Here is a 57,671-nt window from a genome sequence, read left to right on the forward strand (position 1 = left end):
CTGCTCCTACAGCATTAGCGGCTCGTTCCGGGTGGTCAGTTTGCCGCGGAATCAGGTGGTCAATTTACCGCGGAATCGGTGGTCAGTTTACCACGGAATCAGGTGGTCAATATCAGCGAATTCTCCACACTTCCATTGGAGTGAAAGTTCAAGAGCCCATAATTGGATTGATGTCTCCAAGCTTTTGGAGGACAGTAATAACCTATACTTTGTTCAAAATGCAATTATAGACATAATTGACACCTTTCATCTTGAAGAGAATTGCGATCTAGTTATCGGTTTAGGATATGAAGGAAATATCATTTCAAGCAAGGCATCAATCAAGTATAATATCCCTTACACATCTTTGCCTTATTCCTACAGATACAGCGATCACCATGATTACGAAAAAAAACTGAATTTTAGTAATGATAATGGTGCCTTCAAGACCGTGATGATTGTTACAGATGTGGTTAACGACGGGAGAACTTTGCGAAAATTAATCAAAGAGCACGAAAGTGCCTTTTTTGAAAAGGTAGAAAGAATAATTGTCCTTTCTCTATTTTACACCGGTCACGAAGAATTGTCTACGGTAACATTAAATAATCCATTATATGAAGACAATGATTACAACGTTAGTAATATTGAATATTATAGTATCAAACAGTTAAGGGTAGAAAAATGCCCCTTTGGTAAGGATTATAGAGAAGAGTGTCTGATTTATAAAGATCAGCTTAGTTGCGTGCATCTTTTTTATGATGAGAGAAATCCCTGATCATAATTATTAGTCCATCGGGAGCCAACCTAATTTTTGTTCAAACTTTTCTCTAAAGTATGTCCTGATATTAGGAGGAGCTTTTCTAACATATTCTTCAGCTTTAATATACGCGTCATCCTTTAATCCTGCTAAATATTCTAATGCGTCTTTCAAAGATGGCGCTTGGGTGCCTTTATCTTCGTAAAACTTCGCAGATAAGTTCGTCCAAATAACAGCGTCGCAATTGGAAGCGATTAACCATTCATGGATAATTTTTTGTATCGCATCTATAGGAAGAGTAGTTCTTTCTAAGCATCCAATTGGTCTGAGTGTAGGACAACCTTCTCGTTTTGCAAGAGAGGTTTTAGCGTCAAGTAGTTCATTTGCATGCATGATAGTCCAATAGGTTTTTGACTGCTTAGCATCAGGGTAAATCACTAAAGTGAGTCGACCATCACTTGACTTTCTGGCAAATTCAAGTGGCAAAACAGGTCCATCTTCCTTCCAGGCTTTTTCTGCATTAAATTCCCGTGGGTCCCATATCAATGATCCCCAGCCAATACATGCTATCTTCATTTTGTTAAGGTAATGCTAAGAGTGGATATTTATAAGTTTTACATCTTATATTCTAATGGACATACATGAGCACATCTGCTACAACCAGAATTTTGTTTCTCATATATACACGTTTGGTGGCTTGTTCTATAATCAACTATTTTCTTATCAATAGAATAATCCTGCAATTTATCCATGTCTATAATATGAGCAGCTACTTTCGATGCTTTGATAGCTTCTATTGTTGATTCAATCGAAGGTATTTTCCCCGTGTGCTCCTCCCTTGTTACAGCAGAAATGATGTCCACACAGCCTAGGAGGCCGAGTACAGTTGCGCCAATTGCTGAAGAGATATGATCTTGACCAATCGATGTATCAGTCGGAATCGGTCCTAGTGGCATGATAGGATAACCCATTTTATCATAAATTTCAGCTACTTGCCTAAGTCGTCTAGTGCTACTATGTCCAGGTCCTTCGATTATTACATCTACCCCGCGTTTTTTTATATAGTCTGCTATTTGCTTCTGTAATTTAAATTCCAGTAGCTGGCAATCATCAAGGCTATCAAAAATATTTGATGAACGAAAAGACGCACCGATGCTTATTGCAACCTTAGACCTAAACGCTAATTTGATTATTTCATCCAATGTCCTTAAATAGATGTTTTCTACTGAAAAGTTCCGTGCAGCGACATCTTTCATTACCATCACGCCGCCCCTGGACGTCCATGGTACCAACCGATTTTGAGCAAGTTGCATTACGTATTGGTTCACGGTTGGATGTATGGTGATAAAGCTTACTCCACTTTCTATTTGCTCTTGTATTATGCTCAACAATTCCTGATCATCAATTTTTCCTCTACTTGCATTGCATTTGTAGATTGGCAAGGTAGATACAATATATGCGGGAAAATTCTTAATTATCTCTTTATATAAAGCTGTTTTACTATGTTCTAAACTAAGATCCGATATTATATCTGGTTGATCGTTAAGTTCCAACGCAGCTATAGCTTCAATTTTCTTTAGTTGCTGTGTTGCATCCTTTTGCGATGTAGCACCGGTAAGAACTGAAACTAAAGTTCTTGAATCTCGACCTGCGCGCTTAACTCCTTTTTTATAATATAAGGAAACCTCTTTTTTATCCATAGTGATCAAAGCAGTATTGCTTTAACTAACTGCAAAACATCAAGATGGCCAACACGTTTTTGTTTTACATTTTCGATAAAGCCGTTGTCATAATGGTTCAATCTCTCATTTATAATTCTAGATTCTAAAAGGTACCAAGTTTCCTTGTTACTGTCTTTGAAAAACGGTATTACTATACATCCCATATCAAGTGCTACCTCAATTTCAGCCTTAGTGCCCATGCCGCCATCAAAAGCTATCATTACTTGGGTGGCCCTAAGTAAAGGGGTTCTCCATTGCTTCAGTAATGGCAGCAATGATACATCGTTTGCGAACTTTGAGTTAAAAGCATATGGATTTGGAAAAAATCGTAATCTTTTATTAATGTCTGCATTATCGTCAATTAACGCCTCCATGAAAAACCTTGATGATATTCTCATTAGTCCTGAGGATTGTCCATCGTTGAGAATTACATCCTGCTCCTTTGCTAGGGCTTTACCTAATTTTTCCGCTTCCTCATCATTTTTACTATCGTGAGAACCGCTAATAAATACACTTTTTCCTCTTGATTTAAGCGATAGTTTTTGTAAAATAGGAAGCAGGTCAGCATACTCAACAATCTTAATTACACGAATTCCATATTTCCTCAAATTTCTGCACCACAACTCAAACTCTATATCACCTTTTTGATCCTTTAATATTAAGTAATGTTGCCGTGTATTATTACCTGCAAGTCGCCTAGCCTCGGTGATTATATTTTTGATATTAGGGTCACCATAACCATATCCAATAAAAAGGAAAGACTTTTGTAATAGATCCATTCTCAAACGCTGTGCAGTTGCAGGTCTATTAAGCAAAAAATCCTCATAGTCTGATTGGCTAATGACAATATCTCGGTTGGGAGAATTAAATATGCAACCGTGCATCTTGATTATCTCGATTTTGCTTTCTGGAACATCCCTAGATACCGCTTCATCATTAAATTTCACATCTATTATAGCGTTTGAAAATGCCTTTTCTAACAAATCGTCATAATTAGTTGTCCAGATAGTTTTAAGATTTGTGTTGGCTATATATTCATGATAGGCATTGGGAGTAAAACTTCTTCTTAGTTTTCGCGATATTCCGTTTATGAACGGCCCACGATTACCTGCTTCATCGTTAATAACATATTGAGCCATCAGAGGCATATCCTTGCCTGATAGATCACTTATTCCGATTTTATCTGTAAAAGGCTTAATTAAATTAATCCAGGTTGGAAGATTAGAATTTACTGAAATACCTGCGCCTATAAAATAGGCAGCATTACCGGCAGCAAGTTCTCCAGCAAAGTCGTCAATGAATTGTGATATATCTTGGGACATAAGCGTGTGAAAGGGATTTCATTATTAGAGCAATATATAGGATAAATTTTGAAAAATGTCTGTTTCTAATTCTTATTTATGCCTTCAACAGCATATGGTGATGAAATCCAAAATTGTTAAGGCTTTTTATATGGAGCGCTTTCAATTAAAGCAACTTATTTTAGTCCAAGGTCGTTATTTATATACCGCCCCCTGTTTTCACTAAAAATCAACAAATGTTAATGAAAACAGGGGGCGTCCTCAAACGGGCGGGCGATAGCCCGCCGTCCGGCAATTTTTAAAAACAAGGGGGAATCCTCCCTCTTGATAGCATTAATTAAATATCATCAACCTGCTAAGTTAATTACACTTGTTGGCGACCTCGCAGCTGGATTTTCAACTCATAGGCGAACTATATATGCAAGCTATATCTAACCGTCGCAATGGACAATACTTCACGCCTGAGCCACTATGTGACATGATTGGAATGATGCAAGTAGATAACGATTCAGAACTAAAAAAAACCGTACTTGACTCATCCTGCAGTAGTATAAGAATGTTCCTCAGTGCAGCAAAGCTAAACCGGCATATGAAATTCTACGGTGCAGACCTGGATATAACTTGCTGCAAAATGGCTCTTGTCAATATGCTGTTTAATCCTTAAGTGGAGAGGTCGCCAGATTCAGAACTAAGTAGATCTCCTAGAAAGCCAACCCTGCTTTTACAACTCCATGCAGCATGTGAGACCTGGCTAACCGATTAATGGTTTACAAGGCAGTCTCTTTTAACCCGACTCAAATGCTGGCGGCCTCGTCAGGATCTTTTATTAGAATGTATACCCAAGGCTTACGCCACCCGAAAATTCAAACTTTTGGGCTATTAACGGATTTGCGCTTAAACGAAAGTTAATGCCTTTATTTAAAGGTTGGTAACGGTATCCAACAGTAGAGGTAGCAACCACGCCTGTTTCAGTTTTAAAACCCCAAAAATTGTTATAATTATCGACTCCTACATTAGTGTAAGTCGCACCTAAACCAACTTCTAAAAAATGACTTCGTTTACCTACCAGGTAGTTGATTTGTACAGGGACAGATTTTGCTGAAGAAAGGTAAGCCACTGGAAAATAACCAAATCCTATACGACCTCCAAATCCGTCTCTGCGTTCGCCAAAACGGGTATCGTAATTAACTGATACCGTAATCCCAGGCCCCAGGAACTCAGCGTACACATTTTGAGCGCGTTTATCCGATTGAGCTTTAGCTGTGTTTATAAATAAAATGCTTATTGCAATAGTAAGTAAAGTTTTATAATGCATAATGTTTGGGTTTAAGTCCCTAATATACACATTTTCTTAGCTTTTGCTAAATGATCACCTGATGCTCACCGCATCGTTAAAACCTCTATAGGAATTACATCAACCTTAGTTGCGGGGGAATCGTGTTTTGATAGCGATGGCCGATTAAAAAAAATAGTAATTAACAAAACAACTAAACACGGCATTTATAGCTTGAAAAGCCACATTAGCTACAAAACAACAAAGTCTCTTAGCAATTTGCTAAGAGACTTGGAGTGCACCCACCTGGGCTCGAACCAGGGACCAAAAGATTATGAGTCTTCTACTCTAACCAACTGAGCTATAGGTGCCGAAAACTTTGTTGTTTTTCGAGGCGCAATATTACATATTTGCGCTCAATTAACAAAAGCTAAAATGAAAAATATCAAAAACATCCTTTTCGATTATGGCAATGTGATATTCACCATTGATTTTGCGCGGGCACAGCGCGCGTGGACTGAGCTGGGTATCAGCGATTCGGATAAGTTTTTTGGACATTTACAGCAGGATCCGCTTTTTGATGCTTTTGACCGCGGCGAAATCAGCGCTGACATCTTTCGCGACAGGATACGCGAAATTGCCGGCAGCCCTACCCTAACCGACGAGCAGATAAACGACGTGTGGAACAGCCTGCTGATAGGCGTGCCTCCCGGAAATCATGAATTGCTGCTGAAACTAAAGGACAGGTACCGCACCTTTCTGCTTAGCAATATCAACGCCATCCATTATGACCATATTATGGATTACCTGAAACGCGATTTCGGTTTCGACGGTAACGATCACCTTTTCGAAAAACTGTACTACTCGCACCTTACCGGTAAGCGCAAACCTGAGCCGGCCATATTTGAGCAGGTATTACAGGAGAACAACCTGAAGGCGGAAGAAACCCTGTTTATTGATGATAGCCCCCAGCACATAGCCGCTGCCAAAGCATTAGGCATACAAACTTTTTTAATGGTGCCGCCTGATACGGTGCAGGACTTTTTTAACAGGAACGGCTTGCTGTAATTCCGTTAAAAAAATCTCCCCCGCCCGGGGGAGATTTTAATGGATTTAGTTAAACGATTACAGCTAAATTATCCCTATCAGTATAGATTGAGTGATGTTACCAACCGCCACCTAACGCATGGTACACGTTCACCAGCGCGTTCATTTGCGATTTTTTGGTTTCTATCAGCTCAAACCTGGCTTCCAGGGCGTCGCGCTGGGTGAGCAGCACTTCCATGTAATCGGCCCGGGTTGACTGGAATAACGCGTTAGAAATATTAACCGACCGTGATAATGCCTGCACCTGCTGCGATTTTAAACCATAGCTTTTACCGAGGTTGCTTATTTTTGCCAGCTGGTTGGCTACCTCAACATAGGCATTTAAAATAACCCGCTCGTAATTGTACACCGCCTGCAGTTGTTTGGCGCTGGCAGTGTAATAAGTGGCCTTAATGGCGTTGCGGTTTATCAGCGGCGCGGTAAGGTCGCCGGTAAGCGAATACAACAACGATTCAGGCGTTTTTAACAGGTATGATGGGTTGAACGCCCGGTAGCCTACCGATGCAGATATGCCAAACGAGGGGTAAAACCGCGCCTTTGCTACCGCTACGTCCAGCTTGGCGGCGGCAAGGTCCTGCTCGGCCTGCCTGATGTCGGGCCGGTTAGCCAGTAGCTGCGAAGGCAGTCCGGCGTGTACAACATCGGGCACCATAGCCTCAAAGCCCTGCATATTGCGCGGGATTGGCCGGGGGTACCTGCCCAACAAAAAATTGAGTTTATTTTCTGTCTCTGTTATCTTCTGCTCAATATCATACTGAATGCTTTTGGTATTTAGCACCTGCGCCTCAAACCTGCGCACGGCCAGCTCGGTAACCCGCGCGGCGTCCTTTTGCATTTTCACAATCTTAAAAGCGTTGTTCTGTATCTCGATGTTTTGCTTCACTATAGCCAACTGGTTATCCAGCGCCAGCAATTCATAATACGAGTTGGCTATTTCGGCTATCAGGTTGGTCACCATAAAGTTTTTACCTTCAACCGTAGCCAGGTAGCGCAGCACCGCGGCTTTTTTTGCGTTGCGCAGTTTATGCCATATATCTATCTCCCAGGTGGCATACAGCCCGGCCTGGTAATCGGGCAGCGGCTCGGGCCTTTCTTTATCGGGCACTATCTCGGTACTCTCTTCCAGCGCGCCGATATTGGTATACCGCGGCGACTTCTCGATACCTGCCCCTGCCCTCGCGCTGAGGAAAGGCAGGTACTCCCCTTTTCGGGCCTGTATTTCGGCCTGGCTTATCTCAATTTCGCGCAGCGTGATGTTCAGTTCCTGGTTACTGTTCAGCGCGCTATCTATCAGCACGGCAAGATATGGGTCGGTAAAAAATTGCTTCCACTGTACCCTCGCTGTATTGGCGGTGTCTGCCGGGGTATCGTTATTGTAACCGGCCGGCGTTGCCTTGTTAGCCGCCCGCTGGGTTAACGCCGGCACATTACACGCGGCGCAGGGTAAGGCAAGGCAGGCTATTATTATGTAGTTATTTATGCTGTTTTTAAACATGGCTATCGTCATTTAGTGTACTTTTTTTGCGCGACCACGGGAACTTCCGCTTCTTTTTTGGCTTCTTGCCGGTGTGGTGCATAAAATCCTCGGTAAGCGGCACTTCGTCTTCATCCCTTATCAGGTGGCGGCCATCGGCCAGGCTGGCAAATACATAGTACAAACCCGGCACTATGATAACGCCAAAAACGGTTCCGAGCAGCATACCCCCGGCGGACGATGCCCCAATGGTACGGTTACCTATAGCACCCGGACCGGTAGCGAAAATCAACGGGATCAACCCGGCAATGAAGGCGAAGGATGTCATGAGTATCGGGCGGAAACGTACTTTGGCACCTTCAATGGCGGCATCGAGTATGGTGGCGCCCTGCTGGCGTTTCTGCACGGCAAATTCCACTATCAGTACGGCGTTTTTACCCAGCAAACCTACCAGCATCACCAGGCCCACCTGCGCGTAAATATCATTTGATAAGCCCATCAGCTTAAGTAACAGGAAAGCGCCGAACACTCCTACCGGCAATGACAGCACCACCGCAAAAGGCAGTACAAAGCTCTCATACTGCGCGGCCAGTACAAAATACACAAAGGCCAATACAATAAGGAAGATGTAAAGCGCTTCGTTACCCCGGTTTACCTCATCTTTTGACAGGCCAAGCCAGTCGATACCATAACCGCGCGGTAAGGTGGTTGACGCCACTTCCTGTATGGCTTTTATCGCCTCGCCGCTGCTGTACCCGGGCGATGCGGCCCCGTTAATGGCTGATGCCGTATACATGTTAAAGCGGGTAATCTCATTCAGTCCCTGCGTTTTCTTAATTTTCATAAACGCCGAGTAAGGCACCATTTCGTCGCGGTTGTTTTTTACGTACAGCTTTAGCAAGCTGTTAGGCAGGTCGCGGTATTGAGGCGCGGCCTGTACGTACACTTTATAAAATGTACCAAACCTGATGAAACCCTGTTCGTACGTGCTGCCTATCAGTATAGACAGGTTATCCATCGCCTTCCCTATTGACACGCCTTTTTGCATAGCGGCCTTATTGTCAATAACAAGCTCGTACTGCGGGTAGTTTGATGCGAAGAACGTGAACAGGCCGGTTAGCTCCTTCCGTTTATACAGCGCGGCCATAAAATCGTCGTTTACTTTGCCGAAAGACTTATAGTCGCCTGAGTTTGTTTTATCCAGCAATCGGAGCGAAAATCCGCCCGCGGCGCCGTAGCCGGGTACTGCCGGCGGCTGGAAGAACTCGATGGTAGCCCCCGGTATCTCATGGGCCTTTTCTTCCAGTTCCTCAATAATCTCAGTCACGTTATGCTCCCTGTCCGACCAGTCTTTAAGGTTGATCAAACAGGTGCCTGCGTTAGAGCCACGGCCTTCTGTAAGCACCTCATACCCGGCCAGCGCCGAAACCGATTCAACACCATCCACCTCTTTGGCTATGTGCTGCAATTTGCGGGCTATATCATTAGTACGCTCCAACGTTGAGCCGGGTGGGGTTTGAATGATGGCGTACACCATACCCTGGTCTTCATTAGGTATAAAGCCCGTTGGCAGTGTGTTGGATGTTATCCATATGCCGCCGCAAAAGGCTATCAGCAACGCAAAGGTGATCAGCCTGCGGGCAACAATAACGTTAAGTAACCCAACGTACCGGCCGGTTACACGTTCAAACCAGTTGTTAAAACCATCTATCATCCTGTTTAACGGCGATTTGCTGCGCGGTTGGCCATGCGTGTTGCGTAATATCATGGCACACAGTACCGGCGTAAGGGTAAGCGCCACCACGCCCGAAATAACAATGGATGTAGCCATGGTGATAGAGAACTGCCTGTAAAAGATGCCTACCGGCCCCGTCATAAACGCTACGGGCACAAACACGGCAGTCATCAGCAGTGTAATGGCGATGATAGCACCGCTTATTTCATGCAATACTTTTTTTGTGGCCTTGTAGGGTGTAAGGTGTTCTTCGTGCATCTTGGTGTGCACGGCCTCAACCACTACAATGGCGTTGTCAACCACTATACCAATGGCCAGTACCAGCGCAAACAGCGTAATAAGGTTGATGGTGAGGCCAAACAACTGCATAAAAATAAACGCGCCGATAAGCGATACCGGCACGGCCAGCGTTGGTATCAGCGTGGAGCGCCAGTCGCCCAGGAAGATGAATACCACGATAGCCACCAGTATAAATGCCTCGGCAAGTGTATGCACTACCTTTTCTACCGAAGCATCAAGGAAACTGGATACGTCATAACTGATCTTGTATTCCATCCCGGCAGGGAAAGAACTCGCCTTTATTTCCTCCAGCTTTTCTTTTACCTCTTTGATGATCTCGTTAGCGTTACTGCCATAAGTTTGTTTCAAGGTAATGGCCGCCGAAGGATGACCGTCCATATTGGAGTAAATGTCATAAAATTCGCTGCCCAGTTCAACGTCGGCCACATCTGCCAGGTGCAGGCTTTCGCCGTTGGCATTTGCGCGTATGATGATGTTTTTATACTGCTCAGGTTTGTTAAAGCGCCCCTCGTAAGTAAGTACATATTCCAATGATTGCGAGCGCTTGCCCGAACTTTGGCCTATACGGCCGGGCGTACCAATAATGCTTTGCTCTGCCAGCGCGTCCATCACCTCTTCGGTTGATACATTGTAGGCGCGCATACGGTCGGGCTTAAGCCATATACGCATGGCGTACTGGCGGCTACCCAATATTTTAGCACTGCCCACGCCTTTAAGTCGGCTCAGCTCGGGGATGAGGTTAACGCCCGCAAAATTATACAGGAATTTCTCATCAGCATGCGGATCCTTACTATACAGGTTAACATACATCAGCATGTTTGGCGAAGTATAATTTACAATAATGCCTTCGCGCTGCACCAATTCGGGCAGGTTGTTTACTACCTGCTCAATGCGGTTTTTTACGTTAACTACCGCCTGGTTCGGGTCGGTACTTAAATCAAAAATTACCTGCACAGTGGCCTCGCCCGCGCTGGTGGCGTCTGATGTCATGTACAGCATGCCGGGGGTGCCGTTAATGGATTTCTCCATCGGGATAAGAACTGAATTAACCAGTACATCGGCACTGGCGCCCGGGTATGCAATGTTTACCACAACCATAGGCGGCGCTATGGACGGAAACTGCGACACAGGCAGGGTATTTATGGCCAGTATACCCATAAAGATGATCACTAATGACATGACAATAGCGAGTACCGGCCTTTGAATAAATTTATTAAACATGATGTTAAATTTTAGGTACTCAAACTATTCTGCATGCAGTTTCAGCTGCGATGTGGCCATCTTTGGCTCTTCGTACTCATAAGCTATCTTGTCGCCCTCTTTTACCTTACGCAGGCCTTCAAGCAATATCTTGTCAGTTTCAGCCAGGCCGGATGTAACCGCGTAGAGGTCCTCCATATCGGCGCCTATGGTTATTTCTCGCGACCGTACTTTGCTGTCTTTATCCAGTATGTACACATACTTTTTATCGAGCACCTCAAAAGTGGCCTTCTGCGGAATAATGAGCGCATTTTTAAGTGGAACTACCATTTTTATGTTCCCGGTTTCGCCGTGCCGAAGCAGTCGGTCGGGGTTCGGGAATGTTGCCCTGAAGGGAATGTTACCTGTTTCATTGTCAAAATCGGCCTCAATGGTTTCCACCACGCCCGGATGGCCAAACTGCTGGTTGTTTGCCATAAGCAAACTCACCTGCTGATTATCTTTTGAGCCTTTAGCTTTGTACTCAAGATATTCAGCTTCCGGAACGTTAAAGTAAACCCACATTTTACTATTATCAGCCAGCGTGGTGAGCAGATCGCCTTCGTCTAAAAGGCTGCCCTGCCGCACCAAAAAGCGGTCGATAATGCCATCAAACGGAGCGCGTATCTGGGTAAACTGCAGGTGCACCTTGGTTAGGGAAAGGTCGGCGTTGGCCTTTTCGAGCTTGGCCCGGGCCATGGCCAGTTCATTAGGTGCAACAATGCTACTATCTGCTAATCGTTTGGTATTGCGGTATTCTATCTGGGCAAATTTCACTTCAGCCTGGGCTTTCTGCAGTTCTGCCTCGTATAACCTGGGCATTATTTGAAACAGCAGCTGGCCTTGTTTTACAAACTGGCCTTCGTCCACATATATTTTTTCCAGGTAGCCGCGTTCCTGTGCGCGTAGTTCGATATGGCGTATTGACCGTATCTGGCACACATAATCGTTCACTACAGACGTATCCTTTTTAAGCGGACTGGTCACCAGCAACTTTGATTCAACTTCTTTTTCTTCTTTTTTAGAGGTACAACTCGTATGGCACAACAAGGCTATAAGGCCTATCAGCACGAGGATTTTATTCATGACAATAATTTTTAAGCAGTAAATTTTTTTTGAAACGGGGCATATGCATACAAAGGCCCCTGCTGTGTTAGTATTGCAACTACCACGGCAAATAAAGCGCGTGCAGGCTTAAAATACCTGCTTAAAAATTATCAGATCCGGATTACGTGAAGCAAAATATGCCGTGAGGAAGATGGAAAAGATGCCTGCACGGGCGTAAAGGTTAACCCGCCCTGCGGCGGGCTACCCGGCATAGGTGGCCTGAATACCGTAAAGTAATCGCTCAATTCAATAAAACGTTTGCCGGCAGACGATTCTACCTCTTCGGTTTCCGTTTCTTCACCGCAAAAGGTATTACCTGTTTGGTTAGTGTTTAGCAGGCCACCAGTAATAGCGGCACGGGCCGGAGCAGCAGTGGAGCTAACGGCAATAGCAACGATTTTGCGGTTGGAATGGCAATGATCGCTGTGATTTGAGTTGGCATGTAAATATCCGTATCCCCCTAACAGGAAAAAGCTCAGAAAGAATACAGATTTTAATAACAGCCTCATTTAGCCAATAGCATTAATAACTTGGGGCAGCGAATAGCCGGTTATGGTTTTATACCAACGCTGCTAATTTAATAATATTTCGATGAGATAATTATTCTCTTCAAAATTTTTACACTATTTGATTGCCATTTCGTTAGTGTGGGGCATCAACATCAACGCTTAGTCCGCGGTTGCCGTGTAGCACTGATAGTATTTTCACAAATCGTAAGGGTTGAAGCTGCAAAAGCCTCACCCGTCAACGGCAGTGCAGGTTGCAGTTCCATCTAAACCCTCTCCAATTGGAGAGGATATCACTGACAGTGCGTTCATCACAAACTTTTAATGGGTGAGGCCGCAGATATCGTCTAAATTTTCCGCCTTCTCTTTTCCTTCACTATCAAACTCAACTCTCTACTCATTTGCCCGGCAATGGCTGTATTTTCCTGGGCGCGCCTAAACAGGTAGGGCAATACGGCCTCCACCGGCCCGTAGGGAACATACTTGGCTACGTTATAGCCGGCATGCGCCAGGTTAAAGCTCAGGTTATCGCTCATGCCCAGCAATTGCGAAAAGTAAATGTGTGGATTCTTATGATCAATGCCATATTCATCAAGCAAATCGGCCAGCAGGCGGCAGCTTTGCTCGTTATGGGTGCCGGCCACTATGGCAATAGTGGCGTGGTGCTGCACCGAATAACGCACCGCCTCATCATAGTCGCGGTCGGTGGATTGTTTATCCGGCTGTATCGGCGACGGATAGCCCAAGTCGCCGGCCCGCTTACGCTCCTTTTCCATATAGGCGCCGCGTACAATTTTAGCGCCCAAAATAAATCCTTCTTTTTGCGCAAGGGCATGGTCGGCTTTCAACGATGCCAGTTTATCATGACGGTATAACTGGTACGTATTATAAACTATAATGCTTTGCTTGTTAAACCTGCGCATCATATCAAGCGCAAGGCCGTCAATGGTTTGTTGTATCCAGCTTTCTTCGGCATCTATCATAACTGGGACGCCTTCGTTAAACGCTTTTTGGCAGATGGCCAGCACTCTTTGCTGTACCTTTTCCCATTCGGTATCCTCATCAGGTGTTAACGGTACGCCCTCGTCCAGTTTTTCGAGCAGGCCAAACCGGCCAACGCCAGTAACTTTAAATACAGTAATAGGAATAGCACTGTTGCCTGAGGCGGTAATTATTGTGCGGATAATTTCATCGCGCGTATGGTCAAACACCTGCTCTTCATCCTCCCCTTCAACTGAATAATCCAAAATGGTACCCACCCGGCCCGATGCCAGGTTTTTTATAGTACCGGCGCATTCTGCTATAGTTTCGCCGCCGCAAAAGTGTTTAAAGATGGTAGCCTTTATCAGTCCCTTAACTGGCAGGCCTATCTTAACGGCAAAGTTGGTTACGGGCGGACCTATCTTCACCAAAAAATTATAATTAAGGATCTTGAAAAGCCAGTATGCCCGCTTTAAGTGGCGGTTAGAGGCATGCCGGAAAGCTATCTCAGTATTTTCAAAAGATAGTTCACCGGCGGGCGTAGTGCTGCCGTGAGGAGAATATGAGGTCATACAGCAAATTTAGAAAATGCATTTACATAACCCATTATCGCGCCAATAGTTTATTTTTGCCACACCATGATCGAATTTGAATTACGCGGCGAGTTTATCCCGCTGATACAGCTGCTTAAAGCTACTAACCTGGTACAAACCGGCGGCGAAGCCCAAATTGTGGTTACCGAAGGACAAGTGAAATACAATGGCAGCGTTGACTACCGCAAACGCTTAAAAGTACGCCGCGGCGATGTGGTTGAGTTTGGCAAACATACGATCAGGATAAAATAATTTATGGATACTATTTATAGCGACGGCTACCCTATTTTTTTTGAGAACGCAGTTGATGAGCTAACGGCTTTTATAAAAAACGGCAAATACTCCCGTGTTTTTATTCTGGTTGACGAAAATACATCGGTACACTGCTTGCCTATTGTACAGGATAAATTAGGCAATGCCGATAACTACGATATAATTGAGATAAACGCAGGTGAGGAATGTAAGAACATTGATTTTTGCATTGGCGTTTGGAAGATGCTGATAGATTTTGGTGCCGACCGCAAAGCCCTTATGGTAAATTTAGGCGGCGGCGTTATTACGGATATGGGTGGTTTTGCGGCGTCTACTTATAAACGCGGTATTGATTTTGTGCAGGTACCTACTACCCTGCTTTCGCAGGTGGACGCTTCGGTTGGGGGAAAAACCGGCATTGATGTAGACAGTGTAAAAAACATCATTGGTACCTTTACCCAGCCTAAAGCCGTATTTATTGACTATGATTTTTTACAAACCCTGCCACCACGGCAAATTTTATCAGGCCTGGCCGAAATGCTTAAACACGGCCTTATACTGGATGCCAGTTACTGGAACCAGCTTAAACAAGCCGACCTGCATAACCCGCCTGCCGAGCTGATACATGCATCGGTAATACTAAAAAATAAGGTGGTTATGGAAGACCCCACCGAACAGAACATCCGTAAGAGCCTGAACTTCGGCCATACGATAGGCCATGCGGTGGAAACATGGTCGTTAACGCATGACGGCGACCCGCTTACGCACGGCGAAGCCATAGCCATTGGCATGCTGTGCGAGGCTTATTTAGCTTATAAACGCACCGGGCTTAGTAAAAATGAACTGGATGAGATACAGTTTGTAATAGGCGGCCTGTATCAGCATTATTCGCTTAACCCGGCCATGTATGAGGATGTGTACAATATTATGCTGAAAGACAAAAAGAACATTGACGGTAAAATTAACTGCACGCTGTTAAACCGCATCGGCGAGTTTAATATTGATAACTTTTTTGAAAAAGAAGAGTTGTTTGAGGCACTGGATTATTACGCAGGGTTGTAGGTAATATCTAACTCGTCATTGCGAGCGATAGCGTGGCAATCTCTTTAAGCGAGGCAGTCGTGAAGATCTAAAGAGATTGCTTCGTCGTTCCTCCTCGCAATTACGCGTTGGGTGAAGTTAGTAAACCGACCGCGTTAGGGATTGAAGCGGATACCTGCCAAGTGGTTAAGGCCTGTGGGCGTATGAGCGTACAGCCCGGGCCGCAGGCAACGCCCTATCAACAAACTGATTTAAGAACTTACATTATATATGTAGGTACAAAATTATATAAAGACGATATCGTTCCCTCCATTCCAGAAATTATAACACCGGTATCTGGACAACATTACTACCCAAAAAATAAAAAAATATTTTGCACGTATTATTTATTCCCGTACATTAGCGGCACAATAAAACAATGATAGTTAACAACGCATATTTTTACGGTTACTACTTTTACTTTAACAGTACGAGCCGGGCTTAATATGCAAAAACATATATAAAGAAATTAAAAGTCCCGGCCTTGAAAAAGACCGGGACTTTTTGCTTAATAACGCTTTTATGCCAAACACAAAACCAAGGGTTGCCATACAAGGAATACGCGCCTCGTTTCATGAGGAAGCGGCCTTCAGGTATTTCGGCGAGGATATTGATACCGTGGAGTGCAATACTTTTAAAGAAACCTTTGAGGCACTTAAAAAAGGTGAAGCTGATTATGTTGTAATGGCCATTGAAAACAGCATTGCCGGCAGTTTGCTGCCAAATTACACCTTGTTGCTTAATTACAACTTCCCGGTGGTTGGCGAAGTTTACCTGCCCATACAGTTGCACCTGATGGCTTTGCCGGGCGTAAAGTTTGAGGATGTTAAAACCGCCATGTCGCACCCGATAGCCATACGCCAATGTGTTGATTTTTTTGAAGGCTTTCCGCATATTAAGGTAGTTGAAAGCAATGATACTGCTGCTTGTGCCAAACGTATACGTGACGAGCAGTTGACTGACACGGTAGCCATTGCCAATACCCTTGCCGCCAAAATGTACGGACTGGATATACTGGAGCGGCGTATTGAATCGAACAAGAAAAACTTTACCCGTTTTTTAATACTAACCACTCATGAAAATGCCGGCAAGGTAGAGCCCAACAAAGCTTCGCTATGTTTCCAGGTAGGTAATGAGGTTGGTGCGCTGGCCAAAGTGTTAAATATACTTGCTGAGCAAAACGTGAATATGAGCAAGATACAAAGCATGCCGGTATTGGGTAAGCGTAACGAATACAATTTTTACGTAGACGTAGAGTGGAGCGAGCAAAAGCAATACGATAACGCCATACGCCAGATATTGAAATACACACACAACTTTAACATACTTGGAGAATATAAGCGATATGAGGAAGTTGTGTAGTCGATAGACGATAGTCCATAGACCATAGTAGGAAGTATATAATAAACAAGAATCAAAATATTAAATAAATCAAAAAACAACAACCATGGACCATCGACTATGGACCATGGACTAAAAAAAGCACCATGAAACTAGATTTAAACATACAACCCCTAAGCACCTGGATAAACACAGGTAAAGAACCACTGGTGATTGCAGGACCATGCAGCGCCGAAACAGAAGATCAACTGGTTGCCACCGCGCACCTGCTGGCAAAAACAGGTAAAGTAGCCGCCCTGCGTGCCGGTATATGGAAACCGCGTACCCGCCCGGGCGAGTTTGAAGGTATTGGCAGCATTGGCCTTGAGTGGTTAAAGCGTGCTAAGCAAGAAACCGGTTTACCAACAGCTGTTGAGGTTGCAACTGCTAAACACGTAGAAGAGGCTTTAGCGGCAGGCGTTGATATTCTTTGGGTAGGTGCACGCTCAACTGCCAACCCTTTTACCGTACAGGAAATTGCTGATGCCCTTAAGGGTACTGATGTGCCTGTGATGGTTAAAAACCCGGTTAACCCTGACCTGTCTTTATGGGTTGGCGCTTTGGAGCGTATTAACCGTGCAGGTATTACAAAACTGGCTGCTATTCACCGCGGCTTTTCATCACACGGTGCTTCCACCTTCCGTAACGAGCCGATGTGGGATTTAGCTATCAGCTTAAAAACCCATGCGCCTGACCTGCCTATTATTAACGACCCAAGCCACATTACCGGCAACCGCGACCTGATAGGCTACATATCACAAAAAGCATTTGACCTGGATATGCAGGGCGTTATGATCGAATCGCACATTGACCCATCAGTTGCCTGGACCGATGCTAAGCAGCAGGTTACTCCTGCCGCCCTGGTTGAAATTATTGAGAACATTACCCTGCGCAAACCTGAGGTTAAAAACGCTGCAGTTAGTGATAAACTAGCTGAACTGCGCAGCAAAATTGATAAGATTGACGATTTACTTATTCAGAAAGTTGCTGAGCGCATGACTATTGCCGAGCAAATTGGTAAACATAAAAAAGATAACAACATCACTATTTTACAGGTTAACCGCTGGGAAGAGATTTTAAAGAAAACTACCGATTACGGTAAAGCTTTAAAACTAAGCCCTGAGTTTACCGAGAAGTTTTTAGAGCTGGTACACGCCGAGTCAATCCGTCGTCAGGGCCTTATCCTTAATGAAGGACTGGATCAGCCAAAAGAAAATTTAACGCACGCCTAATTGCAGATGAGCAACATTATTCTGCATAAAAAGGATAAAATAGCCAAAGGCACCATCCAGCTAACCGGCTCAAAAAGCGAATGCAACCGCGCCTTAGTTATTGAGGCGCTGAGCCAGGGCCGCGTGAAGGTTAAAAACCTTTCAGACGCTGCCGATACGGTAACGCTGGCGGGGATTTTGAAAAAAGTTGTCGAGAATGGCCATAGTCCATTGACCATAGACCATAGTCAAAAATCTTCTATCCATGGTCTATCGACTATTGACTATGGACTACAGACTATTGACATTGGTCCCGCCGGCACGGCTATGCGTTTTTTAACCGCTTATTTTGCAATACAGCCCGGCGAGGTAATACTTACAGGCAGTGCGCGGATGAAGCAAAGGCCAATTGGCTTGCTGGTTGATGCCTTACGCAAATTGGGCGCTAACATAAGCTATGTTGAAAACGAGGGCTTCCCTCCCATTAAACTTGGCGATGGCTTTGCCCAGCAAACCAATGCCGTGAATATTAAAGGCGATATCAGCAGCCAGTACATTACCGCGCTGCTATTGATTGCCGCCCGTTTACCGCAAGGCCTTGAGTTGCACATTGACGGTGAACTTACATCCCGCCCTTATGTTGAAATGACTTTGGCGATGTTAAAGCAGGCGGGTATACAGCACAATTGGAGCGGAAACGTAATTACCATTGCCCAGCAGGAGTTTACAGACACGGCCTTGCCTGTTGAACCGGACTGGAGCGCGGCATCATACTGGTATGCCATTGCGGCACTGGCCGACGAAGCAGAACTGTTTTTACCAGGCTTAACCTCATACAGCTTACAGGGCGACAGCGTGATAACCGAGATTATGGCCAACTTTGGCATAACCTCGCAGTTTAAGGATGGCGGCGTTTATTTAACAAAAGAGCCAAAGCCGCTTAGTAGAAAAATATTTGACATGAAAGAGTGCCCAGATCTGGCACAAACCGTTATAGTGGTATGCGCTGCGCTCGGTCACGAAGCGACGTTTACCGGGTTGGAAACCCTTAAAATAAAGGAGACCGACCGTGTAGCCGCCTTGCAAAACGAGTTGGCTAAAATGGGCGTTAAATTGGTTGAGAAAGGCCAGGTTTATAAATTGGACTGCAGCGGGAAGTTTATACCGGAACGCATATTTATTAACACTTACGAAGACCACCGGATGGCCATGGCCTTTGCACCACTGGCCCTGCTGATGCCTGAAGTAGAGGTAGAAGAAGCTAAAGTGGTAGAAAAATCATACCCGGCATTTTGGGAAGATTTGACCAAAGTGGGTTTTATTACACAATAAAAATAATCAATGCGTCATTGCGAGGAACGAAGCAATCTTTGGATGTACATGGGCCGCTATGCAAATCAGCAAATCCATAAACCAGAGATTGGTTGGTTCCTCGCAATGACAATTTAGAATTGAAACATTGTCTCAAATCTTATATCTAACATCTCACATCTAAAAAAATGGCAGGCAATACCTTCGGGCAACTTTTCAGGATAACTACATTTGGCGAATCACATGGCGAGGCTATCGGCGTTATTGTTGATGGCTGCCCCGCGCAAGTGGACATTGATCTTGACTTTATACAGGCGGAGCTGGACAAACGTAAGCCGGGCCAATCAAAAATCACTACACAGCGCAAGGAAGCCGATACCGTAAAAATACTTTCGGGCACTTTTGAAGGCAAGACCACCGGTACACCAATCGCCATGATTATTCCTAACGAAGATCAGCGCAGTAAAGATTACGGCCATAACGTAGATGTGTTTCGCCCATCACACGCCGACTACACTTACTTTACAAAATATGGCATACGCGACCATCGCGGCGGCGGGCGGTCCTCTGCCCGCGAAACGGCTGCCCGTGTGGCGGCCGGCGCATTGGCAAAGCTGTTTTTGAAAACACAAGGCATTGAAATAGCCGCCCATGTGAGCAGTGTGGGTAAACTAAACGCGCCGGCCGTTACCATTGATGATGTGGAAAGCTTTATAGCCCGGCGGGAAAGCAATATTGTGCGCTGCGCCGACGCTGCCACCGCCGAAACCATGATAGAGTTTATTGATGAGGTACGTAAGGACGGTGACACAGTGGGCGGCAAAGTAAGCTGCTACGTAAAAAATTGCCCTGTTGGACTTGGTGAACCCGTTTTTGATAAACTGCATGCCGACCTGGGTAAGGCTATGCTGAGCATAAACGCGGTACACGGTTTTGAATTTGGTTCCGGCTTTGCAGGCAGCGAAATGCGGGGCTCGCAGCATAACGACATTTTTATAGCTCCCTCCGCTTCAAATACTGGCGTTAAAACTGCTACAAATTTTTCGGGCGGCATTCAGGGTGGTATCAGCAACGGTATGCCTATTGAGTTTAAGGTTGCCTTTAAGCCGGTTGCTACCATTATGCATAACCAGGAAACCATTAACAGCAAAGGCGAAGCCGCCGAAATATCCGGCAAAGGCCGACATGACCCTTGCGTGGTACCACGCGCCGTACCTATTGTTGAAGCCATGGCAGCATTAGTATTGGCCGATCATGTGCTTAGGAACAGGGCGGCGAAAGTTTAAAGTTTTATCACGATACATCACAAACCGGTGGCACAAGCGCCAACGGGGCTCGATAACCTCCCGGCATCGTTATGGATGCTGCATGAGAGCGTAACGAGCGGATAAATCATCTTTCTGAAAACATCATACAGGGATGCACGTTAAATTTTTATGATACGTGCTATAATACTTGATCTGGACAATACTATCTTCCCCGTTAAATCTATTGCCGACGAACTGTTTGCCGGTATTTACAACTTAATGGACAGGTACAGCGATGAAGTGGGCGGCACAAGCATCGCGCAGGCAAAAGAAGAAATGACCCGTCGCCCGTTTCAGAAGATTGCGGATGAATATGGATTTAATGAGGACCTGACACAAGAAGCCACAAGCCTGTTAAGAAACCTCACCTACAATAAACCCATACAACCGTTTGACGACTATAAGTACGTTAAAACACTCCAGGCCGACAAGTTTTTAGTTACCATGGGCTTTACAAAAATGCAAAGCAGCAAGGTAAAGATGCTGGGCATCGGCAGTGACTTTAAACAGGTGTATATTGCCGACCCTGAAACAACTGATAAAACCAAACGGCATTTTTTTGCGGACATACTCAGTAAATACAACTACGCCGAAAATGAAGTGCTAGTTGTAGGCGATGATCCTGAATCGGAAATAACGGAGGCAAGGGCCATTGGCATACAAACCGTATTGTATGACCCAGAACGCAAATACAAAACTACTGACGCCGACCATTTGATAGTGAATCACAGGGAATTGGCCGAGCTGATACTCCGGTAATCTGACCCGTTGTACTTGCCGGGCTCAAATTTCCATGTATTCAGTAATGAAATACAAGCTACAAGCGAACGGCAACGCAATTTACACTGCTGTTAATATTTTAACGGTTACCAGCAATTGCCCTAAATGGCGCATAGTATGCTCCGCCGCATGAAAATATAAGCCAATAACTGTTGACGGCACCCTGGCTCGGCCTACAAACCTCACCTCTGTCAATATCGCCTCATCTGTTTGCTTTACTTGTGTTATGGCGTTATCTACCCCTTTTTTAAAAGCACAAACCAGTTGCTCAATAACATAGGGTTGTTCCGGCGTTATGTTTTCTGCCGACAGATATTGTAACTGCGTTTCATTAAGCATCTCGCCGCGGGCGTAGGTAAACAGCCTGTCAAGTACGCCGGTGAGGTGCAACAGGTGAAAGGCCGGCGATGCGACGCCGGCGGGCTGCTGCTGAACCAACGCCCCGGGAAAATCCGCCATTATTTCGCTCACCTCTTCGCTTGCCTGCAATAACGCATGGGCAACAGGCTGCAAAAGCGGCGGCACTCCGTCCACAGGGCCGCGCTGCCATACTTCGGGTAACTTACTTATTGCCATATGCTAATGTAATACATATTTATTTCAGCAATTGTCAACATACTATCCTTTATTGTGTTACTAAAATAACTATGACGAAAAAAATTATCTTTCTAACTTATTTAAAAATAACATTGGTAGCTACCGCCACTGCACAAACGCTTACAGGCACGTATGGCGAAAAGTTCGCGGTGCGTATTGTAGCTGACAGGCTAAGCGATCCATGGGAAATTATTTATGGCCCTGATGGCAACTTATGGGTAACAGAAGCTAAGGGCTACCGGGTAAGTACCATTAACCCTATTACCGGCAAAAAAACCATATTGCTGGATATTAGCAGCCAACGTTTATTTCCACGGTATGATAAATTGCCAAAGGAGGTAAGCGGTGGTAAGCCCTGGCCGCAGGCCGGGCTAATGGGTATGGCGCTGCATCCGCAGCTATTAAGCGGCAAACCTTATATATACCTGGCCTACATTTATAAATTTGCGGGTGCCGACAGTGTTGGTAACGGTGGCAGGCCAAATAAAGGCGGGTATTTTTTTACTACTAAAATAGCGCGTTACACATACGATGCCCGCAACCGCAGTTTAACAAACCCTGTAAGCATTTGCGATACCATTCCCGGAAGTAACGACCATAATGGCGGCCGATTGCTAATTGCACCCGTAAACGGCACCAACTATCTCTTTTATAGCACCGGCGATATGGGTGCCGGGCAGTTTAATAATGCAGGCAGGCAAAACCGGGCTCAACAGCTTGATGCCTACGAAGGTAAAATACTGCGCTTTAACACCCTGCCAGATAATGACCCCGGTGTATACGACAGGTGGATACCGGCCGATAATCCCTTTAATACAACAACAACACAAAGCGCCGTATGGAGCACCGGTCACCGCAATCCACAAGGGTTGGCCTACGCTAAAATTGCAGGTATCGGCAGGTTATACTCATCTGAGCATGGCCCGTTTTCTGACGACGAAATCAATTTGATTGAGAAAGGTAAAAACTACGGTCATCCGTTAATAATTGGTTATGATGAGGGTAATTACGACGGGTTAGCCGCTGGTGTGGCAAGCGATAATTTTTTACCGGGCCTGTGGCATACCACCTACCCGTTTATCAGCAGCGAACATCGTAACGCAGCCGGTATAGGCAGCACTTACCGCAACCCTATGTTGAGTATTGCGCCAAACAGCCATGATTTTCTAATTAAACTTTTTAAAGACATCAAAGGCGGCAAGGAAGGTGCCGACTGGCCCTCAGAAGCGCCGTCAAGTATTGAGGTGTACACCTCTGACGCCATACCCGGATGGAAAAACTCATTATTGGTGACTACTTTAAAGGGCGGTAAAATTATACGTATGCAGATGGATACAGAGGGGCAGAAAATAAAAGGCGATACCATCAATTATTTTAAAAGTAAAAACAGGTACCGTGACATGGCCATCTCCGCCGACGGCGAAAAATTATACGTAGCTGTAGACAGCACCGGCACCACCTCTGGCCCGTCAAAAGAAAACCCGCAGCAAATAAGCTACAAGGGTTGTATTATAGAAATGCGATACCTGCCGCGACCAGCCGGGAAGCAAAAGAAAAAAGCATACATTATGCCGCCGGGCCGTGCACTAAAAACCAAACGGCAAGGGGCTGTACAATAGCTACACCTAAGCTGTAAGAGGTTGCCACAAACATTGGTATAGCTATTGCTATACGTGGTGCAACATATTTTCTGATCGATATTTAAAGTATATGAAAGATAAACTACCCAAATACCTGTGGCTGATGCTTACAGGTTTAGTATTAGTATTAATAATGCCGGCTTGTAAAAAAAGCCGCTCCGACATGGGCAAGCAGCTGGCCAAGGAAACCAAAAACAAAATTTTTAAACAGGTAACTCCTGAAGATTTTGCTCCCATATTTCAAAAGGTGCTCGAAGACAAAAAAGGCACATTGGCAAACCCTAAGGTTATAAGCGCTTTTTACGCACAAAATGGTTTTGACCCTGTACTGGTAATGAATCATTTAAAAGATGAGGAATTGAAAGTGCTTGTTGAATATTATAATAAAGCACCTGAGCACGGCATTAAACCACAAATTTTCCAGGCCCCCGCCATTAACGCGCTCGTTAATAAACTGTACGACAAAAAGGCGATAAAAACATTGGATGAAGCTTATCAAACCATTGCTGAGCTTGAACTCGCCGCGGCCAATTCGCTTATAAATTATTCAAACGCCATGCAATTTGGCTTAATCAGTCCAAGGCGTATATATGCACGTTACTATACTGAAACAAAGCGCCCCGACAGCGCCTTTATGAACAACGTTTTTGCTGTTGGCTCATTGCGCAACTACCTGGATAGCATACAACCGAAAGACCCCCAATATTTAGCGCTGCAAAAAGCGTTTAAAGAAGATGTTAAGGTAAAAGGTTTACCACCTGAAGAATCCGAGCGGTATTTTGCCGTAAACATGGAAAGGCTGCGCTGGAAAAACAAACCTACAGCCGACAAATACGTTTGGGTAAACATTCCGGATTTCACACTTGATGTGATGGAAAACGGACACTCTACGCTTAACATGAAGGTTTGCGTAGGCGAAGGCCGTAACATGGAAGGCGAAGTTAGTTTGACCGAATACGATGAAAGTGACAAGGTGGACCGCCCCTTTTCGCGCGAAACACCGCAGTTGAACAGCATGATACATTCGGTACAGGTAAACCCTGTATGGAATATCCCTAAAAGCATCGCTACCAAAGAGATTATGGTTGCCGCCGCGGCGGACCCTTACTATCTCGGCAACGAGAACATTGATGTATACTACAAAGGGCAGCTGGTAAACGATCCGGAAACTATAGACTGGAGCAGCGCATCAAAAGACGATTACGAATTTAAGCAGCGCCCCGGAGACGACAATGCCCTTGGCAAGATAAAGTTTCTATTTAAAAACCGCAGCAGTGTATATCTTCACGACACGCCGGCCAAGCTTGCCTTTAACAGAACGATGCGTGCTGTGAGCCATGGTTGTGTAAGGGTTGAACAACCGCAAAAGCTGGCTGAGGCATTATTTGGCAATGGTAAAAAATACCAAACCATAGTTGAAAAAATGAACGGCAATAATGATTCGCCTACAGACATAGGCTTGTCGCCCAAGGTACCGGTTTTTATCACGTACATGACGTGCTGGGTAAGTAAAGACGGACTGCAGTTCAGGCCGGATGTTTACGGGCTTGACGTAGTACTATATGCACATATGAAAAAACTGGTTACAGTATAATCATCACACTCGCAAACGTCCGGGTATGAACCTGGCAAAAAAAAGCCCCCGTATAAACACGGGGGCTTTTAAATTATTATGAGGTCGGTACTAATTATATAGTTGCCAATGCAGCCGGCGCCTCAGCTACCGGAGCCTGGGGGTTAAGAAACAAGGCCGCCGCATCTTCGTTAATGTACTTAGATGTATAACTATTGTCTTTACCGGCAATAAATAACATGGTTTTACCTTTTATTGTGTTAATTACCATATCTGATACTGCAGGTGAAACAGCCGGACAACCATGGCTGCGACCTAAACGGCCTAGCGTGTTAATAGTACCCTGGCTAACATAATCAGCAGCGTGTACCACAACGGCACGTGCCCGGGCATTACTGTTAAAACCGGCATCCATTCCGTCGAGCTTTAACGAACGGCCATGTTTACCATAATAAACATCGTCGGTAACGTAAAAACCTAAACTACTTTGGTGCGAGTGCTCGGTATTTGAAAAAGCGGTAGCCATATCATTACCACTACCCTGCCCGTGTGATACCCAGGTATGCAACAACATAGCCTTGGTTGCCAGGTCCACTATCCACATACGTTTTTCACGGCTTGGCTTATTAAAGTCAATTACAGTAATAACATTGCTGTTCTGCGGTAGCTTACCTGCAATTTTAAGGTTATAATAACCGGTAATAGCCTTCTGAAGTACAGCGATATCCAGACCGGTCTGCTGCAATTGGGCGGTGCTGTAAACGTCGGCAACATATTGTCCAAACATTTCTTTTGCACTTAAAGCCCTTGCCGGCGCTGTTTTATTGTTTTCGATGACAGGTTTGCTTTCATGTACTGGTCCCCAGCTTATAAAAGTTACTGAAGAAACCACCATTAAAGCGCAAATCATCCACCAAAAATATTTTCTCATATTCTGTTAAATTAGTTTTTAATAAAAATATAAAAGTGTTAACAGACTTAGGTTAGCGGTATAACTGTTGTGATTGTATAGTACAAATATACGCAAAAATTTTCTAATAATGTCATAAAATTTACATAATACGAAAACAAGGGTGGGTTAATTGCTGTTATATACCGTTGTTTAAACGCATGCAAAGCGCATATCTTATACCTGTTTCAAAAATATTTTTCGAGGGTAAGGCCGTAAGTGAGCAATAAGTTTTCGCTGTTTGTACGGTTTTGGCGATTGTAGCTTAAAGCGGTAGTCAGCGCCAGCCATGGGTTGATTTTAAAAGAAAGGCTTGAATTGGAACGAATAATATAATCGCTCCCATAATCGAACGAGTTTTGAACAAAACTGCTGCTCTCCAGCACAACCAATTCCTTGATATTAAACCTGAATGCCAGCCGGAAAGAATTTCGGAAAGTGTGGTAGATATCACGTGTGCCGGGAGTTAAAAACAAGTCGCTTTTATCATATAACACGCCGTTACTTAAGTTTAAATATGCATTTTTACTATCCAATATGCTGTAAGCCAAGCCAAAGCCGGTAAGCAACTGGTTATTTATTTTAAGCGAATAGCTGGTATTGTAGTTGGCCAGCCCCCAGTAATAAAATTTGGGGGTTTGGTATAAGTTAAAATCCAGCGCTGTTGAAAAATCATTATTGGTGAGGCTGCCGCGCTGGCGCCCATACACCCAGCTATTGGTGAAATTAAGCGATATGCTTTTCTTTTTGACATTAAACTTAAGCCCGTTATTTAGCAAGTACGCCGTGCCATCCTTGGTTTTGTTTATTGAACCTGAAGACAGGTAACTGGCATGGTAATGCGTACTATCATTAAACTGGGCTACTGCGCGGGTGATAAAGCCCGTAAAAAGTATAAATGTGTAAATGAGTTTATTCAAGCCACTTCACTGTTGGTATTTTTTACTAACCTGTAAAAACCGACAAAGTTTTTAATTATTAGATTTGCCCTGCTATCATGACAATAAAAACCCACATAATAAACCAGATAAATATTGCTGAAGTGGTAGCTGAATCCGTTTTAATACAAACACCGGACGATGCTTTGGATTTATTAGCCAACCTGTATTACCAGGGCTTTGACAGCATAATTATTAATCAGCTACATATTACTCCCCTGTTTTTCGAGCTTAGCAACGGCATGGCCGGGGAAATACTCCAAAAATTTTCTAATTACCGCGTTCGCCTGGTTGTAACGGGTGAGTTTGAAAACGTCACTAGTAAAAGTTTAAAAGATTTTGTTTATGAAAGCAATAAGGGCCGCCATATAAATTTCCTGGGCACCACCGCTGATGCTTTACAGGCACTCAGTAAATAAAAAAACCGGGCGTTAAACCCGGCTTTTAAACTATTTAACCCATTTTACTTTTTCTTCCACGGGTGTTACACGCTTGCCTTCGGGGCGCTGCTCTGTATAACCCAGGTATAGCAGGCCAAGCACCTGGTCTTCAGCTCCCAGTCCTAAAAACTCTTTCATAACCGGTTTCAGCGTAGCCCCGCCGGTGCTCCAAAACGAGCCAATGTTTAGCGCGGTGGCTGCCAGCAACAGGTTTTGCACCGCTGCAGATGCCGCCGCCAGCTCCTCAACAGCAGGGATATTGGGGTTGCTGCCACGTTTCATGTAAGCAATTATTACATGCGATGCGTTAGTACCAATAGCTGCCAGGTTGTTGTAAGTACCTTCTTTAAAGTTTTCGGCCGGTGTGCCCTGCTTATATAACTCAGCGTGCTGGGCACAAAAAGCTATCGGATCTTCGTATATTACAAAGCGCCAGGGTTCGGTTAAGCCGTGTGTAGGAGCCCAGTCTGCCAGCTCAAGCATAGCGGCTATATGGCCGTTTGGTATCTTTTGCCCGTTCATGGCAGGCGGCTTTATAGTACGGCGGTTTTTAATTATAGTTGATATAGTTGAAAATGCGTTGCTATCCATAATTATCTGCGTTTTAGTGGCGCAAATTAGCGAAAATTAGGCGAAGCTTTTCCTTTATTTTCCCAATGATCTTTCACAATACTGCCGTCCGCAGCTAGCACAAGCCTGCAGGCAAAGCGTTCGCCTTTGATATGGCCGCTATCATCCTTTTTGCCAATAAATAATAGTACGGGCCTGCCCTGCTCATCGGTTTTAAACGCAATATCATACCGCTTAAAAACCATTTCTTTCATCGTTGAAGGCTCATAAACTTTATTGAGCACTTTCATTAGTTCCTTGCCTATTTCCATTGTAAATAGATAATTACGCAGAACTAATTTTGTTTGTTTTAAAGAAAAAGAGGCGCCCGTTTCCCCCGGACGCCTCTTTAAAAGTAGACATATATTTAGGTTAGTACTTCAGCACAAGATATCCTGACTTGTGTTGCTGAACGCCTTTATCAGTGTAGCTAACGGTATAAAAATAAGTGCCTGCTTCCTGCCTTACGCCGGTAGTAGAGTAACCGTTAAACGCTACCGAGGCATTATTGTAACCTTTAGCCTCAAATATCTTTATACCACGGCTGTTGGTTATCAGCACGGTGTTTTGTGGATGCTTATCAATTCCATCAATGGTAAATACATCGTTAACGCCATCACCGTTTGGAGACACCGCAGTAATGGCAGTAACGTCGGCAGTGGCGCGGTTGGAGCTTAAAGCCACTACAGGATTGTAGCGCAGTATAGATATCTTATTGCCGTTAATACTGATCAGGTCATACCTGCCATCGCCATCCATGTCACAAACCTGGCTTATCCAGCCTTTTCCCGTAAGCCTGTTTACGGCATATGACGATGGTGCTATCCAGCCTGACGTATATTTATTGGTTATCAACTCAGCATACTTATCCATTGATCCTATCAGATCCACTTTTCCATCGCCATTAATATCAGCGGCATTATGCACCAGGCCTAATAATTGGAAGCGGTTAATTGCTTGTAATGACAGCGCCTTACCCTGGGTTGCGTTAATCATCACCATCAGCGCGTTATTACCGTACGCCCTGGCCAAAACATCAGGTTTTCCGTCTGCATTGATATCAGAAATCGTTAAACCCTCTATGTCCATATTCATCTTAAAATCAACGGGGACATCAAATGAATAACGGTCAATCACACCCTTGATAGCCTTGTTTCGGTATACTCTTACAGCATCTCCTACAACTGATTTCATAGTGGCATTGGTAGTTAACAGGTCGGGGTAACCGTCCATATCCACGTCGGCAACCTTTACATCAAACTTACCGCTGATTACGTGGGGCGCGGCAGCAAACGACGACGCATTAACTGTACCCGGTGTAGTTTTATTTTGGTATATGTAAACTTTGTCGGCAATATTAACAATAATCTCTTTACGGCCGTCCCGGTCTATATCTGCCGTAAGCAATGCATATATAACGCCTGCCGGAACTTGAATATTGATTGCTGGCGCAAATGACGAAGCCGTTATATTGCCACCGTTACTAATGTTACGGAGAATGGTGATTGTACACATTGAGCCTGTGAGGTATTTGGCGACATAAATAATATCCTGCCTGCCATCATTATCAATGTCATCAATAATAATTGCTACCTCAGTGAAGTTAAGCGGTGCAGAGTTTAGTGGTGTGATCGACGGAAAGTTGAATGTGCCGACCGAGGATTTGTTTTGCATTACTGCTATACCATTTGCACTCCATCCTGCCAGGTCGGGCCGGCCATCTCCATCAATATCCTTTAAAGTAGAACCTATGCCCCAGCTAAGGCCAGCATTCTTCGTATCCAAATCAACAGGGGGCTCAAAGTCTGCCTGCTCAATAGTTGACTTTGGCGAACTAAGTGTTTTTACAAAATACCGTGAAGAATTGCCGGTAAGCCCTGTAGTTTTATTTATTACCGAAACAGTTTCATACGTGGCTCCGGCGGGTACTCTTACTACCAGCTTATTTGGCGTTGCTTCAGTAACCTCTGCCTGTACGGCACCGAAATATACTATGTTATCAGCTGATCGTGCACCAAAGTTTTCGCCGTTAAGTGTTACAGATTCGCCTGTACGTGCAGTTAGCGGGTTAAAAGAGGCTATAACGGGTTTAGTTATCGTAACTGACTTAGCCCCGTTTAGCCATATCTTGTCGCCTGAAACGATATCCTGCCGGCCGTCATTATTCATGTCAGCGGCCAGGCCCTCAGTAAATTTTATATCGCTTGACAGCGGTAAAAAAGAGGCTGCAGTAATATTACCAGCCGACGAATTGTTCCTGAATATTTTTGAGCCTGCTGCGTACGGCGCCAGTATATCCGGTTTACCATCACCGTCGGCGTCCATTATAATAATACTTGACGCGCCTTGTCCCGGTATGTTTATCCCGGCTGCCAGCGAAGCAGAATTAATGCTTCCTTGTATACTTTTGTTGCGGTAAACACCAAACGCGTTCCCGGATATATAGTTAATGATAATATCAGGTTTGCCATCGCTGTCTATATCAGCGGTGTTTACTCCGTTGGGTACATCAGTAGTAGCAATTGCCACCGGACCGTCAAACGAAGATGCGCTTATGGTGCCGGGGACACTCCTGTTACGCGCTATAAACATTATAGGGGAGTTTTTAGACGCGGTAATAACATCAAGTTTACCATCTCCGTCTATATCTGCAAGCTTAACTGCTTTATGTTTATACCCGGTTACAAAAGCATACACGTTACCAAATATTGCCAGGCCACGTGTTGTTGCCATGTGTAAAAATACAATCCGGTCCTCATCTGCTACCACAATGTCGGGACGTCCGTCACCGTCAATATCGCCCACAGCTATTTCGTTAGGTTTTGACCACACCGTGCCGCCTAATTGACGTGTTGAAGGCAAACTGAAGTTTATATTACCTACGGTTGATGTATTCACCAGTACCATTACGGTATTGTCCTGATAACTCCCGGCAATGACATCAGGCTTTCCATCCCCGGTAATATCGGCCAGCACCATATTATTGCGCTGGCCGGTTGTAAAATTTGCCGGTGCAGCATATATAACGCTATCTGCCGTTGGAGTGGTTACGTTGCGGTACACCCTTAACGAGTTATCCATTGTAACCAGATCAGGCACGCCGTCGCCGTCAATATCAGCTACTTTACTCAAATCAGCATTAAATGCGAGCGGTGTAACCTTTGACTTAGGAATTATCGTGGCAGCCGGGTGCGTAATATTGAACTGCAACTTTGAAACGGTTGACAGATGATTACGTAAATTAACCACGCTAAAAGGCCCGTAAACTATTCCCGCAGGTATAACCACCTTTAGCTGTGTGTTTGTGGCGGCAATAATATTTAGCGGTGTGGTACCAAGGTAAGCCCTGTTATCTGCAATATGGCTGCTAAAACCATTGCCGTTAATAGTCACCTCGGTACCTACCGGCCCCCTTGCCGGGCTAAATGATGCAATTTCAGGCGCCGGCCCTCCGGTTATGTTTGTATATAAACGAAGGCGGGCTTCGGGATAACCCGGATAATTGCTGTTATACCACACTAACAAATCAGGGCGGCTATCGCCATTCATATCACCTAAAGCCGTTGCAGACGCTCCTTCTGTTTGCACGATTTCCACTGGTTCAAACGAACCTTGATCAAGCGTGCCTTTGGTGGCTGTATTACGGAATAACTGGAGTTGTGAGTTGGAGGTATTGAGCATCAACAAATCAGGTTTTCCGTCACCGTCAAAATCACCTGCCGACAGGTTATACTCGTAATAATAGGTTTCGGTTCCCTGCGGGCCGCCGCTCAAAGATACCTTCGGCGCAAATGAGATGTTTTGCGTGCCGGTTGCCGTTGTGTTACGCATAAAAATGAAGTTGCCCGCACCGGCCAAACCAATGATATCTAAATTTCCGTCGCCATCAATATCCTGTACTTGCATATTTCCCGGCAACACGCCATCTGTTTGCAATGTACTTTTAACAAAGGATGAGTTGTTTAAAGTGCCCGGCGTGGCTGTATTTTTAAAGACACTTATCCCCAAACCTTCCCCCAGCACTATGTCTGTTTTATTATCACCGTTAACATCAGCCAGGGCGATACTTGAGCTGGCCGCACTGCCTTTACTGTTAACAGCCTGTGCAAACGACAATGAATTGCCTGAACTTGTGTTGCGGTAATACAGTAATCCATAATGAGTGAATTCATAGCCGGTGATACTATAACTATAACGCGCAACCATATCGGGGCGACCGTCTCCATCCATATCTGCAATTTCTACCTCGCTGGGGCCATACCCCCAAACCACCTCGTTAGCAAAACTTGCCGTAGCCGTTAACGTGAATGATGATGTTGTGATGCTCCCGGGCGTACTGTTGTTTTTATAAACCGCTATTCCTGTCATTTCCGCGCAGATCATGTCCGGTTTACCATCCAGGTCCACATCGGCAATGTCATAGATACCATGCGGGAAAGCAACCGGCGCAGCAAAAGAAGAGTTGCCGCCACTGGATGTATTACGGTGTATGCCCGCACTGGTTATCATGTCGGTTTTACCATCGCCGTCTATATCCGCCAGTTTAACAGACCACGGCGGGTTGACCAGCAGATCCTGCGGCTCTTTAAACACCAGGCCTGTATAGTTTGCGTTACTAAATGTTAATTTAAATGGCTTCCGGTAGTATACCACCTGCTTTGTGTTGGTATTTATTACCTGCAGCGGGCCATAAGTAGCGGTGGCAGGTGCTGTTACTACTAGTTTGGTGGTTGTGGCCGACTGCACCGTGGCTCTGCCTAAGCCTAAATACACAACATTTTCGGCCTTGTTTGCACTAAAATTTGTACCGTTAATAGTAATAGCGGTACCGGTAGCACCGCTGGCCGGGCTAAATGAGTTGATAGTCGGCGCTTGTGCGCTCGCAGTGTTTAACTCTGTCGATAATAACACTGCCAGCAAAGCATAATAAATTCTCTTCATATGTGTAGGTTTAAAAGGTTACAGGTCACCCTTACTTGTAAATGCTAATATATTTATTATCAGCGATAATGCAACTACTCAATGAAATAATGAAAAAGCCTTATTTAATATATCGGCGGAAATTTAGCCGGGTTGCTTTCGCTCACCATAGCATATACGGTTTCGATAACATCATCAACCGACGGTTTGGTGAAGTAATCCCCGTCTGACCCATACGGCGGACGATGGTCTTTCGCGGTAAGGGTTTTGGGTTGGCTGTCAAGATAGTAATAGCCGTTTTGGCCCTCTACTATTTTTTGTAGAATATAAGCGGATGCGGCGCCGGGTAAGTCTTCGTCAACTACCAGCAGCTTATTTGTTTTTTGTAACGATGCTGCGCAGATGTTATCCGTATCAAACGGGAACAGCGTTTGCGGATCAATTACTTCAATATTTACACCTAGTTTTTCCAGTTCAGGAATAGCTTCCATTACCACACGCAGTGTTGATCCGTATGATACTACGGTGATGTCGGCACCCTCATGCATCACTTCGGCCTTGCCTAATGGTACTGTAAACTCACCTACATTGGCAGGCAGTTTTTCTTTAAGGCGGTAACCGTTTAGGCACTCAATCATCAAAGCCGGCTCATCGCCCCTTAGCAGGGTGTTATACATACCGGCAGCCTGTGTCATGTTACGTGGCACGCAAATATGTAAACCCCTTACAGAATTGAGCAGCATGCCGAGCGGTGAGCCAGAGTGCCAGATGCCCTCAAGCCTGTGCCCACGCGTACGCACTATTAACGGTGCTTTTTGTCCGCCGCTGGTGCGGTAGCTCAAGCTGGCCAAATCATCACTTAATACATTGATGGAGTACAGCAAATAATCCATATACTGTATCTCTGCAATAGGCCTTAAACCGCGTACAGCCAAGCCTACGCCCTGCCCTATTATGCTGGCTTCGCGTATGCCGGTGTCGGTAATGCGAATGTCACCGTACTTATTTTGCAGGCCGGCGAAGCCCTGGTTAACATCGCCTATTGCGCCAACATCCTCACCAAAGGCAACAATAGCCGGATCGCGTTCAAAATTGGCATCGAAACAGGCGTTAAGCACCTCGCGCCCGTCAAGTATTTTTGCATCGTCGTTATATTCGGCGGCCACAACCGGCACATTCAACGGCGACTGCAGCGTTTCTGTAAATAACTTGGAGTTAAAACGCTCTTTGTTCTTGCTGTTCTCTTCATTAAGCCAGTTCAGCAACGCCTGCCGCTCGGCAACAGGCTCATTGAGCGTAGCACGCAGGGCTTTGCGCATGGCTGTAGTTATATCTTTACGGCCCGGATCAATACATGCACGCAATTCGGTAGTAATAGCGGCAAGGTCGTCTTTTGCGGTAACATAAATGGCCAGTTGATCAATCAGTTTAGCCGCTTCATCAAGCTCTGCCCTGATTTCGTTACTTAATTCGTTCCACGCCTCGCGCTGGCACTCGCGGACGTATTTTTTGGCCGCAGCTTCCAACTCGTCAATTTCTTCGGTAGTAGCCACAGCCGATTCGATTATCCATTTACGCATCTGCGCCAGGCAATCATACTCCTCCTCCCAGGCCAGTCGTTCTTTTGATTTATAACGTTCGTGCGAGCCTGATGTTGAGTGGCCTTGCGGCTGTGTCATCTCTGTAACGTGTATCATTACCGGCACGTGCTGCTCGCGGCACTGCTTTATGGCAAATTCATATGTTTCGCACAGGGCAACATAATCCCATCCGCGCACTTTAAATATCTCGTAACCATTGCTGCCTTTTTCGCGCTGAAAGCCTTTTAATACCTCTGATATGTCCTCTTTGGTGGTTTGCAGTTTGGCCGGCACCGAAATGGCATAGGCATCATCCCAAACCGAAATAGCCATAGGCACCTGTAGCACCCCGGCCGCGTTAAATACCTCAAAAAATAATCCTTCGGAAGTTGAACCATTGCCAATAGTACCAAAGGCAACCTCGTCGCCATTTACCGAAAACTGATCAAACTGGTGCAAGTCGGGATTTTGCCTGTAAAGTTTTGATGCGTAAGCCAGCCCAAGCAGCCTGGGCATATGCCCGCCCGTGGTTGACATATCTGCCGAGCAGTTCATGGTTTCGGCCTGGTTTATCCAGCTGCCATCAGTATTAACAAAGCGTGTAGCATAATGGCAGTTCATTTGCCTGCCGCCTGACGCGGGATCTTTTTCAATATCAGGGTGAGCGTACAGCTGCGCGAAAAACTCCTTCAGGTTGCTCATCCCTGTAGCAAACATAAAAGTTTGATCGCGGTAATAGCCCGCCCGCCAGTCGCCTTTACGGAAAGCCTTTGCCATGGCCAGTTGTGCTACTTCCTTACCATCACCAAATATGCCAAATTTAGCCTTGCCGGTAAGCACTTCGCGCCTGCCCAACAAACTTGCCTGCCTGCTTTCATACCCTATGCGGTAATCGTTTATAACAATCTTTTTAAAATCGTCAAAACTAAGCTCAACAGCCCCGGTGTTTCCGGCATTACGAAGGTCACTTTGTGGCATATTTAATTCTGTTAAGGCGGTAAAATTAAAAAATTCTATTTTGTAATCGGTATTATTTACATTCAAACAACCAACAATAAATTTTTGATTTATAATTATTCAGTATATTTGCCATACCAATTCAATACAAGAATATGAAAAAAATAATGATAATATGCGCTGTGCTTTTAGGGTTTGTTTTTACCGCTGCAGCACAGGATACAAAGCCCGAATTTAAGTTTGTTGAAGAGAAACACAATTTTGGCAAAATACCGCAAGGGACGCCGGTAACCACCGCTTTTGAGTTTACCAACATTGGCGAAGAGCCGCTGATTTTGGCTGATGTAAAACCTACATGTGGCTGTACCATTGCAGATTACACCAAAACGCCCGTTAAAAAAGGCGAAAAGGGTACCATTAAAATAACGTACAATGCGGCATCAGTTTCGCCTTTCAGCAAAACTATTGTAGTTACATCAAACGCTAAAACACCGCAAAAAAATTTAGTGATTATAGGGGAAGTTGTAGCAGCCAAAGCGGCGAGCCGCTAAGGTATACACTCCTGTAATGCTTTGTCCCGGCATTAATAGGGATAACCAAAGGGGACACGATAAACGTGTCCCTTTGCTGTATAAAAATAAATTGACCAAAAATGGTAACGCAATTGTTACCGCCTGAATGTTTTTAATAATTTTGTAAATGCCACAAATTTCGGAAAAGGGGCAGCATTTGCCCGCTTCCCCAATACGTAAACTAACACCGTTTGCTGATAAAGCCAAGCAAGACGGGAAAAAAGTATATCACCTGAACATTGGACAGCCTGACATTGCTACGCCTGAAGGCATGCTTAATGCCGTAAAAAATATCGATTTTAACATATGGGCCTATACAGCCTCTGAAGGAACACTTGCCTACCGGAAAAAGTTAACTGAATATTATAACAAGCACGGTTATAACATTACGCCTGATGATATTTTAGTTACAACCGGTGGTTCAGAAGCCATTGTAATTGCTATGATGACCTGCCTGGACGCGGGTGACGAGGTAATTATACCCGAACCATTTTACGCCAATTATAATGCTTTTGCCGGCCAGGGCGATATTGTGGTGAAGCCAATATTATCTGTTATTGAAAACGACTTTGCTTTGCCTAAGGCCAGCGAGTTTGAAAAGGTTATTACCCCTAAAAGCCGCGCCATATTTATATGCAGCCCCAACAACCCTACCGGGCATTTATATACCCGCGAAGAACTGGAAGAACTAAAGGCGCTTTGTATAAAGCATGACCTGTTTTTGCTGTGCGACGAAGCCTACCGCGAGTTTTGTTACGATGGCCGCCAGTTTACCTCGCCCATGCACCTGGACGGACTTGACGAGCACGTTATAATGATTGACACGGTGAGCAAGCGCTACAGCGCCTGCGGCGCGCGTTTGGGCTGTCTTATCACGAAGAACAAACAGGTATGGCAGGCCGCGCTAAAATTTGCGCAGGCCCGCTTAAGCCCCGGCATGGTTGAGCAGATTGCCGGCGAAGCGGCCATTGATACCCCCGACAGTTACTTTGAAGCGGTAAGCAAGGAATATACCGCCCGCCGCGATACGCTGGTGAGCGCCCTTAATAAAATTGACGGTGTGTACTGCCCTACCCCAGGCGGCGCATTTTACGTGGTAACCAAACTGCCTATTGATAATGCCGACAGGTTTTGCCAATGGCTGCTGGAAGATTTTACTTACCAAAACCAAACGCTGATGCTGGCACCGGCAACGGGTTTTTACAGCACCCCCGGCGCGGGCCTAAACGAGGTTCGGCTGGCCTATGTAATAAACCAGGACGACCTTAAAAAAGCCATGGTTTGTTTAGATGAGGCATTAAAAGTTTACCCCGGCAGGGTGGTTAATGCGGCGCGCGTAGCGGCTCATGTTGAATAACGGTGGCTGCACCTAAGACTTAAACGTATTAATACTGCCAATTTTACAGCCATGCTAATCGGCACGTAAATTGTTTATATTTGTACACTACAACTGCAAACTGCCCACCGGGCAAAGCACTTCAAAATATTGGGGTCGACCGGAATTGACAGGATGGAGATAAGTAGGTAAGCATGCAGCGCGTTGTGTGAATTAGCGCTTTAATCTGAACGCTCAAACTTACAAATGGCGAAAATAACTACGCCTTAGCTGCCTAATTTAGAATTAGCATAGCTTTTGTCCCGCCGGTTCTCCGTTTCATTGGATCGGCAACCGGGGCATCGAAAAATGAAACTGGCCGGCTTAGGGTGTGATAAGCAGGCGAGATAAAGCACCTACGGAAGACGGTACAGGCAAGCAACTGGCCTTCCCCTTCCCGACAATTTAACAGAAGCTAAGCATGTAGAAAGCTTACCTTATACCATGTTTGGACGAGGGTTCGAATCCCTCCGGCTCCACGGATTAAAGTATTAAAAGCAAAAAGCCTGAAAATCATTAGATTTTCAGGCTTTTTTGGTCACCCATTTTCGTTTACTGTGAATATCTAAAATCAGTACCCGTTAGTTTGCGTTAAATTTCCTTGTGAGGCATCAATCTCGCTTTGCGGTACGGGGAAAACAGGGTAATCAGCCTTGCCTAGCTGTGATATCCATTGGGTATAAAACTTGCCTTTAAGGTCGCCCTTTGATTCAAAGCCTTTGGTCACGCCCCATTCCTTGTAGTATTCTGCTAGCAGGCTGGTTCTGTTTTGGCGTATCAGGTCCCATAAACGTATTTCTTCCATGGCCAGTTCTACGCGGCGTTCATGATATATATCCTGAAGCAATTTTTCTTTGCTGGTAAATATGCGCATTGGCAATGCTACCGGTTCAACGGTATGTTGCTGCACGGCACGCTGCGGATCCACCTTTGGTGTTTGGTTTGCACGGGTTCGTACCAGGTTAACGTAATTCACGGCTTTGGTATAATCCGCTGATGATGATTGTGTAAGCGCTTCGGCATACAACAGGTACATATCGGCCAAACGGAAAATAATTTCGTTTTTACCTGAACAGAACACATCCGATGTGCGCTCAGATTCAATCGTATATATTTTACGATTGCTGTAACCATACGGATTAAACTGGTCATTTTTTTGAGGTACGCCAGCTTTAAACTCATCCTGCGGCCAGTTGATGGTGTAAATAATCCGCGGATCGCCGGGTTCAAACTCATCAGCCAGATCCTGCGTTGGTTGATTAAAACCAAAACCCCAATCCCCGCGGCTCATTTGGAATACAACGCGCGGACTGCCCTCGCAGTCGTCTCCCCATCCGGATGCCTGGTTGATAAAGTTAATCTCAAAGATATTTTCTGTACTGAACTCGCCTTCTGAACGGAAAATCCTTCCGTAGTCGTTTAATAATGAGTATTCGCCGGCATCTTCAATAAGCGCCTTAAGCACGGGTACGGCTTCGTTGTATTTTCGCTGAAACATTAATGCTTTGGCCAGTAAAGCTTGCCCGGCACCTTTAGTGGCACGGCCCAACTGTTTATCGGCAGATAACTGGGCTTTTGAAGGCAGGTTGGGAATGGCTTCAGCCAAATCTGTCTCCACCAGCTTCCATATATCGGCAACAGGCTTACGCGCCAGTTTTTTCGGATCAATGTCAGCAAAGTCAATAACGGCGTTGGTGAGCAGCGGCGCATCGCCAAAGGCCATGGCAATGTACCAATAGTTAAACGCCCGTAAAAACAATGCCTCTGCACGATATCTCTTTTTAAGTTTCTGGCCAGCATCATCAGTTGGAAAAGGAACACCATCTATTTTTGAAAGAATGATATTGGCCTTAGCAATACCGTTGTAAGAGCCTACCCAAAGATCTCGCACTGTACCGTTGGTTGCTTGTGGACGATTTTCAAGTATCTGTTCAAATTCCGGCGCGTCGCCAACACTTTCTCCGCCTTTCAACGCGTCGTCGCTGCCTATATCGCCAAATACCCAACGCGCATTAGTAAGCCCATCGTTTTGCAGGGCGCTGTAGTTGTCCATTAACGCGCTGTAAATATGTTCGGGAGTTTTGTAAAAGTTTTTTACCTCACGTTTAGCTGATATTTCCTGATCTAAAAAGCTCTTTGAACATCCCGCAGTTAATAGAAAGCCGGCCAGGATGAAATATATTGATTTCTTCATTGTAATAATTTTAAGGATTAAAACTTCATGTTAACACCAAACTGGAAGGTTCTGGATTGCGGGAACGTAAAGTAGTCCATTCCGATAAGCCTTTGACGCTGTCCAATATCGCCCACCCCGTAAGCGCCCACTTCCGGATCAAGCCCTGTGTATTTGGTAAACGTAAACAGGTTTTGCGCAGATATATATAAACGCATTTGTGAAATTTTAAGGGCCGACAAAGCTTTAGTACCTAAACTGTAACCCAACTGCACATTTTTAACACGCATATATGAGCCGTCTTCAACATACCAGTCGGATGACCGGTAGTTATTGTTCGGATCGTTAATTGACATAACAGGATTAGTATTGGAACCATTTTCAGGTGTCCAGGCGTTATATGCCGCACCCGCCGCAATGTTATCAAAACCCAACGGACGATTTATCTGATATTTATTGTGATTAAACAATTTGTTGCCGTATGAACCTTGCAGGAAAATGACCATGTCAAAACGCTCATACTTGAGGTTAACGTTAAATCCGTAAGTAAATTTAGGGTGCGGGTTACCAATGGAAGTTTTGTCATTGTCATTGATAACGCCATTGCCGTCAACGTCTACAAACCGGATATCCCCCGGGCGTGCATTAGGTTGCAGCAGTTGCCCGGTGCCGTTTACGTAATTGCTCACTTCCTGAGTGCTTTGAAATATTCCATCAGTTTTCCAACCAAAGAATTCCCCGATAGGATGCCCAACAGCAGTGCGTGAAGCACCTGTAACCCTTGAACCAGGCATACTTTCTACATACGGCTGGCCATCGCCCAAACCGGTAACTGTATTGCGGTAAGTTGAAAGGTTGCCGCCAAGCGTGTATTTAAATTTACCGGCATTACCGTTATAGTTAGCGGTAAACTCAAAGCCCTTGTTACTTACGGTACCGGCATTTACCCAAGGCGACGATGCACCAAAAGTTGCAGCCACCGGGTATAATATCAACATGTCCCTGGTTTTGCGGTTGAAGTACTCCGCTTCGATGGTTAACGCGTCGTTAAAAAACCCCAGCTCAACGCCAATATTTGACTGCTCGGAAGTTTCCCATTGTAACGATTGATTTCCGGTATTTGAAATTGCATACCCCTGAACGATATCGCCATTATTTAACACAAAACGCCTAAAAATAGTGCCCTCAACAAATGAGGTATAGCTCCCGGCGCCGATGTTTTGGTTACCTAACTGCCCCCAGCCACCACGCAGCTTAAAGTTGGTGAACCAAGGCATGTTCAGGCCCTGCCAAAAATTTTCGCGACTGATAACCCAACCGGCAGAAACTGAAGGGAATGTGCCCCATCTACGCCCGGGGTAAAAATTTGCAGACCCATCGCGGCGGATACTTGCGGCAAACAGGTACTTGTCAGCATAGTTATAGTTGATACGACCAAAATATGAAGCGATTGACCATTCTGTCGCGCTTCCGTTAACCCGGTCATCGCTGGTACCTGCATCAAGGTACTGGAAATAAGGATCGTTACCGGGCTGGTTATATTTACTGCCATTAATTCCATGTGTTTCGGTATACTCGGCTTGGGTACCGGCTAATATCGAAAACCTGTGCTTACCTATCTCTTTGCTGTAATCAAGCGTGTTTGACCACACCCAGCCGTTACGGCTAAGCGCGCCGTTGGTTACGGATGATACCGTGTTTTGGTCACTAGGATCAAAATAGTAAGTAGGGCTGAATGATTTATTTTCGTTACGCGAGATATCTACACCAAAATTGGTGTTAAATACCAAACCCTCTAATATGTCTGCCCTACCAAAAACATTGCCCATAAGTCGTAAAGTGCGGTTATCGCCTATTTGGCGTGCTAAGAGCGCTTTAGGACTGCTGCCAAAGGTTATATTGGAGTTACCCCACTTGCTGTATGGGTCTGACTGGTCACGTGCCGGATCAATTACCGGAACCAGCGGATCATACAATTGAATGGATTGTAGAATAGAAGCATAAGTATTTTCGGTTATTTGGTTCGTTATACTCAGGTTCTCTCCTATTTTTATACGCTTGTTTAAGTTATAGTCGGAATTTAGGCGCACCGAAATACGGTTGTAGCCAGATGGTTTGATTATGCCCTCCTGGTCAAAATAAGCGGCGCTCAAATTGTATCTGGAGTTATCAGTACCGCCGCTTACGCCCACATTATAGCTCTGTACCATGGCGTTTTTCACTGTTTCATTCCACCAGTTGGTTTTATAACCCTGGTCGTATTCGGCTTTAGCCGTCAGGTAGCCTGCACCGTTTTCGCCATGTATAGTTTTCATCATGTACAAATACTCGTCGGCATCGGCAGGTTTATAGTTTTTCCACGGGCCGGAAGTACCTACATAACCTTCAAAAGTTACTTTAGGCGCGCCTTTGCTTCCTTTTTTAGTGGTAATTAAAATTACACCGTTAGCCGCCCTCGAACCATAAATGGCAGCCGCCGATGCGTCTTTCAATACCTGCAATGATTCGATATCAGACGGATTTAGGTAGTTCATATTCTCTACCGGCACGCCATCAACAACATACAGCGGATCATTATTATTAACCGTACCGATACCGCGTATACGTACAGAAACCGGCGAGCCGGGTATGCCCGAAGCCGACGTTACGGTAACACCTGCCGCCCTGCCCTGTAAGGCCTGCTCAATACCAGTTACCGGTAAATCCTTTAGCGCTTTGGCGTCAACTGTTGAAATAGATGAGGTAAGATCGGCCTTACGGAGTGTACCGTAACCGATAACTACTACCTCGTTCAAATTATTGCTGGCACTTACAGCCAATTTGATGCTAAAAGTACGTTGGCTGCCCACTGCTACCTTTTGCTCTGTATAACCCACAAAGCTGAAGCTAAGCGAATCGGTATCTTCAACACCGTCAAGTGTAAATTTGCCGGAGGCGTCAGTGACGGTGCCTTTGGTTGTATTTACCACCCTAACGGTCACGCCGGGCAAACCTACATTAGTTTCGTCAACCACAGTACCCAACACCGTAGCCGAAGCTGCAATTATAGCCCCTGTTGTATTGTTATTTTCTGAGATGCCAGGTGTTGTTGAATTTCCGGTAAGGATTATCCTATCGCTCACTACTTCGTACTTGATATTAAATGGCTTAAACATTGCATCCAGTATAGCCGAGAGTTTTTTCTTACTGGCATCAACCGACACGTGGTTGTCTGCTGCTATGATCTCTCTGCTGTATGAGAAGTTCACCCCGGCCTGCTTTTCAAGTTTTTTTAATGCTTTTTCGAGTGTCTCGTCGTGAACGGCAACCGAAACGACCTTATCAAGCAATGATTGCGCCCGGGTGTCTTCGGCATATGACAATCCGGTGAGCAATAAAGCTATAATTAATTGGCCTATAGTTAATTTCATAATTCTATACCATGTGTTTGGAATACATAGAAATAATTTCATAGATTTAAATCGTTAAGTTTTTTGAAGAAAAAATGAGACAAAACAAAGCCATCAGAAAATGCGGACCAGCAATTCAGGCTTTGAGAAAAGCAGGAGTACGCTAATACGTCCTGCTTTTCATTTTATCGGAAGGGCTTAGGTTTAGTTTATCTTTTCATGCTACGCTTCATTTAAGTTTATTTAGTTATTGGTTTGCTGTATAATAATCTTGTCGCCATCCATCTTATAAGAGATAGCCAGCGTTTTACATAGTATTGTCATTACCTCGGGCAGGTTAAGCCCTGTAAGGTTTACATTGATGGTAAATTTGTTAAGTGCCTGGTTACCCAATTCAATATTTGAATTAAAATGTTTGTTAAGCACATTTACAACTTCAGGCAACGGCGCATTATCAAATGAAAGGTCAACACGTTTCCACATTTTTAATGGTTTTACGTCGGTTACCTCATCTGCTATTAATGTTTTTTTCTGTTTACTGTAAACGGCCTGGTTATCAGGGTATAGCAATATTTCTTTTGAACCCCTCCCTGCACTTAAGTTTGTTTTAAGCTTTACGGAAACTTTACCTGTAACTACCGTAACATCAGCAAAACTGATGCTTTTTGAATCGCGCACCCTGAAACTTGTGCCCCAAACCTTAGTTATAATATTTGAGCTATGTACAATAAAAGGCTTACCGGCGTTTTTTTTCACTTCAAAAAAAGCTTCGCCTACCATAAAAACATCGCGCGTGGTGCCGGTAAATTTTTTAGCAAACTTTAGTTGGGCACCGGGCTTTAGCCAAACATGACTGCCATCGCTCAGCGCTTGGTCTATAATGCGGTTTGTAGTGTTATTTACCAACATCATATTTTGGGCTGCAGCAGTATGTTTGTGTTGTAAATCAGTACGCACTTTAAAATAAGCCACGCCTATAGCGATTATAGCCATGGCCGCAACCCCGCGCAAAATATAGGTAGCTAGCTTGCGCTTGTTCATGCCCGATCTTTTTTCGCGAGGAAGCCCGGCCTTTTCGCTCACCAGCTGGAATATTTGCTCGCGCATTTCAATTTCTTTTTCGCCGTGAAGGGCGGGCAGGTAGTCCTTTTCAGACTCGAACGCATTATACCACGCTAAAACCGCTTCTTCCTCTTCGGCAGTGCACTTCCCTTTTAAAAATTTATCCAGTAACTGTTTGGAAATTGATGGCTTCATTTGGCAGAACCTCTCTATGCAGGCTCGTATTAAATGAAGTGACAGAATTTGGCGGTACCCCCCAAGCGTTTAAAACTTTTTTTAAAAAAGAAAAATACGAAGGGTGGTTTTAAGGTAACGCAGTGCCCGGGTAATTTGGTTTTCAACCGTTTTTTCGGTGATGCCCAATAGGCTGGCTATTTCTTTGTTACTGCGGTGCTTGTTGCGGCTTAGGTCAAAAACTTCGCGGCAGCGTGCAGGCAAATTGGTAATTTGTACCTGCAAGCGGTTATAAAGATCATTTGCAATTATCGTTTCCTCTGTAGAATTATCCAGAGGATGCACATTTGAACTGATGCTGTCCTGGTAGGTTCCGCGCGACATTTCAAGTTGCACCTGTTTTAAAATCATGTAACGCATCGCCCCAAATAAGTACGCTTTTGGTATAGTGCTAACAGAAAGCGTGCGCCGGCGCAGCCAGATATCAGCAAACAGGTCCTGCACTAGTTCTTCAGATATTTCGCATGACTTTAGACGCTTATACGCGGTGTTATATAACTGTGCCCAGTAACGGTTGTATAACTCTCTGAATGCTTTGCCATCATCCGAATCTTTAAGCAAAACCAACAGCTCAGTGTCAGGTAACTGTGCATAATTCTTCATTTAATTTAAAACAGATGTTGATGACCGGTTTACGAGTTCTAAAGTCTGAAAAAAAAAATTATTTACCAAATAAACCGATTTAGTAAACACGTATGTACATAATTGCCATATTGTGGCTTACAAAGCAACGCGAGTTGAATAAGTGCTAAAACCTTATTAATGCCCAATAGATTAATGATATTTTAAGTTCCTAAAAAGAGACTTATCGTTTCACTACAAAGTAATTAAGCTATCTACTTTTAATCGGTAGTTTTTCGATTACATAAAGTGAGTGCATAAACTTTTATGCACTCACGTAATCGGACACTACTTGCTCTATAACCAAACATTATAACCAACCAAAAATTATGAAAACAAAAATGATGCTGCTCTCTGCTGCTGCCTTGTTACTGGCGGCACAGGCGTGCAAAAAAAACGAAGGCTCACAACCAATTGCCTCAAGTGCTGTTAACTCGCCAAAAAAAGTGAATGGCCCCGTCTCTGATTACGCCGAGTACAAAATATCGTGCGTAACCGGGGGTAAATTCATCGAAGTGAACGGAAATCCGTCTGCCAATCAAAAATTTCAGGAGCTGCAAACACTCGGTCAATGGCAAGCTACTGCTGACGATGAAGTAGATGGATGGCAGCGCTGGTACACGGTGTATGTAACCACTGTTGGCGGAATTAAGTATTATAATATACGTAACTCATTTAGCGGAAAAGTAATCCAATCTCCCAATAACACATCCGGTGCGCAACTACGGCAGGCACGTACGCCGTTGCTGGGAACACCAGATAACCAACTTTGGCGCATTACTGAAATAGGTACAACGGGGCAATACAATATTATTAACAAGGGTAACGGTTTAGCTATTGCTAATGCCGGGGGCTCAACAAGTAACGGTACGGCCATTATCCAGGAGTCGGCCAATAGCGACAACCGCCAAAAATGGGTATTTACCATCCGGTTCCCGAGCACCTACCGCGACGATTATGCCAACCGCATTTTTGAACGTAACGGTACATCGCAAGGCTCAGTAGCCTTTGACCAGGGCACCAGTATTCCGCTTAACTGGAGCGGCAATGCAGGTAAAGTGTTATGGGTGACACAAGATGCATTTGATGGTTCGGTGTTGCAATCAAACAGCCAGTTTAACTGCAACCAATTTTTTCAATATGGCAACTCAATGCTTTTACAGAATAATATTTATGACTGGAGCAGTGGTGGGGCTAACATTACCCGTAACGGCAATAAACAAGTGGTAGATAAGCAGCCCGGCCTTAACTTTGCATGGCCAAGCGTAGGGGTTGAAATAGGAAACCACGTTTACATACATGTTGGCGAAGGCAACGCAGGTGTTAGCCTTAACAGCCAAAGTATTTGGGACTTTACCGAAACCACCGGTACTGCGTGGACAGGTACACGCCTGGCACCGGCAAACATGAGCAACCAAACCAATATCAATTATGTAATAGGGATGGTAAAATCAGGCACAGACGTATATTCTTTTGGCGCTGGCCCTAGTAATGGCGTTTATGTTGCCCGCTGGCCCCAATCAAACCCAACTTCATGGTCTTTCTGGAACGGCAGCAGTTGGGTAAGTACACCTACAACTGCTACCTCAGCAAAAATTGCTACAGGTTTGGATAACACCACCATTAGTTATTGCAATGGTAAATATGTGATGATGACCATGACCCAGGGATATATATGTGGCACTACCCGCGAAATTTATGTTTCAACTGCCACCAGTCCAACCGGTCCGTTTAGCACACCTATCAGGGTATACTCAATTAAAGAATATATTAATGGCAATTATTCACGTTATTATACTCCGCAGATACACCCGGAGCACAATAACGGAAAAAATGAGCTATTGCTGAGCTACTGCCTAAACTTTGATGCTTGCGGCCAGGGTGCATGTAACGGGACTTATAAAGATCCGTATTACTACAGGCCTAAATTTATCCGTGTACCCTACTCAAAAATAGGGTTGTAAATCAATATATTTAACTTAGCTTAATTTAGATAATCCTTAAATGGGAAAATGGTTATACAACCGTTTTCCCATTTCTACTAAGAAAATGCACACTAAAAACATATAAAATATAACGTTAACCGAATAAACATGAAGATTAAAATTTTAATTTACGCCGTAGCATTGGTATTCATAGGCAGCGGATGCAAAAAAACAGAATCGGTGAAAAACACCGACGATAACTCCGGTGCACCCGTAACCGACATCGCTCGTTCATCAGGTTTGAAAATCAACGTTGCCCCCGGCGCATATTTCACTTATCAGGTAATGAGTTCGGTTAACGGCAAAAGCGGGCGAATTTCAAATTTCTCGCTTGATAATGGAGGGTTTATTGAACTGGCAGATTACAATGGCGCTTCGCATCAAAAATGGCGCATTACTTTTGTTGGTGATGGCTATTACAAAATAATGAATTTAGGCAGCGGTAAGGTGCTGCAGGCATACGATAATGACGGTACACAACTGGTTATTCAAAACTCGGCAAATAACAGCGACGCTCAATTATGGCGTATTTCGCCGGTCAGCGGCAAATTGTATAAAGCCCTCAGCAAATCTACAGGGTTAGCCATTTCAGCTAATACCAATGGCCCCAGCCTTTTGGAACCATACACAGGCAAACCTTCGCAGCTTTGGGGGTACAATGTATTGCAAAACGATAGCTATCGCGATGATGCCGTTGTTAACTTTTTTCACCGTACCAACAAGGCACAGGGCTCGGTAGCGTTTGACCAGGGCAACAGTATAGCTCTTACATGGGGGCCAAACGCAGGCAAAGTACTGTGGATAGCCGAAGATTCATTTGACGGGGTACGTTTAAAAGATAACGGCAATTTGCTTTGCGGTTTCTTTCAATATAACAATTCTGTACTGATACAGCCGGCAAGTCGCAGTTGGGATCCTGAACTTACCGATAATCTTACCATCAGTAACAGCACACAAGGCAGGCCCCGCCAGGTGTTTAATGCGCAGCCCGGCACCGACTTTACCTGGCCGGGAGTTGGTGTAGAAGTTGGCAACAAGGTTTATGTGTATGGTGCCGAACTGAAAAGCTTAAAGCTGGTTCACCAGGCGCTATATGAGATGGTGCAAAGTGCATCTAACAACGCCTGGCAAATTAACCGTTTTTTGCCTGTCGGGATGGATCAGGCCAACGTGGTATATTCCGAAGGTATGGTAAAACCAGGCGATGGATATGTTTATGCTTATGGCAATATGGGGGTATTTATTGTTAAATATATTTATGTAGCCAGGTTTAAAGAAAGTGATCCGCTTACCTGGACTTTTTGGGATGGCAGCAAATGGGTTGACAAACAGCCTATAACCAAGCCTACCACCAAAGAGGCACTGCATTTTGTTGGTAAAGGCGAAGATGTGGCGGCTTACGCCAACACCGCCATATCATACCACAATGGAAAGTATATTATGATGCAAATGGATTTTGGTTACGGCTGTGATAACCCCGAGCATAATATTTATATATCAACGTCTACATCACCAACAGGACCATTCACTCAGAAGAAAAAGGTGTTTACTATTGAGGATCGTTACCGCGGGCATATAGCTAAATTTTATACACCAGCTATTCACCCGGAGTTTGATAATGGCAATAAGGAGTTGTTGCTTACCTATTGCCTTAACTTTAGTGGATGTAATACTGGCGATGATTGCCGTAATGGAGAGCTTGATTCACGCCAGTATCAAATTAAGGGTATAAGAGTACCTTACTCGCTTATAGGTTTATAGTAATCTAGTAGCAATTTTAATTAATAGCCTACAAGCTTGTTTCCCCGTAAGGTGTGCCAGGCATGTGGGTGCTTGCCCTACTGATAAGCTGTATTGCATGATATGCTATCTTCTGCCCGACAGTTTTCAATTGAGTGAATCGGTAGAAGGGAATCAAGATCTGTAGATAATTTGCAAGGTTTTGACATGCAAGAGGCGAATAACTTAAACAGCAAGGAAAATACGACCTTATAATACATTTTTTGTTGGGCATGGTAACAGCTAACAGCCATGCCCAACAAAATTGAGGGGATTAAGAACCATCAGCAATACATTGCTGCGCCCCCGGTAAAAGCTTTACACAACATAATAGCTTCCAGCAATACATACAACCATAAACCACACATACCAATATGCTTAAAAAGTTTACGTCAATTGCCTTTTTAATCTCAACAACGTTTTGCGCGCTTGCACAGCAACGTTACTTCACCATGGATATGGTGCACCATAATCCCGGCGACACGCTCACCCGCAGCCGTTTTCTCGATCCGGCTTACCTAAAATCATACGGTTATGATGCAAAGGTATTTTTCCTGACAGACGCTCCACAGGTTGGAATCACCTGGGAAGATTTTGACGATACGATCTTTCCGGTAGGTTCAAAGCAGCGTAAGTGGGTGGATGATAAAGACGCCAGTTTACAAGCTATGTACAATGATGCAAAAAGCAAGGGTGTTAAAGTATACTGCGCTATGGATATGCTGGTACTGCCAACGGCTTTATTCAATAAATACCGCGACAGCATAGCATCACAGGACAACGGCAAAAACTACCGCATTGACATTACTAAACCGGCTACTCAAAAGCTGTTCAGGTATATGCTGCAGCAAATTTTTAAAAAGTATCCGCAGGTTGACGCATTAGTGATACGCACCGGCGAAATCTACACACAAAACGCGCCTTACCATAAAGGGAATAACCCAGCGTACGATCAAAAATTTGATAACCATACTATCCTCGTAAACATCCTCCGCGATGAAGTTTGCGTTAAGCTCAACAAAAAAGTGATATACCGCACATGGGATGACGGACGTTTCCATTCGCGCCCCAGTATATATCTTCAGGTAACAGATAAAGTGATACCGCACCAAAATCTTTTTTTCTCTATAAAGCATGTTAATGTGGATTTCTGGAGAATGGGTATTCCAAATCCAAACGTAAACCTTGACAGCTTTAACCAGTACTTCATCCCACAATCGGGTGATCATGGGGTATGGTTTAACCCTACCCTGGGTATCGGTAAGCATAAACAGTTTGTAGAGGTTCAGTGTCAGCGTGAGTATGAAGGGAAAGCCACCCACCCTAACTATATAGCTAAAGGAGTGATCGATGGTTTCGAAGAACACAAAAAACCAGGCTTACCCGCGTTAAATTCACTAAATGAATTGAAAAAGACACCTCTGCTTGCCGGCGTATGGACATGGTCGCGCGGTGGCGGCTGGGGCGGGCCGAAAGTGCCCAATGAATTTTGGGCGGACATGAACGCGTTTGTAGTAGCAAAATGGGGGCAAAACCCGTCGCGTAGCGAAGATGACATTTTTAAAGAATATACTAAGCTTAAAGGACTGCCCGACAACGAGATTGAAAAGCTACATAAAATAGCTTTATTATCAGACGAAGGTGTTATGAAGGGCCAGTGGAGCACCTATGGCACTGCTTCGGTTGCCTGGACACGTGATATGGATTACATGGGTACTTCAACCGGCTTTAGCTATCTTGGCGGCCAGGTGGATAAGTGGATAAAAGCCGGAACTACCGAAAAGTACCTGGCAGAAAAAGCCCAAGCGCTGGAGATATGGAAGCAGATAGAGGCGCTTTCTAAGGAGCTCCATTTTAAAGACCCCAAGCTTACGCACTTTGTGCAAACCTCATGTACTTATGGCAGGCTAAAATATCAAACATTTATGTATGGCTGGAATGTTATGGTGCGGGGCGTAGCGGGTACTAAGCCCGGTAAAAGCATTGACCAGAGAGTGATGGGCATTGACATTGCCGGTTATGACCAGAGTGTTGCAGATTGGAAAAAACTTGCAGCCGATAATGCCGACTGTGGTACCGTTTACAATACAGCCGAATTTGAAAAAACGGTTGCTAAATATCGTGCAGGAGCGATTTATACTGATGCTATACTTTCATATGCAGTGTACGGCGCAGCCAAAAAGCTGAAAGCTGATTTTACAACAGCACTTAAATTTCACAACCTGATTACTATCGAACAAAGCAGCGATAACACCAAAACATGGACATCAATAGGCACCATTCCGGGCAACAGAACCACACCATTATCAAATTTCAGCGTAGAGACAGAAATGCCGGGAAGAGGGCTGCAGCATTATCGCGTAAAACTATATGATACGCTGAATAACGTAGTAACATCGCTTCCGCTAACGCTGAATATTAAACCCAATGCCGTAATTATCAATGGCCGGGCAATGGCTGAAAGCGGTAAGGTAAAGTTACAACTGATTACTGCCCAGGAAACATTTAACCCCGGCTGCACTGTTTACAAAAGCACAGACGGTGTAAACTGGACAATACTGTCAAGCGTGAGCGGGGCAGGTACTAAATTTACTGAATCAAATTATACGGCGTATGACAATTCGCCGGCAGTAGGAACAAACTACTACAAACTCAACTACTTTGAAAATGGAGAGGAAAAAACCTCGCCTGTGCGGACTGCAATTGTCGCCGCTTCCGGCGCATCAAGGGCTGCGGTTACATTTAGCGTATACCCCAACCCTGCACCAGCAGGCAAAGTCAGTTTCGACTTTTCGGGCTATAAAGGCCGTAGCATTACCGCTACCGTAACTGACCTCTATGGAAAAACGGTATACAAGGAAGCATTTTTTATTAACCCTGCAGGCAGCTATACGTTAAATACAAAAGCCGCCCCGGGCACGTACGTTTTAACCATAAGTGGTGAAAATGTAAGTAAAGCCGAAAAAGTAGTGATACAATAAGCTATTACATCAAAATATTGCCCTTGTACCCGGAGTGCTGTCATTATCCATTGACAGTAATTAGAAACGTTGTTAAAGATTGTTAACATTGATTATGAGTAAGATAACGGCGGGAGACAAATCACTTATTGCTGCTTCATCACCCCGGATGCGTGTTGGATGGTACACAAAACCTGCCTTTCACTAAGCAAATAGTGGAATGCAGGTTTTATGTTCATTTCAAATCGCAAGAAGCACCTTCCTAGTCAATAAGGAAACAGGTTAAACTGCTACATTATCAAACGCCTCTTCTTTTATCAGCTTCATGCCTTTTGTCCACCGGAGCAGTTGGGTAAGCATCATATCGGCAGACTTGCTTAATATCTCGTTCGGTGTGAAAATGCCATCGTCATTTACAAACTGGGTTAATGATGGAATATTTACCATTTCCGCCAAACCAACTACCCGTAAGCTAATCAGATCAGCCTTAAGGCTCTGCACAGCCCTTACTCCTGCAAACGGACCCAACGAATAACTTACTATGCCGGCGGGTTTATAGGCCCACTCGTGCATCAGGTACTCAATAGCATTTTTAAGCGATGCCGGGTAGCTATAGTCATATTCTGCAGTTACAAAAATAAAGGCGTCGGCTTCGTCTATTTTCGCGGCCCACTGCTTGGTGTATTCATGTTCATACTGCTGCATAATGGGGTGCAGCGGTTCGTTCATCAAGGGCAGGTTTATTTCGCCCAGGTCCAACACTTCTACTTCAAAGGCGCCGCTCTTTTCAGCAACATCTTTTATCCAGCCTGCTATCATGGGCCCTTTTCTTCCGGGGCGCACTGTTGATGATATAATCTTTAATTTATACATGGTATGATTTTTTTATTATTGATGAGCAAATTTACCGCCAAATACTATACTTTTGTAAGTACTATATCAAAGTATAGCGCTATACAATTGTATAGCATCAACACCTTTTAAATAATGACTGAAGAAATATTGGATAAGAAAGCCTGTGTGGCGGCTATGCTGCCCGTAACAGACGCACTTGAGGTTTTGCGAGGCAAATGGAAACTCGCTATTATAGTATCCCTGCTGCATGGCACAAAACGCTTTGGACAAATTGCTGCCGATATCCCCAAAGTAACTGACAGGATGTTATCGAAAGAATTAAAGGATCTGGAGATGAATCACCTGGTGAAGCGTACCATACACAACACCTTCCCGGTAACGGTAGAATACTCCCTTACCGAGCATGGCCAAACCCTGCGGGGCATAATTACCGAACTGCGTATTTGGGGGCAAGCCCACCGGGATCATATAATTGCTAAGCAGTAGCGAACCACACACATCCACTTAAACAGACAACCCTGTATGGATTGCTTTAACTTGCAATGCATACAGGGTTGTTTTATGCCGTTTATGTACAACCGCGGTTTACGGTTAGCAATCAACAAGCGGTGGCACCATTTATGGTTAACGCCATCCCCCACCCAGCGAGCGGTAAAGCTCTACAGCCGCGCCTAGCTGCTGACGTTGTATGGCAGCCAAATTCAGTTCGGCCTGCAGCGCGTTGGTTTGGGCGGTAATTACCTCAAGATAGTTGGCCATGTCGCTTTTAAATAGCAGTTGCGCGTTTTTTATGGCGTTCTTCAGCGTATCAACCTGCCCTGTAGCTATCCGGCGCTGCTCGCCAAGTTTTTGAGTTTGCACAAGCGCGTTGGTTACTTCGCCTACAGCATTCAGTACCGACTGACGGAATTGCAGCACTGCCTGCTCCCGTTCAATCTTAGCCACCTCAAACCGTGTTTTTAAAGCCCTGTTATTAAAAACAGGCTGTAATATACTCCCTGTAGCAATACCAAATAAAGAGCCGGGTATACTAAACCAGTTGTTTGACTTAAAACTCTCTATACCTCCCGATGCCGTTAGGGTTAACGACGGATACATTTCTCCTTGGGCCACGCCAACCTGTGCATTGGCAGCAACCAGCGCAAGTTCACTGGCCCTTACATCCGGCCTGCGGGCCAGTATGGCGGCAGGCAATCCGGCGTTCAGTTCGGCGCCAAACGTTTCGTCGGCTAAAGTTGCCTTACGGGCAATGGCCGCAGGCAGCTGCCCGGTTAACAGTTGCAGTGCGTTTTCCTGTATGGCTATGCTTTGCTCCAATTGCGGTACCAGCAAGGCTGTAGACTGCCGCTGGGCATCAGCCTGTTGTACGGCCAGCAGGTTTACTTCGCCGGCATTTTTTAACAGTTGGGTCAGTTTCAGGGTGCTGTCGCTAAGCCGCAGGTTTGTTTGGGCTATTGACAGCTGCTTATCAAGCATCAAAAGGTTATAGTATCCCTGCGCAATATCGGCAACCAGTTGGGTTTGCACCGCCCGTGTGGCCTCAAATGTTTGCAGGTATTGTGCTAAAACAGCCTCTTTTTGCCTGCGTATTTTCCCCCAGGTATCAATCTCCCATGACAGGTTTAAGCCGGCAATGTAATTTTCAATATGATCGCTTTTTAAAAAATTAGCAGCGCTTATGCCATTCAAACTGTTTTTTGATGGGCGGTTGTATTGTGCGGCTACCTGTAAATTCAGCTGGGGCAACAGTAACAAGTTGGCTTGTTTAACCTGTTGCTGGGCAATATCTATACGTTTTATGGCAATTTGCAGGTTGTAATTATATTTAATGCCTTTATCAATCAGGCTCTGCAATGTAGTGTCAGTAAAAAACTGTTTCCATGCAATGTTAGCAACGCTGTTGGTATCGGCCTGGCTTACCGCGTTGAACTTTTGGGGCAGCTGCACAGCCGGACGCTGGTAGTTTTTACCCACTTTGCATGCGCTTGCCAGCAACATAACAAGTGCAGCGGTATATAGTGTAATCTTGTTCTTTTTCATGATGTAATAATTAGGCAGTTTCTAACTCAAGTTGTTTGCTTTGGGCTGCCGGGTTTTTTGGCGCGCCCGTAACTTTCTCCTGCAAGGCCTGGAATATTACAAACAGCACCGGTATTACAAAAACGCCCAGTACCACGCCGGTAAGCATACCCCCTACCGCGCCCGCGCCTATGGAGTGGTTACCCAATGCCGATGCGCCTTCGGCCGTCATCAACGGTATCAGGCCCACAATAAATGCAAACGAGGTCATCAGTATGGGGCGCAGCCTTAGCTTTGCAGCTTCAAGCGCGGCGTCAACTAAACCCATGCCTGCCTTGCGGCGCTGTACCGCGTATTCCACTATCAGGATGGCGTTTTTAGCCAGCAACCCGATGAGCATGATCAAACATACCTGTACATATATATTGTTATCAATACCCAGCATGTTAATGAATACAATTGTGCCAAATACACCTAACGGGATAGTGAGGATAATAGCCAGCGGAAGTATATAGCTCTCATACTGTGCAGCCAGCAGGAAGTATACAAATATCATACTCATCAAAAATATCAGCAGTATTTGTGATCCTGAGGTGATTTCCTCTCGTGTCATACCGGTCCACTCATAGCTGTACCCGCGGGGCAAACTTTCTTCAGCGGTTTCCTGGATGGCTTTAATAGCGTCACCTGTACTGTAGCCCGGCTTGGGCACGCCGTTAATAACAACGGCGTTAAACAGGTTGTTGCGTGTTACCGTTTCGGGCCCGTACACTCGTTTAAGGCTAACCAGTGAATTAACCGGCACCATTTCGCCGGTGTTATTCTTTACAAAAATATCATTGAGCGACAACGGGTTTTGGCGGTATTTGGCATCCGCTTGCACCATAACGCGATAATACTTGCCAAAGCGGTTAAAGTCACTTACAAAGCTGCTGCCGTAGTAAACCTGCAGGGTTTGCAGCAGATCACCAACCTGCACGCCTAACTGGCGTGTTTTTGCATTATCAACATCCAGCTGGTATTGCGGGTTACCGGCCGCAAACGTGGTAAAGGCGTAGGCTATTTCTTCCTTTTGCATAAGGGCGCCTAAAAATGCTTTGGTAGTTGAATCAAGCTTGCCCATACTGCCGTTGGTCTTATCCTGCAGCATAAACTCAAAGCCATCTACGTTACCAAAGCCCTGTATGGTAGGGAACGTAAAGAAGAACACGCTGGCCCCTTTTACCTGCTCGGCAACTTTTTGGGTCATCATCGCCGTTATCTGGTTCAGGTCCTTAACTTCTCCCCTGTCCTTTGCATCCTTCATGCGTATAAATCCGGCACCGTATGATGAAGCGTTGGCGTTTGATATAAAGTTAAGCCCTTCTACCTGGTAATGGTTTTTGTTGATGGGGTCATTCTTTACAATATTACCTATCTCTTTCATGGCCCGGTGGGTTTGCTCAAGCGAGCTGCCGGGAGGCGTATTCACGGCGTACAGTAAAAATCCCTGGTCTTCGGTCGGGATAAATCCAGTCGGCGTATTTTTGATCATCACAAAGGTAACCGCGGCTACCAGCGCCAAACCCGAAACAGCCACCCACTTGCGTTTAACCAAAAACTTAAGCGAGTTAATATACTTATCAGTCATGGCGTTAAAGGCTGCGTTGAAAGCGGTGAAAAAGCGTTTTGCAAAACTTTTTTTAGCTGCGTGTGCGTTATCATGCTCATCAGCATGCGGGTTTTTCAAAAACAAGGCGGTTAATGCCGGGCTTAAAGTAAGCGCGTTAACAGCCGAAATAAGGATGGCTATGGCCAGCGTAAAGGCAAATTGCCGGTAAAATACTCCGGCCGGGCCCTGCATAAATCCAACCGGAACAAACACTGCAGCCATCACCAGGGTAATGGATACTATAGCCCCGGATATTTCACTCATCGATTCAACCGTAGCGTCGCGGGCGTTCAGCGTGGTTTTCTCCATTTTAGCGTGTACAGCTTCAACAACCACAATGGCATCATCTACCACAATACCAATAGCAAGCACCAGTGCGAACAGTGTAAGCAGGTTAATGCTAAAGCCAAACAGGTTCATGAAAAAGAAGGTACCTACAATGGCCACCGGTACCGCTATGGCAGGTATAAGGGTTGAGCGAAAATCCTGCAGGAAGATAAACACAACAATAAATACCAGTATAAACGCCTCGATAAGGGTGTGCTTTACCTGGTCGATAGACGAATCGAGCGACTCTTTGGAGTTATACATGATCACCGGCTCAATGCCTTTAGGTAACGTTTTGGCAAACTCGTTAATCTGGCGTTCGGCTTCAGTTAAAATATCGTTGGCGTTTGAGCCGGCTGTTTGAAAAATTGCCACACCCGATGTAGGGCCACCGTTAAGTATACTGTTTGATGAGTAAGTGTATGAGCCAAACTCAACCCTTGCAACATCCTGCAAACGTATTACAGAACCATCACTGTTGGCTTTTATAATGATGTTTTCATAATCTTTAACCTTGTTTAGCTTTCCTTTGTATTTAAGTACGTATTCAAACACCTCTTTACTACTTTCACCGAACCGGCCGGGTGCAGCTTCAAGGCTCTGGTCCCTAATAGCGCCGGTAACATCCTGCGGCGACAGGTTGTAAGCAGTAAGCCTGTCGGGCTTAAGCCATACCCGCATGGAGTAATCATGCGTGCCAAAGGGCTGCGCCTGCCCCACGCCCGGTATACGCTGCAGTTGCGGCACCAGGTTAATCTTAATATAGTTCTGTAAAAAAGTTTCATTGTACGTAGTATCCTTACTGGCCAGTGCCACAAACATGATGATACTGTTTTGCACCTTTTGTGTTGATACACCTGTTTGCACAGCTTCCTGCGGTATCTGGCTTAGTGCCTTTGATACCCGGTTTTGCACGTTCACCGCGGCTACATCAGGGTCGGTGCCCTGGCTGAAGTAAACGTTAAGGGTCATACTACCGTCGTTGCTGGAGTTTGATGTCATGTAGGTCATGTTCTCAACGCCATTCACGGCCTCTTCAATGGGTGTGGCTACGGAACGGGCTACAACCTCG

General features: G+C 44.9%; 42 protein-coding genes, 1 tRNA gene and 1 other RNA gene (1 of these 44 running past the window's edge). 20 read left to right on the plus strand and 24 right to left on the minus strand.

The window, feature by feature from the left end:
* Positions 1–754, plus strand: a 754-nt coding sequence (locus DJ568_RS00005) for a phosphoribosyltransferase domain-containing protein (protein ID WP_233496593.1), incomplete at its 5' end; no start/stop codon positions are given.
* 9 nt (positions 755–763) lie between these two features.
* On the opposite strand, the gene DJ568_RS00010 is transcribed toward DJ568_RS00005, so the two are convergent.
* Genes DJ568_RS00010 through DJ568_RS00020 form a run of 3 tightly spaced genes read right to left on the minus strand, consistent with a single transcriptional unit; the run spans position 764 to position 3,779 of the window.
* Positions 764–1,312 carry a hypothetical protein gene (locus tag DJ568_RS00010; protein ID WP_114003184.1) on the minus strand — a complete coding sequence of 183 codons (549 nt, stop codon included), beginning with the start codon at positions 1,310–1,312 and terminating at the stop codon, positions 764–766.
* Positions 1,313–1,350: 38 nt separating this feature from the next.
* Entirely contained in the window at positions 1,351–2,436 is a 1,086-nt protein-coding gene (locus tag DJ568_RS00015; protein ID WP_114003185.1) for a phosphomethylpyrimidine synthase ThiC, read from the minus strand.
* Between the two features lie 5 nt (positions 2,437–2,441).
* Positions 2,442–3,779: an SIR2 family protein gene (locus DJ568_RS00020; protein WP_114003186.1), complete on the minus strand. Its 1,338-nt coding sequence runs from the start codon at positions 3,777–3,779 to the stop codon at positions 2,442–2,444.
* A 397-nt stretch (positions 3,780–4,176) separates the two neighbouring features.
* On the opposite strand from DJ568_RS00020, the gene DJ568_RS17595 reads away from it, so the two are divergent.
* Positions 4,177–4,422: an N-6 DNA methylase gene (locus tag DJ568_RS17595; RefSeq protein WP_147238675.1), complete on the plus strand. Its 246-nt coding sequence runs from the start codon at positions 4,177–4,179 to the stop codon at positions 4,420–4,422.
* 162 nt (positions 4,423–4,584) lie between these two features.
* On the opposite strand, the gene DJ568_RS00030 is transcribed toward DJ568_RS17595, so the two are convergent.
* On the minus strand, positions 4,585–5,073 hold the full coding sequence (locus tag DJ568_RS00030; protein WP_147238676.1) for a hypothetical protein: 489 nt from the start codon (positions 5,071–5,073) through the stop codon (positions 4,585–4,587).
* Between the two features lie 255 nt (positions 5,074–5,328).
* Positions 5,329–5,402: transfer RNA gene (locus DJ568_RS00035), tRNA-Ile, on the minus strand.
* Between the two features lie 64 nt (positions 5,403–5,466).
* On the opposite strand from DJ568_RS00035, the gene DJ568_RS00040 reads away from it, so the two are divergent.
* Positions 5,467–6,099: an HAD family hydrolase gene (locus DJ568_RS00040; protein ID WP_114003189.1), complete on the plus strand. Its 633-nt coding sequence runs from the start codon at positions 5,467–5,469 to the stop codon at positions 6,097–6,099.
* A 97-nt stretch (positions 6,100–6,196) separates the two neighbouring features.
* On the opposite strand, the gene DJ568_RS00045 is transcribed toward DJ568_RS00040, so the two are convergent.
* The 5 genes from DJ568_RS00045 to DJ568_RS00065 all read right to left on the minus strand — a co-directional run bounded on the left by DJ568_RS00045 (position 6,197) and on the right by DJ568_RS00065 (position 14,052).
* Positions 6,197–7,645 (minus strand): TolC family protein, encoded by a 1,449-nt coding sequence (locus tag DJ568_RS00045; protein ID WP_233496594.1) that lies wholly within the window; start codon positions 7,643–7,645, stop codon positions 6,197–6,199.
* Complete coding sequence (locus DJ568_RS00050) at positions 7,626–10,868, minus strand: efflux RND transporter permease subunit (RefSeq protein ID WP_114003191.1); 3,243 nt, start codon at positions 10,866–10,868, stop codon at positions 7,626–7,628. The genes DJ568_RS00045 and DJ568_RS00050 overlap by 20 nt, the downstream gene beginning before the upstream one ends.
* A gap of 24 nt (positions 10,869–10,892) precedes the next feature.
* On the minus strand, positions 10,893–11,972 hold the full coding sequence (locus DJ568_RS00055; RefSeq protein ID WP_114003192.1) for an efflux RND transporter periplasmic adaptor subunit: 1,080 nt from the start codon (positions 11,970–11,972) through the stop codon (positions 10,893–10,895).
* Between the two features lie 131 nt (positions 11,973–12,103).
* Entirely contained in the window at positions 12,104–12,502 is a 399-nt protein-coding gene (locus DJ568_RS00060) for a hypothetical protein (RefSeq protein WP_114003193.1), read from the minus strand.
* 344 nt (positions 12,503–12,846) lie between these two features.
* Positions 12,847–14,052: a proline dehydrogenase family protein gene (locus tag DJ568_RS00065; RefSeq protein ID WP_114003194.1), complete on the minus strand. Its 1,206-nt coding sequence runs from the start codon at positions 14,050–14,052 to the stop codon at positions 12,847–12,849.
* 66 nt (positions 14,053–14,118) lie between these two features.
* Here DJ568_RS00065 and DJ568_RS00070 point away from each other — a divergent pair, with 66 nt between their 5' ends.
* From DJ568_RS00070 to DJ568_RS00105, 7 genes are all read left to right on the plus strand, one after another.
* Entirely contained in the window at positions 14,119–14,325 is a 207-nt protein-coding gene (locus DJ568_RS00070) for an RNA-binding S4 domain-containing protein (protein ID WP_114003195.1), read from the plus strand.
* A 3-nt stretch (positions 14,326–14,328) separates the two neighbouring features.
* Positions 14,329–15,387, plus strand: coding sequence for a 3-dehydroquinate synthase (aroB, locus tag DJ568_RS00075; RefSeq protein WP_114003196.1), 1,059 nt, complete (start codon positions 14,329–14,331; stop codon positions 15,385–15,387).
* A gap of 540 nt (positions 15,388–15,927) precedes the next feature.
* Complete coding sequence (locus tag DJ568_RS00085) at positions 15,928–16,767, plus strand: prephenate dehydratase (RefSeq protein WP_114003198.1); 840 nt, start codon at positions 15,928–15,930, stop codon at positions 16,765–16,767.
* 125 nt (positions 16,768–16,892) lie between these two features.
* Positions 16,893–18,017 (plus strand): chorismate mutase, encoded by a 1,125-nt coding sequence (locus DJ568_RS00090; RefSeq protein WP_114003199.1) that lies wholly within the window; start codon positions 16,893–16,895, stop codon positions 18,015–18,017.
* A 6-nt stretch (positions 18,018–18,023) separates the two neighbouring features.
* Complete coding sequence (aroA, locus tag DJ568_RS00095; RefSeq protein ID WP_114003200.1) at positions 18,024–19,328, plus strand: 3-phosphoshikimate 1-carboxyvinyltransferase; 1,305 nt, start codon at positions 18,024–18,026, stop codon at positions 19,326–19,328.
* A 167-nt stretch (positions 19,329–19,495) separates the two neighbouring features.
* A complete protein-coding gene (gene aroC, locus DJ568_RS00100; RefSeq protein WP_114003201.1) occupies positions 19,496–20,593 on the plus strand; it encodes a chorismate synthase in 1,098 nt (365 codons plus the stop codon).
* A gap of 150 nt (positions 20,594–20,743) precedes the next feature.
* The gene (locus DJ568_RS00105; RefSeq protein ID WP_114003202.1) at positions 20,744–21,373 is read left to right on the plus strand and encodes an HAD family hydrolase; all 630 of its coding nucleotides are present in this window, start codon (positions 20,744–20,746) and stop codon (positions 21,371–21,373) included.
* A gap of 81 nt (positions 21,374–21,454) precedes the next feature.
* On the opposite strand, the gene DJ568_RS00110 is transcribed toward DJ568_RS00105, so the two are convergent.
* A complete protein-coding gene (locus tag DJ568_RS00110; protein ID WP_114003203.1) occupies positions 21,455–21,970 on the minus strand; it encodes a DinB family protein in 516 nt (171 codons plus the stop codon).
* A 71-nt stretch (positions 21,971–22,041) separates the two neighbouring features.
* Here DJ568_RS00110 and DJ568_RS00115 point away from each other — a divergent pair, with 71 nt between their 5' ends.
* Complete coding sequence (locus DJ568_RS00115) at positions 22,042–23,610, plus strand: PQQ-dependent sugar dehydrogenase (RefSeq protein WP_114003204.1); 1,569 nt, start codon at positions 22,042–22,044, stop codon at positions 23,608–23,610.
* Between the two features lie 91 nt (positions 23,611–23,701).
* Complete coding sequence (locus tag DJ568_RS00120) at positions 23,702–25,225, plus strand: L,D-transpeptidase scaffold domain-containing protein (protein WP_114003205.1); 1,524 nt, start codon at positions 23,702–23,704, stop codon at positions 25,223–25,225.
* Positions 25,226–25,319: 94 nt separating this feature from the next.
* Here the strand turns inward: DJ568_RS00120 and DJ568_RS00125 are convergent, their stop codons facing one another.
* Both DJ568_RS00125 and DJ568_RS00130 read right to left on the minus strand, forming a co-directional pair.
* Entirely contained in the window at positions 25,320–26,135 is an 816-nt protein-coding gene (locus tag DJ568_RS00125) for a murein L,D-transpeptidase catalytic domain family protein (RefSeq protein ID WP_114003206.1), read from the minus strand.
* 206 nt (positions 26,136–26,341) lie between these two features.
* Positions 26,342–27,073, minus strand: coding sequence for a DUF481 domain-containing protein (locus DJ568_RS00130; protein ID WP_114003207.1), 732 nt, complete (start codon positions 27,071–27,073; stop codon positions 26,342–26,344).
* Between the two features lie 77 nt (positions 27,074–27,150).
* Here DJ568_RS00130 and DJ568_RS00135 point away from each other — a divergent pair, with 77 nt between their 5' ends.
* The gene (locus DJ568_RS00135) at positions 27,151–27,510 is read left to right on the plus strand and encodes a DUF4180 domain-containing protein (RefSeq protein ID WP_199560810.1); all 360 of its coding nucleotides are present in this window, start codon (positions 27,151–27,153) and stop codon (positions 27,508–27,510) included.
* Positions 27,511–27,540: 30 nt separating this feature from the next.
* Here the strand turns inward: DJ568_RS00135 and DJ568_RS00140 are convergent, their stop codons facing one another.
* From DJ568_RS00140 to DJ568_RS00155, 4 genes are all read right to left on the minus strand, one after another.
* Positions 27,541–28,122, minus strand: a complete 582-nt coding sequence (locus DJ568_RS00140) for a nitroreductase family protein (protein WP_114003209.1) — start codon at positions 28,120–28,122, stop codon at positions 27,541–27,543.
* 26 nt (positions 28,123–28,148) lie between these two features.
* The gene (locus DJ568_RS00145; RefSeq protein ID WP_114003210.1) at positions 28,149–28,412 is read right to left on the minus strand and encodes a hypothetical protein; all 264 of its coding nucleotides are present in this window, start codon (positions 28,410–28,412) and stop codon (positions 28,149–28,151) included.
* A 100-nt stretch (positions 28,413–28,512) separates the two neighbouring features.
* Positions 28,513–33,081 carry an FG-GAP-like repeat-containing protein gene (locus DJ568_RS00150; RefSeq protein ID WP_114003211.1) on the minus strand — a complete coding sequence of 1,523 codons (4,569 nt, stop codon included), beginning with the start codon at positions 33,079–33,081 and terminating at the stop codon, positions 28,513–28,515.
* A 104-nt stretch (positions 33,082–33,185) separates the two neighbouring features.
* The gene (locus tag DJ568_RS00155; protein ID WP_114003779.1) at positions 33,186–35,618 is read right to left on the minus strand and encodes an alpha-ketoacid dehydrogenase subunit alpha/beta; all 2,433 of its coding nucleotides are present in this window, start codon (positions 35,616–35,618) and stop codon (positions 33,186–33,188) included.
* A 134-nt stretch (positions 35,619–35,752) separates the two neighbouring features.
* Here DJ568_RS00155 and DJ568_RS00160 point away from each other — a divergent pair, with 134 nt between their 5' ends.
* The 3 genes from DJ568_RS00160 (at position 35,753) to ssrA (ending at position 38,026) form a co-directional block, all read left to right on the plus strand.
* A complete protein-coding gene (locus tag DJ568_RS00160; RefSeq protein WP_114003212.1) occupies positions 35,753–36,148 on the plus strand; it encodes a DUF1573 domain-containing protein in 396 nt (131 codons plus the stop codon).
* A 148-nt stretch (positions 36,149–36,296) separates the two neighbouring features.
* Positions 36,297–37,526, plus strand: a complete 1,230-nt coding sequence (locus tag DJ568_RS00165; protein ID WP_114003213.1) for a pyridoxal phosphate-dependent aminotransferase — start codon at positions 36,297–36,299, stop codon at positions 37,524–37,526.
* A gap of 131 nt (positions 37,527–37,657) precedes the next feature.
* Positions 37,658–38,026: a transfer-messenger RNA gene (gene ssrA / locus DJ568_RS00170) on the plus strand.
* An 89-nt stretch (positions 38,027–38,115) separates the two neighbouring features.
* Here the strand turns inward: ssrA and DJ568_RS00175 are convergent.
* The 4 genes from DJ568_RS00175 to DJ568_RS00190 form a co-directional block, all read right to left on the minus strand.
* The gene (locus tag DJ568_RS00175; protein WP_114003214.1) at positions 38,116–39,738 is read right to left on the minus strand and encodes a RagB/SusD family nutrient uptake outer membrane protein; all 1,623 of its coding nucleotides are present in this window, start codon (positions 39,736–39,738) and stop codon (positions 38,116–38,118) included.
* Between the two features lie 17 nt (positions 39,739–39,755).
* The gene (locus tag DJ568_RS00180) at positions 39,756–43,127 is read right to left on the minus strand and encodes a SusC/RagA family TonB-linked outer membrane protein (RefSeq protein ID WP_158534839.1); all 3,372 of its coding nucleotides are present in this window, start codon (positions 43,125–43,127) and stop codon (positions 39,756–39,758) included.
* 222 nt (positions 43,128–43,349) lie between these two features.
* Positions 43,350–44,363, minus strand: a complete 1,014-nt coding sequence (locus tag DJ568_RS00185) for a FecR family protein (RefSeq protein WP_114003216.1) — start codon at positions 44,361–44,363, stop codon at positions 43,350–43,352.
* Between the two features lie 81 nt (positions 44,364–44,444).
* A complete protein-coding gene (locus tag DJ568_RS00190; RefSeq protein WP_114003217.1) occupies positions 44,445–45,005 on the minus strand; it encodes an RNA polymerase sigma-70 factor in 561 nt (186 codons plus the stop codon).
* A 347-nt stretch (positions 45,006–45,352) separates the two neighbouring features.
* Between DJ568_RS00190 and DJ568_RS00195 the strand changes: the two genes are divergently transcribed.
* From DJ568_RS00195 to DJ568_RS17130, 3 genes are all read left to right on the plus strand, one after another.
* Positions 45,353–46,987, plus strand: coding sequence for an RICIN domain-containing protein (locus tag DJ568_RS00195; RefSeq protein ID WP_114003218.1), 1,635 nt, complete (start codon positions 45,353–45,355; stop codon positions 46,985–46,987).
* 129 nt (positions 46,988–47,116) lie between these two features.
* Complete coding sequence (locus DJ568_RS00200; RefSeq protein WP_114003219.1) at positions 47,117–48,769, plus strand: RICIN domain-containing protein; 1,653 nt, start codon at positions 47,117–47,119, stop codon at positions 48,767–48,769.
* Positions 48,770–49,161: 392 nt separating this feature from the next.
* Positions 49,162–51,768: a T9SS type A sorting domain-containing protein gene (locus DJ568_RS17130; protein WP_158534840.1), complete on the plus strand. Its 2,607-nt coding sequence runs from the start codon at positions 49,162–49,164 to the stop codon at positions 51,766–51,768.
* A gap of 261 nt (positions 51,769–52,029) precedes the next feature.
* Here DJ568_RS17130 and DJ568_RS00210 read toward each other — a convergent pair whose 3' ends face one another.
* Positions 52,030–52,620, minus strand: a complete 591-nt coding sequence (locus tag DJ568_RS00210) for an NADPH-dependent FMN reductase (RefSeq protein ID WP_114003220.1) — start codon at positions 52,618–52,620, stop codon at positions 52,030–52,032.
* A gap of 114 nt (positions 52,621–52,734) precedes the next feature.
* On the opposite strand from DJ568_RS00210, the gene DJ568_RS00215 reads away from it, so the two are divergent.
* Positions 52,735–53,088, plus strand: a complete 354-nt coding sequence (locus tag DJ568_RS00215) for a winged helix-turn-helix transcriptional regulator (RefSeq protein WP_114003221.1) — start codon at positions 52,735–52,737, stop codon at positions 53,086–53,088.
* A 138-nt stretch (positions 53,089–53,226) separates the two neighbouring features.
* Here DJ568_RS00215 and DJ568_RS00220 read toward each other — a convergent pair whose 3' ends face one another.
* A complete protein-coding gene (locus tag DJ568_RS00220; protein ID WP_114003222.1) occupies positions 53,227–54,642 on the minus strand; it encodes an efflux transporter outer membrane subunit in 1,416 nt (471 codons plus the stop codon).
* 10 nt (positions 54,643–54,652) lie between these two features.
* Positions 54,653–57,671, minus strand: the 3' portion of a protein-coding gene (locus tag DJ568_RS00225) for an efflux RND transporter permease subunit (protein WP_114003223.1). It continues 161 nt past the right edge of the window; 3,019 of the gene's 3,180 nt are visible here — the last part of the coding sequence; its start codon lies beyond the right edge, outside the window — the gene reads right to left on this strand; the stop codon is at positions 54,653–54,655.

This window comes from Mucilaginibacter hurinus (genome assembly GCF_003324525.1).
Lineage (GTDB): Bacteria > Bacteroidota > Bacteroidia > Sphingobacteriales > Sphingobacteriaceae > Mucilaginibacter > Mucilaginibacter hurinus.

Excerpts from the sequence above, each read along its gene's own strand:
- aroC (WP_114003201.1), top strand. The coding sequence starts at position 19,496 with ATGGCAGGCAATACCTTCGGGCAACTTTTCAGGATAACTACATTTGGC.
- DJ568_RS00055 (WP_114003192.1), bottom strand. The coding sequence starts at position 11,972 with ATGAATAAAATCCTCGTGCTGATAGGCCTTATAGCCTTGTTGTGCCAT.
- DJ568_RS00220 (WP_114003222.1), bottom strand. The coding sequence starts at position 54,642 with ATGAAAAAGAACAAGATTACACTATATACCGCTGCACTTGTTATGTTG.
- DJ568_RS00145 (WP_114003210.1), bottom strand. The coding sequence starts at position 28,412 with ATGGAAATAGGCAAGGAACTAATGAAAGTGCTCAATAAAGTTTATGAG.
- DJ568_RS00155 (WP_114003779.1), bottom strand. The coding sequence starts at position 35,618 with ATGCCACAAAGTGACCTTCGTAATGCCGGAAACACCGGGGCTGTTGAG.
- DJ568_RS00195 (WP_114003218.1), top strand. The coding sequence starts at position 45,353 with ATGAAAACAAAAATGATGCTGCTCTCTGCTGCTGCCTTGTTACTGGCG.
- DJ568_RS00015 (WP_114003185.1), bottom strand. The coding sequence starts at position 2,436 with ATGGATAAAAAAGAGGTTTCCTTATATTATAAAAAAGGAGTTAAGCGC.
- DJ568_RS00045 (WP_233496594.1), bottom strand. The coding sequence starts at position 7,645 with ATGACGATAGCCATGTTTAAAAACAGCATAAATAACTACATAATAATA.
- DJ568_RS00110 (WP_114003203.1), bottom strand. The coding sequence starts at position 21,970 with ATGGCAATAAGTAAGTTACCCGAAGTATGGCAGCGCGGCCCTGTGGAC.
- DJ568_RS00085 (WP_114003198.1), top strand. The coding sequence starts at position 15,928 with ATGCCAAACACAAAACCAAGGGTTGCCATACAAGGAATACGCGCCTCG.
- DJ568_RS17130 (WP_158534840.1), top strand. The coding sequence starts at position 49,162 with ATGCTTAAAAAGTTTACGTCAATTGCCTTTTTAATCTCAACAACGTTT.
- DJ568_RS00190 (WP_114003217.1), bottom strand. The coding sequence starts at position 45,005 with ATGAAGAATTATGCACAGTTACCTGACACTGAGCTGTTGGTTTTGCTT.
- DJ568_RS00215 (WP_114003221.1), top strand. The coding sequence starts at position 52,735 with ATGACTGAAGAAATATTGGATAAGAAAGCCTGTGTGGCGGCTATGCTG.
- DJ568_RS00120 (WP_114003205.1), top strand. The coding sequence starts at position 23,702 with ATGAAAGATAAACTACCCAAATACCTGTGGCTGATGCTTACAGGTTTA.
- DJ568_RS00135 (WP_199560810.1), top strand. The coding sequence starts at position 27,151 with ATGACAATAAAAACCCACATAATAAACCAGATAAATATTGCTGAAGTG.
- DJ568_RS17595 (WP_147238675.1), top strand. The coding sequence starts at position 4,177 with ATGCAAGCTATATCTAACCGTCGCAATGGACAATACTTCACGCCTGAG.
- DJ568_RS00200 (WP_114003219.1), top strand. The coding sequence starts at position 47,117 with ATGAAGATTAAAATTTTAATTTACGCCGTAGCATTGGTATTCATAGGC.
- DJ568_RS00050 (WP_114003191.1), bottom strand. The coding sequence starts at position 10,868 with ATGTTTAATAAATTTATTCAAAGGCCGGTACTCGCTATTGTCATGTCA.
- DJ568_RS00185 (WP_114003216.1), bottom strand. The coding sequence starts at position 44,363 with ATGAAGCCATCAATTTCCAAACAGTTACTGGATAAATTTTTAAAAGGG.
- DJ568_RS00175 (WP_114003214.1), bottom strand. The coding sequence starts at position 39,738 with ATGAAGAAATCAATATATTTCATCCTGGCCGGCTTTCTATTAACTGCG.
- DJ568_RS00020 (WP_114003186.1), bottom strand. The coding sequence starts at position 3,779 with ATGTCCCAAGATATATCACAATTCATTGACGACTTTGCTGGAGAACTT.
- DJ568_RS00160 (WP_114003212.1), top strand. The coding sequence starts at position 35,753 with ATGAAAAAAATAATGATAATATGCGCTGTGCTTTTAGGGTTTGTTTTT.
- DJ568_RS00115 (WP_114003204.1), top strand. The coding sequence starts at position 22,042 with ATGACGAAAAAAATTATCTTTCTAACTTATTTAAAAATAACATTGGTA.
- DJ568_RS00065 (WP_114003194.1), bottom strand. The coding sequence starts at position 14,052 with ATGACCTCATATTCTCCTCACGGCAGCACTACGCCCGCCGGTGAACTA.
- DJ568_RS00180 (WP_158534839.1), bottom strand. The coding sequence starts at position 43,127 with ATGAAATTAACTATAGGCCAATTAATTATAGCTTTATTGCTCACCGGA.
- aroB (WP_114003196.1), top strand. The coding sequence starts at position 14,329 with ATGGATACTATTTATAGCGACGGCTACCCTATTTTTTTTGAGAACGCA.
- DJ568_RS00165 (WP_114003213.1), top strand. The coding sequence starts at position 36,297 with ATGCCACAAATTTCGGAAAAGGGGCAGCATTTGCCCGCTTCCCCAATA.
- DJ568_RS00010 (WP_114003184.1), bottom strand. The coding sequence starts at position 1,312 with ATGAAGATAGCATGTATTGGCTGGGGATCATTGATATGGGACCCACGG.
- DJ568_RS00210 (WP_114003220.1), bottom strand. The coding sequence starts at position 52,620 with ATGTATAAATTAAAGATTATATCATCAACAGTGCGCCCCGGAAGAAAA.
- DJ568_RS00105 (WP_114003202.1), top strand. The coding sequence starts at position 20,744 with ATGATACGTGCTATAATACTTGATCTGGACAATACTATCTTCCCCGTT.
- DJ568_RS00040 (WP_114003189.1), top strand. The coding sequence starts at position 5,467 with ATGAAAAATATCAAAAACATCCTTTTCGATTATGGCAATGTGATATTC.
- DJ568_RS00030 (WP_147238676.1), bottom strand. The coding sequence starts at position 5,073 with ATGCATTATAAAACTTTACTTACTATTGCAATAAGCATTTTATTTATA.
- DJ568_RS00090 (WP_114003199.1), top strand. The coding sequence starts at position 16,893 with ATGAAACTAGATTTAAACATACAACCCCTAAGCACCTGGATAAACACA.
- aroA (WP_114003200.1), top strand. The coding sequence starts at position 18,024 with ATGAGCAACATTATTCTGCATAAAAAGGATAAAATAGCCAAAGGCACC.
- DJ568_RS00150 (WP_114003211.1), bottom strand. The coding sequence starts at position 33,081 with ATGAAGAGAATTTATTATGCTTTGCTGGCAGTGTTATTATCGACAGAG.
- DJ568_RS00125 (WP_114003206.1), bottom strand. The coding sequence starts at position 26,135 with ATGAGAAAATATTTTTGGTGGATGATTTGCGCTTTAATGGTGGTTTCT.
- DJ568_RS00060 (WP_114003193.1), bottom strand. The coding sequence starts at position 12,502 with ATGAGGCTGTTATTAAAATCTGTATTCTTTCTGAGCTTTTTCCTGTTA.
- DJ568_RS00140 (WP_114003209.1), bottom strand. The coding sequence starts at position 28,122 with ATGGATAGCAACGCATTTTCAACTATATCAACTATAATTAAAAACCGC.
- DJ568_RS00070 (WP_114003195.1), top strand. The coding sequence starts at position 14,119 with ATGATCGAATTTGAATTACGCGGCGAGTTTATCCCGCTGATACAGCTG.